This is a genomic window from Enterococcus pseudoavium NBRC 100491 (genome assembly GCF_001544295.1).
Taxonomy (GTDB): Bacteria; Bacillota; Bacilli; order Lactobacillales; family Enterococcaceae; genus Enterococcus_A; species Enterococcus_A pseudoavium.
The window spans coordinates 57,672-115,342 of the sequence record NZ_BCQF01000002.1; the positions used below are offsets into that span (position 1 = coordinate 57,672).

The window sequence follows — 57,671 nt, forward strand, 5'->3', positions numbered from 1 at the left end:
AAATTATACAATGGTGCCATTAGAACCGATCTATTTCAATATTGGGGGCAACGTCCGCCAAGAAAGCCTCGGAACGATGGAGAATAAAATCAAAGCGATTCGTGAGTATGCCATGGAAAAACTTGGTTCCGACCGGAGCGGACATGATTTTTATCATGTGGAACGGGTGGCAAAAATTGCACGTAGTCTAGCCCAGCAAGAAGGCATTTCCGATAGCTCAGTCATCGAAACGGCTAGTTACCTACACGATGTGATCGATGACAAAGTAGCTGGAAATGTAGAAAAAGAATCAGAAGATCTTAAAAAGCTTTTAAAAAAACTGGATTTCACACAAGAAAGTATCGACGAAATTTTTGATATCATTGAAAATATTTCTTTTTCAAAAGAATTAGAAGTGGGAAAAGCTAAGCTGACTGTGGCAGGGGAAATTGTGCAAGATGCAGATCGCATCGATGCATTGGGGGCAATTGGTATTTTGCGAACTGCCTATTATGGCGGCCACACTGGAAGTCCACTTTATGATCCAAACATTTTGCCTCAGGAGTTTAAAAGTAAGCAAGCATATCGAAAAAAGAGTACGGTGATTAATCACTTTTACGAAAAATTATTTAAGCTACCAGAAGCAATGAATACCGCAGCAGGAAAAGCAGAAGCCCAGAATAGAATGGATTTTATGCAAGAGTTTTTAAAAAGATTTTATAAAGAGTGGAATGCAGAGTAGAAATGAATAAGAAAGAATAAACGAATAGCAAAAAAATCCCATGGCAAGACAAATTATTTCCAGTAGAGTTCCTTTTCTCTTATAATGTTCTATGTTTGGAACATCCGTTTTTGAGTGTATATACATCAGAACGAACAGTTATCAGCTGACGTGGTGTTTAAAAACATTGATTTGTGAAATAAGTAGGAGGAACTCTAAATGTTACATCGTGAAGTTTTGAGTCCTGAAGAAGTTTTGAAAAAAATACCTCGATTGTCAGAGGGATTATTTGCGATTCGTTGCAAGTTAGCAAATAAGACATATCAAATTATTTTATATAAATACGAAGCAGATTATTTCTTAATGGAGAAGCCTGCGCTGATTAGTGTCTTACTTGAAAATGAGCAAAGCTTTTTTGGAACATCAGAGCAACTTTTGAATGAAATTGAAATGTGTTTTGAGGATAACCATTACCAACCGATTAGTAAAGAATGGGTCAAGTTGGATTTAAATACGTTGAAGTTATTAGATGATGTGGAAATCAAGTTTTTCGATTTGGAAGAATAACAGGCGAACCTGTTATTCTTTTTTTCTGAATTGGCGGAAAAGATAATAAATATTAATAATGGTGAGAAGTGCCCCTAAAATAAAAGGGACGATTAAGCGGCCTTGATTGTAGCCAAAGTTCTTTTTAAAACTTTCTAGGGAAGTCAAATTAATGACTGTTTGACTGTAGTTATATACTTGATAACTAAAGGTTGTTAAAAAGACTGAGATTAAGGTTAAGGCAAAACGGCGATACTCACTATTTTTCATTTTTTTAGCAAAATAAAAAATGAAATAAGCGACCATTAGAGCTGCCGGTACACCGAAAGCAAAAAGTGGATTGAGCATAAATAGTAACCTCCTAAGTTTGATAATAAAGCATCAAATTGATCCTTTTAAAAAAAAGTGAGTTTTTTAGGTGAATTCATTTTACCACAATACAGCAAAAAGCATTAGGGAACGGACCGTTATAAGTTTATTCAAAGTGAGGATGTTTGCATGAACAGTTACATTTTTCCAATTAAAGTGGCGGCCATTACTTTTCCATTTTTGGCATTGGTCATTTCTGCACCATTTCTGATTTATTATTATCGTAAATATGGAGAATTAGGGAAGTTGCGCAGTGTTATTCTCTATTCACTGGTGTTCTATTTGTTGTGTGCTTACTATTTAGTGATTCTGCCACTGCCCGACATTCAAACGGTTGCTCAGCTGACTGGACCACGCTATGAGTTACATTTGTTTAATTTGTTGCACAATTTTCTGAATCAGACTGTCCTGCAGTGGAATAATCCAAGTACGTATCTATCCGCGATGAAACAGAGTGTTTTTTTAGAACCAGTGTTTAATATCTTTCTATTATTTCCCTTGGGCATTTATTGCCGCTACTATTTCAAGCTTTCTTTACCAAAAACGATTTTAGCTAGTTTTTGTTTGTCACTCTTTTTTGAGCTCACACAATTGAGTGGACTTTATTTCATTTATCCGCGACCGTATCGTTTGTTTGATGTTAATGACTTGCTCCATAATACTTTAGGTGGAGCCTTTGGATTTCTTTGTGCACCAGTGTTCACCTTTTTCTTGCCAACGAGAAGTGAATTGGATTCTGAATCAGTAGCTAAGGGCAGACGTGTTACTTTCTTGCGGCGTTTCGTTGCCCTAGTCATCGATTGGCTAGTGATTGGCATTGCTGGTATTATTCTGAGTTTCTTTTCAAGCGCATTTCCAGAAAGTATCGTAACTATCTTAAATTATCCAATGGTCAATTTCACGCTGGAGGTGGTGTGCTACTTTATGATCGCCATGTATTTCTGGAATGGTCAAACGATTGGAAAAAGAGTAGTTCGGATCAGAGTGGTGGAAAAGGGACGGAATCATATCCGTTTTTGGAGTTTAGTCAAACGTTACAGCGCGTTGTACTTATTGCTTTACGGCCTGTTAATGATTTTTCAATATACCTTGACCCATCTGACGACCGATAATCATACGATTTTTATTGCATATCTGATGTTTGGATTAATTAGTTTAGGGATTTTGCTTTTATTTCTATTCAACTTATTGTATGCTCTCATAAGAAGAAAAACCCGCCTATTCCATGACAAAGCGAGTCACACATATTCGATTAGCACGCTAAAGAAAGAGGTATAACATGCGAACATTTGAATCATTCAATTTTCAACCATTTATTCTTGAGGCTATCAAGGATAAAGGTTTTACCGAACCTACACCAGTTCAAGAAAAATTAATTCCTTTAATCAAAAAGGGCAAAAATGTGGTTGGACAATCACAGACAGGGTCTGGTAAGACCCACACCTTTTTATTACCTTTGATGAATAAATTAGATGCGACTAAAGATGAAGTTCAACTTCTAATCACCGCACCTAGTCGCGAATTAGCAAGCCAGATCTATCAAGCCGCGATTCAGATCGCGCATTTTTCACCAGTTGAGATCCGCGTGACGAATTTCGTCGGTGGAACAGATAAACAGCGTCAGATGGATAAATTAACTAGCCATCAGCCTCATGTCGTGATTGGAACCCCCGGACGTATCTTAGACATGATGAATGAACAAGCGCTAAAGGTTCATACAGCGGAATATTTTGTGATTGATGAGGCCGATATGACCTTAGATATGGGCTTTTTACAAGAAGTTGATCAAATTGCTAGTCGGCTGCCAAAACACTTACAAATGTTGGTTTTCTCAGCGACGATTCCTGAGAAATTACGACCATTTCTATTGAAGTATATGGAAAACCCAATCATCGAGGAAATCAAATCAAAAGCGGTCATCTCTGATACGATCGAAAATTGGTTAATCTCAACGAAAGGTCAGGACAAGAATCGTCTGATCTATCAATTATTGACGATCGGTCATCCATACTTAGCGATTGTTTTTGCGAATACGAAGCAGCACGTAGATGAAATCAGTGACTACTTGAAATCCCAAGGACTGAAAGTGGCAAAAATTCATGGCGATATCTTACCACGGGAACGTAAACGAGTGATGCGCCAAGTCCAAAACTTGGACTATCAATACGTTGTGGCGACTGATTTAGCTGCGCGAGGGATTGATATCGAAGGCGTTTCTCACGTGATTAACGCGGAAGTTCCACAAGATTTGGATTTCTTTATTCACCGTGTTGGTAGAACCGGCCGAAATGGTTTAGATGGGATAGCGATCACACTTTATAGCCCTAGCGATGAAAATGATATTAATCAAATTGAAAGTTTAGGGGTCACGTTCCAACCAAAAGAAATCAAAAATGGTGAAATCGTTGATACTTATGATCGGAACCGTCGGAAAAAACGGGAAAAATCTAAAGATGAACTGGATCCAACTTTGATTGGTTTAGTGAAAAAATCGAAGAAAAAAATCAAACCGGGTTACAAAAAGAAAATTGATCGAGCAATTTCGGAATCCAATAAACAGAAACGGCGCCAATCACGACGCCAAGAAGAACGTAGCCACCGGAAAAATAAAAAGCGTTCAAATTCATAAAAAAATCAGTTATTTCAATAAAAGAACTTGCTCCCGTATTAATTCGCGGGACCAAGTTCTTTTTGCATTTTGACACATGGAATGCCATCTTCTTCAAACACATCCGAAACCACCTGATAAGCGCAGCGCTGATAAAAACCAAGTGCATCCAATTCAGCGGAAAGAACAGACTGGCTGCAACCTTCAAAAACTGCTTGCTGCTCAATCTTTACTAATAATTTTTGCCCCAGACCTTGACCACGAAATTTTGGATGGACGCAAAGACGGTCAGGATTCAAGGTTTGGGAATCGAGTTTTTGATAACGAACAGTAGCAATCGGCAAATCATCTTCAAAGAAAACTAGATATTGTCGGTCTGGTGTATCTAAAGTATCAAACTCCAATTCGGGTGCGATCTTTTGTTCTAAAACAAATACTTGATAACGTAGATAAAAAGCCGCTGCTTGAACCGCAGGTGTAGCATCTAAATATTCCCTCATCTTCTTCCTCATTTCTAGCTGATAATGGTATAATTTTACCATATGAGTGTTGGAGGAGGCAGAAAGATTTATGAACTTGTTAGATCAATTAGACTGGTCCTATTGGAAACGGTTGACGCCAAAAGAAAAGCGGACATTACTAAGTCAACTTTTGCTTCATTTTGTGAATCCATTGATGAAAATTTCAGATATCGAGTTAAAAGATTTTGAATTATATGGGATCAAATGTCAAACGTTTCAATTAATGATTGATGATGAGGCATTTGTTTTTATCCCAGGCAATAAAGATGCTATCTTAGGTTGGAATTTAGGGACGAAAGGCTTATCGTTGTTAGAGACAGCACCTAATTCCCCGCAAATTACAATTCCGCAAGAACTACGGGGCAAGTATAACTTTTTTGATGTCGATTCATTAGGCGAGTTAATCAATGATAAAACGACAAGTTTACGTAAAGTCAAAATCCCCCCGATGTTTGTTCAGCGGCAGGCGTTGCCAGCGGGCACAAGTTATTTAGGAATCTATGATGCAGTGACCGGTAGTTTCACTGGCGAGGCAGATCAATTTTCAACCTATGAAGAAGAAATCAAAGCGGTCTTATCTCCCAATCTAACGCCTGAGGAAAGTATCACTTGGTCTTTTCCGGAAAATGTTTTAAAAGAAAATCGTTGGTACATCGAACTAGTTCCAAATTCTGATAGTTATCATGTCTTTAGTCATGAGAATCATACGTACACTAGTTTGCGAAAAAAAATTCGTCGGAAAAATTTTGATCTATTAACCGAAGATCAATGGGAATACGTTAATGGGGCAGGCAGTCGCCGGCTATTTCGCTGGGGCAATGATTTGAATATTAGTGATCCTTATCGTGGTAAAAATGTAAAAAAAATGATGGAACAAGCCAATATGTTTGGACTCTTTTTTGATACTTCAATGGAGCGCTTCGAAATTACTGAAGATCCCGGTGTTTTAAAATTAACCAATCAAAAAAATACAGTGGGGATTCCGATTATTGATTTTCTGCCATTATCGAGTTATTTCAGTAATAATACGACTATGCTGCATGAAAAAAAACTGGCACCAAATGAATATTTGTATCGGAAAGCAATTTTAATCAAGATCTAGTTTGACTTTTGACAGACTTTTTTCTATACTCATAAAAGGATATGGTTTATGATTTAGGCATCTACAGAGAGTGCACGGTTGTTGGAAGTTGCACGTTGCCAATGATAAATTGCTCCCGTCAATTTTTGATTGAAAAATCAACGCTGCTCAGCGTTAACGAGCTGAAGAGGTAATGATCAAACTATCATTGCAATCAAGGTGGTACCGCGAGTTTTCGTCCTTGACTGCAGTGATAGTTTTTATTTTTTTAAAGAAAGAGGAGAAAAGATGAAAAAATTATCAAGCGCTGAAGTGCGCCAAATGTTTTTAGACTTTTTTAAAACGAAGAATCATATGATTGAACCTAGTGCGTCGTTAGTCCCAGTTAATGATCCGACTTTATTATGGATCAACTCGGGTGTTGCTACGATGAAAAAATATTTCGATGGCAGTGTCGTTCCAGAAAACCCGCGGATTGCCAATGCTCAAAAATCAATTCGGACCAACGATATTGAAAATGTTGGGAAAACAGCTCGTCACCATACCATGTTTGAAATGTTAGGGAACTTCTCCATCGGTGATTACTTTAAAGTAGAAGCAATCGAATGGGCTTGGGAATTCTTAACATCACCAGATTGGATGGGCTTTGATCCGGATAAGTTGTATGTCACAGTTTATCCCAAAGACAAAGAAGCAAAACGTATCTGGTTGGAGGAAGTTGGGATTCCGGCTGATCATGTAGTTGAAATCGAAGATAACTTTTGGGATTTAGGTGCCGGTCCAAGTGGTCCTGACTCAGAAATCTTTTATGACCGCGGGGAAGCTTTCAACGACCTAGCTGAAGACGATCCAGAAAATTATCCTGGCGGAGAGAATGAGCGCTATTTGGAAATTTGGAACTTAGTGTTCTCAGAATTCAACCATACGTCCCAAGGAACGTATGAACCATTACCCCATCAAAACATTGATACCGGGATGGGACTTGAACGGATGGTCTCAATCATTCAAGATGCGCCGACTAACTTTGAAACTGATCTATTCTTACCAATCATTGCTAAAGTTGAAGAGTTAAGTGGGAAAAAATACGGCATCGATAAACAAAGCGATATTTCCTTCAAGGTCATCGCGGATCATATTCGTTCATTAGCTTTTGCAATCGGCGATGGCGCGTTGCCTTCCAACGAAGGCCGCGGCTATGTGTTGCGTCGCTTATTACGCCGCGCGGTGATGCATGGTAAAAAATTAGGAATTAATCAAGCTTTCTTATACAAACTAGTACCAGTCGTTGGCGAGATCATGCTGAGCTATTACCCAGAAGTGAAACAACAAGAAGCGTTCATTGAAAAAGTCGTGCGCACGGAAGAAGAACGTTTCCATGAAACAATCAATGACGGCTTGAGCATGTTGAATGAGGTCTTGGCCGAATTAAAAGCAAAAAATGAAACAACGCTAGATGGAAAAGTAATCTTCAAATTATATGATACCTTTGGTTTTCCGGTAGAATTAACCGAAGAAGTTGCTGAAGATGAAGGGTTGAAAGTTGATCATGCTGGTTTTGACATCGAAATGCAAGCACAAAAAGAGCGTGCTCGTGCAGCCCGCACCACTGAAAAATCAATGGGTGTCCAAACGGCATTATTAGGCGACATCAAAGTAGCGAGTCAATTTGTTGGCTATGATCATTTAGAAGTAGAGAGTGAATTATTAGTCATCTTAAAAGAAGAAGCTATCGTTGAGACGGTAGAAGCAGGCGAAGCCCGTTTGATTTTCGCAGAAACACCGTTCTATGCAGAAATGGGTGGACAAATCGCTGATAAAGGCAGCATCGTAGCCACTGATGGTCAAATCGTTGCGACTGTTACGGATGTTCAAAAAGCACCTAATGGGCAGGCTTTGCATACAGTAGAAGTTTTAGCTTCATTAAAAGAAGGTGAAAAATACTTCCTACAAGTGAAGGCAGATTATCGCAATAAAATTATTAAAAACCATACTGCGACTCATTTATTGCACAAAGCTTTAAAGGGGACTTTAGGCGATCATGCCAATCAAGCGGGTTCATTAGTGACGGATAAGCATTTACGTTTTGACTTTACTCATTTTGGTCAAGTAACGGCGGATGAGCTAAAAGAAATGGAAAAAATTGTGAATCGCAAAATTTGGGAAGCAATCCCTGTGGTAACAATCGAAACAGATATCGATACGGCGAAAAATATGGGGGCTATGGCATTATTTGGCGAAAAATATGGTCACGATGTTCGCGTTGTCAATATTGGTGACTGGTCAATCGAATTATGTGGTGGAACCCATGTAGCTAATACTGAAGATATCGGTTTGTTCAAGATTGTTTCTGAATCAGGTATCGGAGCCGGCGTACGACGGATTGAAGCTCTGACTGGTAAAGAAGCTTATGAAGCCTTCCGTGAAGAAGAGGAACAGCTATTACAAGTAGCCCAAATTGTAAAATCACCACAAATCAAAGAAGTTGTCGGTAAAACAGAACAATTACAACAGCAATTACGGGAATTACAAAAAGAAAATGAACAATTAGCTACTAAATTAGCCAATCAACAAGCTGGGGATGTCTTTAAAAATATTAAAGAAATCAACGGTACGACTGTGATCACTGCGCAAGTGAATGTTAAAGACATGAATCAATTGCGTCAATTGGCGGATCAATGGAAACAAAAAGCTTTATCTGATGTATTAGTACTTGGAACCGTTCAAGGAGAAAAAGTCAATTTGTTAGCGGCAATGAGTCCAGCCGCCAATGAAAAAGGCTTAAAAGCTGGGGATTTAATCAAAGCAATCGCACCGAAAGTTGGCGGTGGCGGTGGTGGCCGACCAGATATGGCTCAAGCCGGCGGGAAGAATCCAGCGGGATTATCAGAAGCATTATCAGAAGTAGCTAACTGGTTAGCTTAAGGAAAAGGGGTGTGACAAGACTTTTGTCACACCCTTTTTTACTGCAAGGAAATTTGTTATTGATTAGTTTGTTTCTTTTAATGTTCAATTTAGGTATAATTTAATAGAGAAACGTATTTTAAAGAAAAGAGGGGATCTATTGGGACTGATTGAAAGGATTATTCTAGTTATTTTTATTATTAACTTGATCGGAGCTATTATTACTGTTTTTAGGAAGCCGCGAAATATTACGACGATTTGGGCGTGGCTGTTAACTTTGATTTTTTTGCCGGTCATCGGGTTTATTATTTATGCCTTTTGTGGGCGTGGAATTGACACGGAAACGATGTATCGTTTCGAACAAGGGGATCAAGATCGGGTCAAAGAAATCAACCAAATTATTCAAAAGGATAATCAGTACGTTGACCACAATGAGCCAGAACAATTATATCCAGCAACTGTTTCATTAGTGAAGTATTTCAAAAATTTGGACGAATCGCCGTTAGCTGTTCGTAATGAGTTGGAATTCTTTTTAGATGGGACGGACAAGTTTGAACGTTTATTTATTGATTTACGGGCGGCAAAAAATTCAATCCATGTTGAGTATTATGCCTTTTTTAACGATCGAATTGGCAATCGCTTTATGCGGATCTTAGAAGAAAAAGCGGCAGAAGGCGTTGAAGTACGAATGATCTATGATCCGTGGGGTTCGCCAAAGACAAATCAGAAATTCTTTGAAACCTTAATCAAAAATGGTGGGAAGGTAGCCGCATTTATTACGTCTAAAAATATTTTAGCTAAGACACGGTTAAACTATCATCTGCACCGCAAGATCGTTGTTGTTGACGGACAAATCGGCTGGACCGGGGGCTTTAATGTAGGGGATCAATATTTAGGGGAATCAGAACGTTTTGGACACTGGCGTGATACCCACGGTAGGATTGAGGGGACAGCGAGTTTCACTTTGCAAGAGATCTTTATTCGGGATTGGAATGCTTCAGTGACCAATCGGGCTGATCGCATGACTTATTTGCCAGAGTATTTTGTTTTACCTGAGAAGGAAATTGAAAAAGGCGTACCAATGCAAATCGTAGCCGATGGGCCAGATTCCAGCGAACAGATTATCAAAGATGGTTTTGTTCGGTTAATTCTGGCGGCGGAAAAAAGTGTTTGGATTCAGACGCCCTATCTTGTTCCCGATGAAACGATGATTTCAGCGCTTTTGATTGCCGTCCGTTCAGGAATTGATGTCCGCATCATGATTCCTAATATGCCGGACCATCCCTTCATTTATCGTGCAACGCAATATTACGCCAACTATCTTCACCAACGGGGCGTCAAAATCTATCATTACGCTGATGGCTTTATCCATGCTAAAACTATCGTCGTAGACGATGAGTTGGCAACATTTGGCTCAACGAACCAAGACATTCGCAGTTATGAGTTGAACTTTGAAGTCAGCAGTTTCATCTATGATCCAGAGGTGGCCCAATTATTCCGCCAAATTTTTGAAGAAGATATGAAAGAATGTATCCTCTTAACCGATGAAATGATTGCCAACCAGTCATACTGGCTGAACTTTAAACAACGTTTTTCTCGACTGCTTTCTCCAGTTTTATAGTTTCTTTCTTAACCCTTGGCGCGCGAGATGATCCGCGCCTTTATTTTTGGCTTCAGGAATCCACTGGAGAATAAGTAAGGGAAATTTTTCTGCCAATTCATTAAACTCTGATAAATATGGCAAGAAGAGCTTGTTTTTTGTTTGACCTTGGTCTAAAATTTTTATTGCGGTTTTACTATCCGAATAAAGCAAAACAGTTTGATTATTTAATCTTTGCTGGATTAAATAGTGTAAAGCGTAGATAATCACGGCCAGTTCGGCTTGGTGATTATTATCTTCTGCCAGCGGGATTGCTATTTGTTTTTGCTCTTCAGAAATTATCAAGATGCCGCCACCACTTCTTTGAGAGTTTGTGGCAGCATCGGTATAAACTTTTAACATGATGACCATCCTTTTTGTGAGTAGGAGTAATTGAATGAAAAATAAACGCTATTTTTGGCAGCCTGAGCTGTCTATCAGTATTATCTATTGGTCGTTGACCTTTATTGTTTTATTTTATGGCTTGATTTTGACTTTAGAAAAAACCCATCCTTATTTAAAAGGAAACATTGTTATTGGTCTTTTCTTGGTCTTTGCTTTAGGAGGACTGCATCGGTATCTTTTACTAGAGGAAGCAGGGATTAAAGTTCGTTATGCTCGATTATGGCGGCGCGAGACGATTTTACGAGAACATATTGATTATTTGGCCCTTTGTAAAGACGGTGTCATTATCCAACGCAAAGGACTCAGTGGGACTTCATTTCATTTGGCTATGCGAAAAAAACGTAAAGCTGCTTTTCTGAAAGATATTGCTGCTTTTTATCCTGAAGTTGAAATAAAGGAAGAAATAAACGAAAAGATCAGCCGCGACTGATCTTCTCGTTTATTTCTTTTTTACATGGGCTGCTTGCATTCCACGAGCGCCTTCGACAACTACAAACTCAACCTCGTCACCAGGTTCTAAGGTTTTGAATCCGTCCTCTTCAATAGCGGTAAAGTGTACAAACACTTCTTGATTATCCTCATATTCAATAAAACCATATCCCTTTTGTTCATCGAACCATTTAACAATGCCACTATTCATCGCTCAACACTCCTTTGCATAGCTGATTTTATTATACGTGAAGCAAACAAAAATTGCGAATCAATAAGATTGCTGATTCTAAGTAGTGTTTTTCTTAAAAAAATTCGTTATAATAGAAATGAGCGAATAAAATAATACATTTTTCTTAAAAATGTTCGGGAAAGGGAGCTTTTATGAAAACTGATATCGAAATATCTCAAGCAGCAACGCTAATCCCCATTACGGAGGTTGCAGAAAAAATCGATCTTTCTGCGGATGATTTGGAGTTACATGGCAAATATAAAGCAAAAATCGAGTTTAATGCATTAGATCGTATGAAGAAAAATCCAGAAGGTAAACTAATTTTGGTTACCTCCATTAATCCAACGCCAGCCGGCGAAGGAAAATCGACTGTAACGATTGGTTTAGGCGATGCGTTAAATAAAATCGGTAAAAAAACAGTCATTGCTTTACGTGAACCTTCACTTGGACCAGTTATGGGAGTCAAAGGAGGAGCAACCGGCGGCGGCTATGCACAAGTGTTGCCGATGGAAGATATTAATTTGCATTTTACCGGTGATATGCATGCGATCACGACAGCCAATAATGCGTTAGCGGCACTTTTAGATAATCATATCCATCAAGGAAATGAATTGAACATCGATGCTCGCAGAGTCATTTGGAAACGAGTGGTCGATTTAAATGATCGCGAATTGCGGCACATTACAGTCGGTTTAGGCGGGCCAATCAATGGTGTCCCTCGTGAGGATGGTTTTGATATTACTGTTGCCAGCGAAATCATGGCAATTTTGTGTTTAGCGACCGACATTGAAGATCTGAAGTTCCGTTTGTCGAATATTGTCGTTGCCTATACTTTCGATCGCGAACCGATTACAGCCGGCGACTTAAAAGTTGAAGGCGCACTGGCCTTAGTGCTGAAAGATGCTATTAAACCAAACTTAGTCCAAACAATTTATCAAACGCCCGCCTTTGTCCATGGGGGTCCATTTGCCAATATCGCTCATGGCTGTAATAGTATTTTAGCGACTAGAGCGGCTTTGCAATGTGGGGATTATGTCGTAACAGAAGCTGGTTTTGGAGCAGATCTAGGCGGTGAAAAATTCTTAGATATTAAAGTACCAAGTTTAGGCAAAGCCCCAGATGCTGTGGTAATTGTTGCAACAATTCGTGCATTGAAGATGCATGGTGGGGTGGCTAAGACTGAATTAAGTGCTGAAAACCTGGATGCTCTTAAGAAAGGTTTTAGTAATTTAGCCAAGCATATTCAGAACATGCGTAAATACGGCTTACCAGTCGTTGTCGCTATCAATGAGTTTATTAGTGATACCGATAAAGAAATCGCTTTGTTGAAAGAATTATGTCAGCAAGAAGAAGTAAAAGTAGAGTTAACTAGTGTTTGGGAAAAAGGGCCTGATGGTGGGATTGATCTAGCCAACACAGTGATTGATACAATCGCTAATGAAGAGACTAATTTTCATTCGATCTTTTCGCCTGAACACGATGATCTAAATGAAAAAGTTGAAACTATCGTCCGTGAAATCTATGGCGGAAGTGAAGTAATCTATAGTAAGAAGGCGAAGCAACAATTAGCAAGCTTCAAAAAATATGGTTGGGACCGTTTGCCGGTTTGTATGGCGAAAACCCAATATTCATTATCAGATGATCCAAGTAAATTGGGCGCACCAACTGATTTTGATGTGACGATTCGCGAGTTTGTACCGAAAATTGGTGCGGGTTTTGTAGTAGCATTAACTGGTGACGTAATGACCATGCCAGGTCTGCCAAAGAAACCAGCAGCGCTTAATATGGATGTCGATAAAAACGGGAATGCCATCGGATTATTTTAGTAATTGAATTGAAAAGCAGAAACTAATTTGATTAGTTTCTGCTTTTTTTTTGTATATGCAAACGAATAAATGTATATTATTTCGGAAAACAGCAAAAAATATTTATAAAAAACCATTGACTTGTATAAATACTAAACGTATAATCATTTGAAATAGTAGTTTTCTAATCGTACTATTAGTTTATTTTAAGGAATTGCTAGAAGGAATAGTTAAAACTTTTTTTAAAAAGGGCAGTAATAGGTGAAAGAGGTGGCTTGTATGAAAGTATCAATTATCGGAGTAACTGGTTATAGCGGGATTGAATTAGTCCGAATTTTATTGCAGCATCCTAATGTAGAAATAGTTTCAATCCATAGTCATTCTCAAAATGGCAAGGATATCAATGAGTATCTACCACATTTGAAGCAATTATTAGACTTGCCATTAGAGCCGATTGATTCAAAAAAAATAATGGCTCAAGCTGAACTGGTCTTTTTTGCCACTCCTTCCGGTATTTCAAAAGAAATCGCTACTACCTTTATTGCAGCCGAATTTCCGATTATTGATTTATCTGGTGATTTTCGTTTAAAGGCAGATGGTCAATATGAAAAATGGTATAAAAATTCAAGCGCTCCTACTGATTTTCTAAAAAGTGCTCATTATGGGTTAGCGGATTTCTATTCCCAGATTGACGCAAAGTTAATAGCGAATCCAGGTTGTTACGCAACAGGAACATTGTTGTCCTTAGCCCCCTTAGTGGAACAAAAAATAATTGAGACTGATTCAATTATCGTAGATGCAAAATCTGGTTTGTCAGGAGCGGGTAAAAATCTGTCAGATGCTAGCCATTACGTGAATGCAAATGAAAATATGACGCTTTATAAAATGAATAGTCATCAACACATTCCAGAAATTATGCAGCAGTTGCAAAAGTGGGACCCTGCAATTCCCGCAATTCAATTTTCGACATCCTTAATTCCAGTAACTCGGGGAATTTTTATTACCAGCTATGCTCGAAGTAAAGAAAAATTAAGTCAGCATCAGATTTGGGAATTGTATCACCACTTTTATCAAACAAAAGCTTTTATTCGCATTCAAGAGCCTAATGTTTATCCTAATTTGCGACAAATTATCGGTTCGAATTTTTGTGATATCGGTGTTGCTTACAATGAAGTGACGAATATCATTACCGTAGTCACGGTTTTGGATAATTTAGTCAAAGGCGCTGCTGGTCAGGCAGTCCAAAATCTAAATCATTTAGCTGGCTGGCCGGAAAATACCGGTTTGAATCTAGTACCAATTTATCCTTAAAAAGCGGAGTGTGAAGAAAATGCAAATTATTGAAGGAACAATCGCTAGTCCAAAAGGTTTTTATGCGACCGGCTTACATGCAGGTTTGAAGAAAGCTAAGAAAGATTTGGGAGTTATTTATTCAGAAATTCCTGCTACTGCAGCAGCAGTTTATACGACCAATCAAGTCAAAGCAGCTCCGATTTTTGTGACTAAAACAGCGATGGAGAACCAAAAAATCCAAGCAGTGATCGTGAACTCCGGTGTAGCTAATGCTTGCACTGGAACAATTGGTATGGAAAATGCCAAGCACATGCAGATCCTAGCTGCTGAAAAATTAAAGATTGCTAGCGCTGATGTCGCGGTGGCATCGACCGGAGTAATCGGTAAGCAATTACCGATGGAACTGATTGCTACAGGAATTAATCAACTTGAACTAAAAAAGCAAAACCCTTATGCCTTTCATGAAGCGATTTTAACTACCGATACAAGTACGAAAGAAATTGTTGTGACAGAAGAAATCAATGGTCAAGTCGTAACCATGGCAGGAGTGGCTAAGGGATCAGGCATGATTCACCCAAATATGGCTACGATGTTAGCTTTTATTACGACTGATGCGCAAATTGCTCCAGAACTTTTACAGGAAATTTTGGCTGATAAAACGGAAACCACTTTTAATCAAATCACCGTTGACGGGGATACGTCAACCAACGATATGGTTTTGGTTCTTGCTAATGGCTTGGCAGAAAATCCGATTATTGAAAAAAATACGCCTGCTTACGAAAAATTCGTTGGGATGTTCAATTTGGTGAGTGAAACATTAGCAAAAATGATTGCCAAAGACGGAGAAGGGGCAACGAAATTAATTGAAGTTCAGGTCGTAGGAGCTCTGAATCAGACGGATGCCCGTTTAGTTGCTAAAAAAGTTGTTGGTTCGAGTTTAGTCAAAACGGCCATGTTTGGTGAAGATCCCAATTGGGGACGAATCATTTGTGCGGTTGGTTACGCGGGTTCTGAAACTGATCCGGAACAAATCGATATGTGGATCGGTGATCAGCAATTATTGAAACACAGCCAACCACAAGCATTTGACGAAGCATCCATGAAAACAATCTTGGAAAAGGAAAAAATCATTATTAAGGTGGATTTGAATATCGGGACACAAAGCGGAAAAGCTTGGGGTTGTGATCTAACTTATAAATACGTAGAAGTGAATGCCTTGTACCATACATAAGGATTTGAGGAGCGAATAACTATGAGTAAAATTGTCATAAAAATTGGCGGTGTTGCCAGTGATAATCTAACACAAAAATTTTTTCAGCAAATCGAGAATTGGCAAGCAGCAGGTCATGAAATTATCGTTGTACATGGCGGCGGGTATTATATTACGGAAATGATGGAACGCTTGAATATCCCAGTAACGATTAAAGATGGTTTGCGAGTAACGACGAAGCAAGCGTTAAAGGTGACCCAAATGGTTTTGATTGGACAAGTCCAACCAGCGATCACGACCCTTTTTCAGCAGCAAGGTTTTGCGACGATTGGTCTGAATGCATCTAGCGGCCAATTGATTCAAGGAAAATTAATTGATCAAGAAAAATTAGGCTATGTCGGCGAGATCACAGCTGTCAATCCTGCGTCAGTCGAAAGTGTACTTCATAAGAAGTATATTCCGATTATTGCTCCTTTGGGGATGACCTGTGATGGTCAGTGGCTCAATGTCAATGCCGATGCAGCAGCTTGCAAAATTGCAGAAGCCATCGGGGCGGAAATGCTCTATTTATTGACCGATGTCCCTGGGGTCAAACAAAAGGGCGAATGGCTTGAAAAAATTACCATTTCCGAGGTAGAACAGCTAAAAGCTGAAAAAGTGATTACCGGTGGGATGCTCCCTAAGCTAGATAGTGCTGTCGAGGCGTTAGCGAATGGTGTGGTAGAGGTTCATATTACAAATTGTATCGAAGAGGCAGGAACGACCATTGTAAAGGAGGAGGTGTTTGTATGAGTCAGCTGTTTCCCAATTATTTGCGGGATGAGATTGATTTGGTCGATGGTCTAGGTAGTTATGTTTATGATCAAAACGGACAAAGTTACTTAGATTTCATGAGTGGTATCGCCGTCAGTAATCTCGGCCATAATCATCCCAAGGTCATACAAGCATTAAGCGAACAGGCTGAAAAAATTTGGCATAGTTCAAATTTATATTCCAACAGTCTGCAAGAAAAAGTCGCTCAAAAATTAACCATGGGAAAAGATTATTTGGCGTTCTTTTGCAATAGTGGGACGGAGGCCAACGAAGCAGCAATTAAATTAGCCAGAAAAGCAACGGGACGTAAGAAAATTCTCAGTTTTAAACAATCCTTTCACGGTCGGACTTACGGCGCTTTGAGCGCGACCGGACAACCGGAATTACAAGCTGGTTTTTTCCCCATCGTTGAAGGTTTTGAATATCTTCCGTATAATCAGTTATCTCCTTTGCAACAACAATTAGACGAAACAGTGGCAGCTGTCATGTTGGAAGTGATCCAAGGGGAAGGTGGAATCATCCCAGCCGAAAAAGAATGGCTGCAGGCGGTGGCTAAATTATGTAAAGCCAACAACACTTTATTGATTGTCGATGAGATTCAAACCGGAATGGGAAGAACAGGAACCTTTTTTGCGTTTGAAGCTTATCAAATCGAGCCCGACATCATCACTTTAGCCAAAGCCTTAGCAAACGGGATTCCTGTCGGTGCGATGTTAGGAAAAAGCGAATTGGCTGAAGCTTTCGGCCCCGGTTCTCACGGGACAACCTTTGGTGGGAATAATTTGGCAATGAATGTAGCTAATACAGTCGTAACAGAAATTAATCAACCAGCCTTTCTAGCAAAAGTCGCAGACAAAGGCAACTATTTACTGAATGAATTGACGAAATTAACAACAGAATCAGTTAAAGTCAAAGCTGTGCGAGGAAAGGGTTTGATGATTGGAATTGAATTAGACTCACCGGAAACACTCCAGCAAGTGATCCAAGGACTGAAGGAAGAACAGTTGCTGGCGATTAAAGCCGGGAAAAATGTTCTTAGATTGCTGCCTCCTTTGACGATTAGTCAAGAGGAGTTAGCTAAAGGTGTGAATATTATCAAAAAGGTCATTATGGAAACCAATTAATTAATGAACGATGATTTTTTATCATCGTTTTTTTGTTGTAAAATATTTTCTGTAACAAGACTAGCAACTGAAAGCTTCTTTTATTGTCTCGTTTACTCGGATAACAGTAGTAACCGGTTACAGCACGAAAAACAAAAGAGTTTCTAACGTCTCGGACTTTCCTTAGGTCTTTTTTTCGCTTATACTGAAGCTATCGGATTTTGCAAATGCGGGTCCTAGACAGTCAATCTACTTTTTAAACTGGAGCGGACTATTAGTTTGGGAGGGAGCAACTCAATGGGAGAACGAGCGGATATTTTTTTGAGTACTTTTAATCGAATTGAAAAAGAAATGAAGCGACAATTAGGCAATCCAGTAAACATGAGCTTCAGTGAAGCTGTCCGCCGGTTATCCAAAAGGCAAGATAACTTAATTGGCGGCAATGAAAATGATTTGTTACAATTAGCACAATTGCGAAATGCGATCGTTCATGATCAAATCTCCGATGATTTTGTGATCGCTGAACCGAATGAATGGGCGGTTGAACGAATTCATACAATCGAAGAAAATCTGTTGCGTCCGGAAAAAGTGCTACCGCGGTTCGGCAAAAAAGTTACTGGTTTTGAGCGGGATCTACCATTAGTTGAGCTCATGCAGATCATTACTGAAAAACGTTTTTCACAATTTCCGGTCTATGATACGGGGAAATTTATAGGATTAATTACATTACGGACGATTGGCTTTTTCTTTGCGCAGGCTAGTATAAATGGCTCAGTTAGCTTGAAGGGCTTAGTTGCAGAGGATTTGCTGATTGCTAATGGAAAACGCACCAATTTTGAATTTGTTTCGGCAGACACAAAGGTTTCGGAAGTAGAAAAGATGTTTCAAATAGAAGGGACCCTAGAAGCAATTTTGATTACTAAAGCGGGCAATTCCGATGGGAACTTATTAGGAATTATTCGTCCGCGTGATATTTATGTCCAAGAAGGGAAGCAATAAATTTGTTAGTTGTTTACTTAGTATTAAGTGGTGCAATCATTGGGTTAGATCAATGGTTCAAATGGTGGATCGTTAATCAATACAATTTTGGCGAAAGCCAGACGATTATTCCTAATGTGCTATCATTGACTCATATTCGTAATACCGGCGGCGCCTTCAGTTTATTTGAAGGACAACAGCTTTTTTTTCTCATAACCACAATCGTTACAGTTGTCGCGGTGATTTATTATTTAGTGAAGCATTTACAGGAAAGTAAATGGCTAACGATTGGTTTGAGTCTATTTTTAGCAGGGGCCATCGGCAATTTCATCGACCGTCTCCGTTTAGGGTATGTCGTCGATATGTTTCGCTTGGATTTTATCAACTTCCCGATTTTTAATATTGCAGATATGGCATTAGTAGTTGGGGTAGTGATGATTTTTATTTATATTTTATTAGATGAGAGAGATAAGAAAAATGGATAATCAAATAGAAGTAATTGTAAAAGAGGAAAAAGGCCGCATCGATAAAGTGCTAAACGAGCGGTTAGCTGACTATTCTCGTTCTCAGATTCAACAATGGATCAAGGAGCAGCATGTTTCAATCGACGGCAAAGTCATTAAAGCAAACTATAAAGTCAGTGCTGGTGATAAAGTATTGATTGAGATCCCTGAACCAGAAGAGTTGGATCTTGTACCGGAAAATCTAGATTTGAATATTGTTTATGAAGATGATGATGTGGTCGTTGTCAATAAGCCGCAAGGAATGGTCGTTCATCCATCAGCGGGTCATCCGAAAGGAACATTAGTGAACGGCCTATTGTACCAAATCAAAAATCTTTCTACTATTAATGATGTCGTTCGGCCGGGGATTGTTCATCGGATCGATAAAGATACATCAGGGTTATTAATGGTGGCTAAAAATGATCGGGCTCATGAAGCTCTGGCGAAACAATTAAAGGATAAAACCTCGTTGCGCAAATATGTAGCCTTAGTTCATGGTGAAATCCCGCATGAAAAGGGCCGTATCGAAGCACCGATTGGTCGTTCAAAAGTCAATCGCAAAATGCAGGCGGTCATTGAAGATGGCAAGCCAGCCGTGACGCATTTTGAAGTCTTACAGCGCTTTGAAGGCTACACGTTGATTGAACTACAATTAGAAACCGGTCGGACTCATCAAATCAGAGTCCACATGCAATACATCGGTTATCCGGTGGCTGGTGATCCTTTGTATGGACCAAAGAAAACGTTGAAAGGCCATGGACAGTTTTTACATGCCAAATTATTAGGATTTGAACATCCGACATCAGGTGAAATGATGGTCTTTGAAGCACCGCTACCAGAAATTTTCAAAAAAACTTTGCAACAGTTAAAAGAAAAAGATTGATTTCTTAAATAAGGAATAGTATAGTGTCTTTAGTAAGAAATAACTATATAGAGATCCTTTAAGAGTAGTCCCGTGAGGCTAAGAAGGAAGTCGATAGAAGTGTAAACTAGGTGCGCCTAGGTAAGCTCTATCATTTTGATGAAGTCGATATCATTCCTCCTACCTAACTACGGGTAGGAGTTTTTTTATTGTAAAAATAAGGAGGAGACAGGATGTATAAAAAAGAAGTTGTAGATGAGGTAACGATGAAGCGAGCATTGACCCGAATCACCTATGAAATCATCGAACGCAATAAAGGGGTCCAAGATATTGTTTTGATTGGGATTAAAACACGGGGGATTTTCATCGCACAACGAATTGCAGAACGCTTAAAGCAATTGGAACATATTGATGTGCCAGTTGGCGAACTTGATATCACATTGTATCGTGATGACGTAAACATTCAAGAGGCAGAACCGGAGCTGCACTCTTCTGACATTCCGTTTTCGATTGAAGGAAAAGAAGTCATTTTGGTCGATGATGTGTTGTTCACCGGCAGAACAATTCGCGCAGCCTTAGACGCGGTGATTGACTTAGGCCGACCAAATCGTATTTCGTTAGCTGTCTTGGTTGACCGTGGCCATCGGGAATTACCGATCCGGGCCGATTATGTTGGGAAAAATATTCCAACGGCTTTAACAGAAGAAATTATCGTTGAGATGGAAGAAAACGATGGACAAGATCGCATTTTGATTCAAAAAGAAAACTAAAAAATATTTAGACACTAGAAAGAGGAAGTTTCATGGCAGATTTTCACAATGATGACGTTGTTTTAGATATTCACGATCGCCCTAGCGCTGGTCACTGGATTGGCTTAAGCATTCAGCATTTGTTCACAATGTTCGGCGCGACCGTTTTAGTACCGATCTTAGTTGGGATTAACCCGAGTATCGCGTTAGTTAGTTCAGGATTAGGGACGTTGGTTTACCTGACCGTAACAAAAGGTAAAATTCCCGCTTACTTAGGCAGCAGCTTTGCTTTTATTGCGGCGATGAAGTTATTAATGAAGAGCGACGGTTATCCAGCGATTGCCCAAGGGGCGTTGACTTGTGGCTTGGTTTACTTGATTGTTTCAGTTATTATTCGCAAAATTGGCTCGGCTTGGTTAGATAAAATTCTACCACCAATCGTCGTTGGACCGGTAGTAATGGTTATCGGCTTAGGCTTAGCCAGCAACGCGGCGCAAAACGCGATGTATAACAATGGTGTATACAGTTTCAAATATGTCTTGGTGGCATTGATCACTTTAGGCTTGACGATTTTCTTCAACATGTTCTTCACTGGCTTTTTAGGATTGATTCCAATCTTGTTGGGAATTATCGGCGGCTATGTGACCGCAATGATTTTCGGTATCATCGATTATCAACCGATCATTGATGCAAAATGGCTGGCCTTGCCTGCTTTCAATGTACCATTTGTCAGCTACCAGCCAAAACTTTACATCAGTGCGATTACCACAATGGCGCCAATCGCTTTTGTCACGATGACCGAACACATTGGACACTTGATGGTTTTAAACAAACTGACAAAACGAAATTTCTTCGAGGATCCTGGCTTAGATCGTACCTTGATGGGGGACGGCTTAGCTCAGATCGTGGCAGGATTAGTAGGTGGTCCACCAGTCACAAGTTATGGTGAAAATATCGGCGTACTAGCCATTACACGAGTACACAGCGTCTTTGTTATCGGCGGCGCAGCAATCTTCGCAGTTTTATTGGGATTTGTAGGTAAACTTAGCGCCTTGATCTTAAGTATCCCTGGACCAGTCATTTCAGGGATCAGCTTCATCCTGTTTGGTGTAATTGCAGCCAGTGGCTTGAAGATCTTGATCGAAAACAAAATCGATTTCGATCGTAAAAAGAATTTGCTGATTGCTTCAACGATCCTAGTAATCGGCATCGGCGGCTTAGTTTTTGAAGCAGGAACCTTTACTTTATCCGCGATGGCGTTAGCAACTGTCTTAGGAATTATTTTGAACTTGATTCTGCCTGAACAAGCCCGCAGCGAAAAATAAAGTTTATACAGGCGATCAATACTAAATGAGCATTACTTAATTGAGGAGGAAATTTCATGATCATCCAGTCTGAAGAAATCAGTCTCAAACATTTATTGACGGTGGAAGCCTTGACCGATCAAGAGGTAATGGGGCTGATTCATCGAGCGCAACAATTCAAACAGGGTGCCCGGTGGACGCCACAAAAAAATCAATATTTTGTCTCTAACCTTTTTTTTGAAAATAGTACGCGAACCCATAAAAGTTTTGAAGTTGCAGAGAAGAAACTTGGATTAGATGTGATTGACTTTGACGCCAAAACAAGCTCAGTCCAAAAGGGCGAGACTTTATATGATACCGTCCTAACGATGTCGGCTTTAGGTGTAGATGTTGCGGTCATTCGCCACGGAGATGAAAATTATTATGACGAATTAATCCAAAGCAAAACGATTCAATGTTCGATCATTAACGGGGGCGACGGAAGCGGTCAACACCCTACTCAATGCTTATTGGATTTAATGACGATCTATGAAGAGTTCGGTCAATTCCGCCACTTGAAAGTAGCGATTGTCGGGGATATTACCCACTCACGAGTCGCAAAATCCAATATGCAAATGTTGAAACGCTTAGGAGCAGAGGTTTATTTTTCAGGCCCAGCGGAATGGTATGATGAGAGCTTTGACGTGTATGGGAGCTATCGTCCGCTAGACGAACTGGTCTCTGAAGTGGATGTGATGATGCTCTTACGGGTTCAGCATGAGCGCCATGATGGACAGGAAAGTTTTTCGAAGGAAGAATACCATCAAAAATATGGCTTGACGATTGAGCGAGGCAAACAATTAAAAGAAAAAGCCATCATCATGCACCCAGCACCCGTTAATCGGGATGTCGAAATTGCAGATAGTATGGTAGAAAATATGAAATCACGGATCGTTGCGCAAATGACGAACGGAGTCTTTATTCGCATGGCAATCTTGGAAGCAGTATTGAATGGAAAATCGTAAAGGGGCAGATAAAATGAAAACCTTAATTAGAAATGGCAAGATCGTAACCAAAGATAATCAAACAACTAATTGTGATGTTTGGCTAGAAGATGGCATTATCGCTGGAATCGGCAAAGATTTTTCAGAGATTGTTTTTGACAAAGAGTACGATGCAAACAATCAATTAATCACACCAGGTTTAGTCGACGTTCATGTTCATTTACGGGAACCAGGCTTCACTTATAAGGAAACGATCAAGGATGGATCAAAGGCTGCTGCTCGCGGCGGCTATACAACTGTGTGTGCAATGCCCAATTTAGATCCAGTACCTGATACGGTTGAAAAATTTAACCAGGTTAAAGCGATTATTGATAAAGATGCAGTAGTAAAAGTCCATCAATATGCTCCTATTACTGAAGAGCTACGCAGCGAGATCTTGACGGATCAAAAAGGGTTGAAAGCAGCCGGAGCTTTTGCTTTCACCAATGACGGTGTTGGCGTCCAAACGGCTGGAACGATGTATTTAGCGATGAAGGAAGCTGCAGCCAATAACATGGCATTAGTTGCTCATACAGAAGATGAATCGCTATTATTCGGCGGTGTGATGCATGAAGGCGAGATCAACAAAAAATTGAATCTTCCAGGTATTTTAAGTGCGACGGAATCTTCACAAATTGCTCGTGATTTGATTCTTGCAGAGGAAACGGGTGTCCATTATCACGTCTGCCACGTATCGACTAAAGAAAGTGTTCGGGTGATTCGGGATGCGAAAAAAGCAGGCGTCCACGTTACGGCAGAAGTTTCTCCCCATCATTTGATTCTAATCGATGAAAATATTCCAGAGGATCACGGTTATTGGAAAATGAATCCGCCATTACGCGGCGTAGAAGATCGGGAAGCTTTGATAGAAGGTTTGCTTGACGGTACAATCGATTGCATCGCCACTGACCATGCACCTCATGGTTTTGAAGAAAAAAATCAAAGTTTCTTGAAAGCTCCATTCGGAATCGTCGGCAGCGAGACTGCGTTCCAATTAATCTATACCCACTTTGTTGAAACAGGACGTTTTACCTTAGAACAAGTGATTGATTGGATGGCTGTCAAACCAGCCGAGATCTTCGGTTTATCTGTTGGAACGTTGACTATCGGTCAGCCAGCGGATATCGCGGTCTTTGATCTGAGTCACGAAGAAAAAATCGATGACAAAAACTTTGCATCATTAGGAGTGAATACACCTTTCACTGGATGGTCGGTCAAGGGTACGACACTGATGACCTTCGTGGACGGTCAGTTGGTATACAACAAGGAGGACTAGGACGTTGAAAAGACTTTTAATTTTAGAAGATGGCACAGTATTTGAAGGTGAAGGATTTGGTGCCGAAGCAAATGTCGTAGGCGAAGTTGTCTTCACGACGAGTATGACCGGATACCAAGAAACGATTACTGATCAAAGCTTTAATGGACAAATCATAACTTTTACTTATCCAATGGTCGGAAATTACGGAGTGAACCGGGATGACTATGAATCGATCGCCCCAACGTGTAAAGGCGTGATTGTTAAAGAACATGCTCGGTTGGCTAGTAACTGGCGCAATCAAATGACCTTAGACGAGTTTTTGAAGCGGAAAGGGATTCCTGGGATTGCAGGAATTGACACACGGGCACTGACCAAGAAATTACGAAGCGTTGGAACGATGAAAGGCAGCATTGTTGATCCAGCCGATCAACTGGAGCATTCCTTTGATCAATTAAAAGCGACGGTCTTACCAACCAATCAAGTCGCCCAAGTTTCGACAGTAACGCCTTATCCAAGTCCTGGCGTCGGAAGAAATGTGGTCGTGATTGACTTTGGTTTAAAACACAGCATTCTACGGGAATTATCACGACGCGAATGCAACTTAACGGTGATGCCTTATAATACGGACGCCCAAACGATCCTAGACCTTTGCCCGGATGGCGTAATGCTGACTAATGGACCGGGAGATCCCAAAGACGTCCCAGAAGCAATTGAAATGATCAAACAAATTCAAGGAAAAGTACCGATTTTCGGAATCTGTTTGGGGCATCAATTATTCTCACTAGCGAATGGCGCAGATACTTACAAAATGAAATTTGGTCATCGTGGTTTGAATCACCCCGTCCGAGAAATTGCGACTGGCAGAATTGATTTTACCTCACAGAACCATGGTTTTGCGGTGGATGAAAAAACGATTGATCCTGAAAAATTAATGATCACTCATGTTGAAGTGAATGACGGTACGGTGGAAGGTGTTCGTCACCGAAATTATCCAGCCTTCAGTGTTCAATATCATCCGGATGCAGCACCTGGACCACACGATGCGGTTCATTTATTCGATGAATTTATGGAAATGATGGATGCATGGAAGGAGCAAGCATAAATGCCAAAACGGACAGATATTAAAAAAATTATGGTGATCGGTTCTGGACCGATCGTGATTGGACAAGCGGCAGAATTTGACTATGCCGGTACACAAGCTTGCTTAGCGTTAAAAGAGGAAGGCTATGAAGTTGTTCTAGTCAATTCAAACCCAGCAACAATCATGACCGATCAAGAGATTGCCGATACAGTTTATATTGAGCCAATCACGTTAGAGTTTGTTTCCCGCATCTTACGTAAGGAATTGCCAGATGCAATCTTGCCGACATTAGGCGGTCAGACTGGACTAAATATGGCGATGGAATTAGCGGATTCAGGTATTTTGGATGAGTTGCAGATCGAATTGTTAGGAACAAAATTATCAGCAATCGATCAAGCAGAAGACCGTGATTTGTTCAAACAATTGATGGAAGAATTGGATCAACCGATTCCTGAATCAGAAATTGTTAATACGGTGGAAGAGGCAGTAGCTTTTGCCAATACGATCGGGTATCCGATTATTGTTCGCCCAGCCTTTACTTTAGGCGGTACTGGTGGAGGAATGTGTGACAATGAAGTGGAACTTAGAACGATTGCTGAGAATGGACTGAAGTTATCACCAGTTACTCAATGTCTAATTGAAAAATCAATTGCGGGCTACAAAGAAATTGAATACGAGGTAATGCGCGATTCAGCGGATAATGCGATTGTAGTTTGTAACATGGAAAATTTTGATCCAGTCGGGATTCACACAGGTGATTCGATTGTATTCGCTCCTAGCCAAACATTGTCTGATTACGAATACCAAATGTTGCGGGATGCTTCACTTTCAATCATCCGTGCATTGAAAATCGAAGGCGGCTGTAATGTTCAGCTAGCGCTAGATCCCCACAGTTTTAATTACTACGTCATTGAAGTAAATCCGCGGGTTTCCCGTTCATCTGCGCTCGCAAGTAAGGCCACCGGTTACCCAATCGCCAAATTGGCTGCGAAGATCGCTGTTGGATTAACTTTAGACGAAATGAAAAACCCTGTTACCGAAACGACTTACGCCGAATTCGAACCAGCGCTAGATTATGTAGTTGCCAAAATTCCACGTTGGCCTTTCGATAAATTTGAAAGCGGCGAACGGGTTCTAGGTACTCAAATGAAGGCGACAGGCGAAGTGATGGCCATCGGGCGCAATATTGAAGAGTCCTTATTAAAAGCGGTGCGCTCATTAGAAATTGGGACGTATCATGCTGAATTGCCTGAATTAGCTGAAGTGACGGATGATGAACTGACCGAAAAAATGGTCAAAGCCCAAGATGATCGTTTATTTTATCTAACTGAAGCATTGCGTCGCGGGTATACAATTCAGGAAATCAGTGATTTAACCAAAGTTGACTTGTTCTTCTTAGATAAATTACTGCACATTGTAGAGTTAGAAAATACCTTGGCCCAAAATCCTAAAGATGTTTCAGTCTTGAAGACTGCCAAACAAAATGGCTTTGCTGATGTTAAAATTGCTGAGCTTTGGCAAATGACAGCTAAAGAAGTCCGTAATTTCAGAACGGCCGAGAAAATCTTACCTGTTTATAAAATGGTCGATACTTGTGCCGCAGAATTTGAATCTCAAACACCTTACTTCTACAGCACCTACGAATTTGAAAATGAAAGTGTTCGTTCTGATAAAGAATCCGTCCTAGTCTTAGGTTCTGGACCTATTCGAATCGGCCAAGGGGTTGAATTTGATTACGCAACGGTTCACTCAGTTAAAGCGATTCAAGCAGCTGGCTACGAAGCGATTATCATGAACAGCAATCCTGAAACAGTTTCAACCGATTTCTCGGTGTCAGATAAATTATATTTTGAACCGTTAACGCTAGAAGATGTTTTGAATGTGATTGAATTAGAAAATCCGATCGGAGTAATCGTTCAATTCGGCGGTCAAACAGCGATCAATTTAGCTGAGCCACTAGTAAAAAATGGCGTGAAAATCTTAGGAACGACGATTGAAGATTTAGACCGAGCGGAAGATCGTGATCAATTTGAGCAAGTATTGCAAAGTCTAGCTATTCCACAACCACCAGGTGATACAGCAACAAGTACTCAAGAAGCAGTCAAAATTGCAGAAAAAATTGGATATCCTGTGTTGGTTCGTCCAAGTTATGTTTTAGGTGGTCGAGCAATGGAAATTGTTGAAAATCAAGCCGACTTGGAAGACTATATGGCAAATGCAGTGAAAGCTTCACCGGAACATCCTGTTTTAGTCGATCGCTACTTGATTGGTAAAGAATGTGAAGTCGATGCAATTTGTGATGGCGAAACCGTCTTAATACCAGGAATCATGGAACATATCGAGCGAGCTGGAGTTCACTCGGGAGACTCGATGGCTGTTTATCCACCACAAACTTTCTCTGCTGAAACTAAAGCTACAATTGAAGAGTATACTCGGCGTTTAGCGCTCGGTATGAACTGTATTGGTATGATGAATATCCAATTTGTCATCCATAATGATGAAGTCTTCGTGATCGAAGTAAATCCGCGGGCAAGTCGAACGGTACCATTTTTAAGTAAAATCACCAATATCCCAATGGCGCAAATTGCCACAAAAGCTATCTTAGGTCAGAGTTTGAAGGATCTGGGCTATGAAGATGGTCTGTACCCTGAAAGTGAATTGGTTCATGTCAAAGCACCAGTCTTCAGCTTTACAAAACTGCAGAAAGTTGACACCTATTTAGGACCTGAAATGAAATCTACAGGTGAAGTGATGGGAACAGATCGCAATTTAGCAAAAGCATTGTACAAAGCCTTTGCAGCATCTGGCTTGCATTTGCCAGATTATGGGGCCGTTTTATTCACTGTCGCAGATGAGACGAAAGAAGAAGCTTTGAACTTAGCTAAACGCTTCAAAGATGTTGGCTATAGTTTACTGGCGACCGCTGGTACTGCCAAATTCCTAGAAGAAAACGGTTTAAGTGCGAAAACCATCGCGAAAATCTCGGAATCAGATGAAGACAATGTGATCGAGTTGATTCGCCGCGGTGAAGCGCAAGTGGTCATTAACACGATGGACAAAAACCGTCAAAATACATCTGAAGACGGCTTTATCATTCGCCGTGAAGCCGTAGAACACGGTGTACCGCTCTTTACCTCATTAGATACCGCCGATGCGATCTTACGAGTGATGGAATCACGGGCATTTTCAATCCAAGAAATTTAATTCAAACAGAGTGGAGCTTGCTTCACTCTGTCGATCTATAGGGAGGCCGTTATGAAGCAGGAAATGATGACGATTGTTCGTCAACAAGAGTTAGCACCGAGAATCTACGAAATGGTGCTAACTGGTGAATTGGTGACAGAAATGAATATGCCGGGACAGTTTCTACATATCCGTGTGCCAAGAGGAGATTTATTGCTGCGCCGACCGATTAGTATCAATCAATTTGATCAGAAGGAAAAAACATGTACGATCATTTATCGGACTGAAGGTGAAGGGACGAAAGTATTTTCTGAGCTTTCAGCAGGAGACCAGCTGGATGTGATGGGTCCTTTAGGACATGGTTTTGAATTGACAGAACTGAAGGCGGGAGACACCGCTTTTATCGTAGGCGGCGGAATTGGTGTTCCTCCTTTGTATCAGCTGTCGAAAGAATTGAAGGAGCTTGGGGTGAAAGTCATTCATTTTCTTGGCTTCGGAACGCAAGAAGTTGTTTACTATGCAGAGGAATTTCAAAGCTTAGGTGAAACGCATTTTTCGACTGATGATGGAACTTTTGGCATTCAAGGAAATGTCGGCAATCTTTTACTAGCGGAAAAAAAGCGGCCCGATGCAGTTTTTGCTTGCGGAAATAATGGTTTATTAAAAACAGTCGAACAATTATATACTGAGGTAGAAAATGTCCAATTGTCCTTAGAATCGCGGATGGCTTGTGGTATGGGAGCTTGTTACGCCTGTGTTTGTCATGTGCCTGAAGATGAAAACAAAAGTGTCAAAGTATGTGAAGACGGTCCCGTTTTCCGAGCAGGGGAGGTCATTTTTTAATGAGTATTGCAGTGAAATTACCGGGTTTAGATTTAAAAAATCCAATCATGCCGGCGAGCGGTTGTTTTGGCTTTGGCAAGGAATATGCAGATTATTACGATTTGAATCAGCTTGGCGCAATCATGATCAAAGCGACCACACCTAAAGCGCGTTTTGGAAATGCCACGCCACGGGTCGCGGAAACGCCAAGTGGGATGCTAAATGCAATTGGATTACAGAATCCAGGCATGGAAGTTGTCTTGGACGAAATTTTACCAAGCTTAGAAAACTTTCAAGAATTGCCGATTATCGCCAATGTTGCCGGTGCTTGTGAAGAAGATTATGTTGAAGTGTGTGCCAAAATCGGTGAGGCGCCCAATGTCAAAGCGATTGAACTAAATATTTCTTGTCCTAACGTTAAACACGGTGGGATTGCATTTGGTACGGATCCTGAAGTCGCCTATCGCTTAACGAAGGCAGTCAAAGAAGTCGCAAAAGTTCCAGTCTATGTCAAATTAAGCCCGAACGTAACCGATATTGTACCAATTGCTAAAGCGATTGAAAAAGGTGGCGCAGACGGGTTTACAATGATCAATACGTTATTAGGTATGCGGATCGATTTGAAAACCCGCCAACCGATCTTAGCCAATCGCACTGGCGGACTGTCGGGACCAGCCATCAAACCAGTCGCGATTCGTTTAATCAATCAAGTGGCCGCTGTCAGCGAACTGCCGATCATTGGAATGGGCGGTGTTCAAACCGTTGATGATGTTTTAGAGATGTTTATGGCAGGTGCTAGCGCGGTGGCAGTCGGGACTGCCAATTTTACTGATCCATATATCTGTCCCAAATTGATTGAAGGGTTGCCGGTACGCATGGCAGAATTAGGCATTGAATCATTGGAACAGTTACGTCAAGAAGTTAGGGGGGCGTTTTAATGGAACAACGACCAATTATCGCTTTTGACTTTGCTTCAAAACAAGCGATTGAAAAATTTTTGACTCATTTCCCAAAAGAAGAAAAATTATTCATCAAAATCGGAATGGAACTTTTTTATCAAGAAGGACCGGCCATCGTTAATTTCTTACGCACACAAGGACATGATATTTTTCTTGATTTAAAACTCCATGACATTCCTAATACAGTGCAAAAAGCAATGCGCGGTATCGCTAAAATGGGGGTCAAGATCACAAATGTTCATGCTGCCGGTGGTGTAGAAATGATGCAAGCAGCCAAACTGGGGCTGACCGAAGGCACTGAGGAAAATCAAGTTGTTCCTGAATTGATTGCTGTAACACAGCTAACTTCTACCAGCGAAGAGCAAATGCATGAAGATCAATTAATCAATGTCAGTCTGGAAACAAGTGTCTTACATTATGCACAATGCGCAGAAAAAGCGGGATTGAACGGGGTCGTTTGTTCAGCACATGAGGTGGAAAAAATTCATGGAGTAACGAATGAACAGTTTATCTGTTTAACACCGGGTATTCGTCCGCAAGGCGCCAGTGTCGGCGACCAAAAACGGGTAATGACACCAGCCAAAGCACGTCAGATCGGTTCAAACTATATCGTAGTAGGGCGACCAATCACTCAAGCAGCAGATCCTTATCAAAGTTATTTACAAATTAAAAAAGAATGGAACGGTGAAGCATAAATGATCGCAGAACAAATCGCCAAAGATTTATTAGCAATTGAAGCAGTCTCTCTAAGCCCTGATGAACCTTTTACTTGGGCCAGCGGCTTAAAATCACCGATTTATTGTGATAACCGCATCACGATGAGCTATCCAGAAGTTCGTCGGGCAATCGCACAAGGCTTAGCAGAAAAGATCAAAGCAGAATTTCCGAGTGTAGAAGTAATAGCCGGAACTGCAACTGCTGGAATTCCCCACGCGGCTTGGGTAGCAGAAATTCTAGATTTACCGATGGTTTACATCCGCAGCAAGGCCAAAGATCATGGCCGCGGCAATCAAATCGAAGGTCGCATCAAAGATGGGCAAAAGATGGTGATCATCGAAGATCTGATCTCAACTGGTGGCAGTGTGTTAGAAGCCGCGACTGCAGCTAAAAGAGAAGGTGCCGATGTTTTAGGTGTGGCCGCAATCTTTACGTATGAGTTGGCAAAAGGTAAGAATAATTTTGAAGCTGCAGAAATGCCATTAGTCACGTTGACGAACTATTCAACTTTGATCGAAAGTGCTTTAAAAGAAAATTATATCAACCAAGAACAACTTGAACTATTGAAAAAATGGCGTCAAGATCCTGAGAATTGGTTAAAAAAATAATTGGAAGACCATTGAGTGTTTGTTGTTAACATTCAATGGTTTTTCTATTCAAAGACGAGATGAAGTATTTCTAAAGTTGAGAAGTAGCTGATTCTAAAGTTAGTCATAAAAAAACCGAAACAGCCAGTTTGAGCTGTTTCGGTTTTTTATATTTAATGAGCTTGTTTGCGTAATTGTTCTACGACCGCTTCTTCGGGGGTGACGAACAAAGTTTTTTGGTTTTCATAAATGACAAAACCAGGTTTAGCACCATTGGGTTTGTGAACGTGCTTAACCGCGACATAATCAACCGGTACTTGGGCTGATTGTCGGAATTTTGAAAAATAGGCTGCTAATTCTGCCGCTTCTAACAATGTTTCTTCACTAGGTTCAGCATTTTTGATGATCACATGAGAACCGGGGATATTCTTGGCATGGAGCCAGATATCGGTTTTACGAGCTTGTTTTAAGGTCAATTGATCGTTTTGGATATTATTTTTTCCGACCAGAATCTCAGTTCCATCACTAGCAATAAAACGTTCCGGTTTTGAAGGAGCCTGCTTGCGATTTTTTTTGCGGCGTTTTGGTTTTAAATAGCCACTAACAATCAGCTCTTCTTTAATGATTTCGATGTCCATCGGACCGGCAATCTCTAATTGCGCTAAGATCGATTCTAAGTAGGCGATTTCGGCTTTAGCCTCGGCAATTTGATCATAAATTAATTTGACGGCATTTTTCAGTTTTTGATATTTCTGAAAAAATTTCTGTGCATTTTGATTTGGCGTCAATGCAGGATTCAGTTTGATCGTGATCGGTGCATTGTCTTCGTAATAATTTTCCAGTTCTACACTTTCTGCTCCGCGAGGAACTTGGGTCATGAACGTCGTTAATAATTCTCCATCACGGCGATATTCTTCGGCATTTTCCGAATCTTGCAGTGTTTTTTCTCGTTTTGCCAGTTTGGTTTGATTCCGTTTAATCTCATTTTCGACCTTGCGGATCAAGTCATTGCCTAGTTGTTTCACACGATCTTTTTCGGCCTTTTCACCATAGAAAGCATCTAACAGCAAACTTAAATTCTCATAAGGCGTGGGATTCTCAAAAGTTTCAAAGGTTAATGGTGCAAAAAATTCCTTATGCTCCTTGTTGCCTAAAGTAGGCTGTACTTGCAGCTGAAGACTTCCCCAAAAAGCATCCCAGACAGCCATCTTCTCGTTAGGATTTTTAGTAAATCGAAAAGTCAACTCATCGGCCGTGTCACGACCTAAGCCTTGAAAATTCTGTTGTAGATAGCGTCCGTCTAAAATGTCAGCTGTCGAAAGAATGGTAAAAACTTGTTCTTTGCTAGCGTGAAATGGATTCAGCTGCGTCTGTTTAGGGGGTTCAATATATTCACTGCCTGGTAAAATTGAACGATAGGTGTTTTGCGAATGACCAATGTGTTTGATTGCATCTAAAATTTTACCAGTTTGTTTATTAAGCAGAACAATCGTTGAATGGCGACCCATCAATTCCACAATCAAAACGATATTTTGCAAATCGCCTAATTCATCGCGTTTACTAAAGGTGAAGTGAACGACTCGGTCATTTTCTACTTGATGAATATCTTCCAAAATTGCTCCTTCGAGATGTTTTCGCAACATCATAACAAAATTTGGCGGATTATCTGGATTGGTATAGGCAATCTCGGTCAGTTGAATCCGAGCGTAACTGGGATGAGCGGAAAGTAGCAGGCGCTGATTTTTCCCTTGTGCCCGAATAACTAGTACAACCTCATTTTCATAGGGTTGGTGGATCTTAGAGATTCGGCCAGTCAATAATTGTTCTTTTAGTTCTTGAACCATCGCGTGGGTAAAAACTCCGTCAAAGGACATTTTTTATCCCTCATTTCTTTTCGTAATAGCCTTATTATAACAAAAAAACGCCAGTAACCAAGAAAGTCACTGGCAAAACGTAAGATTTTAATTACTGATTGCTTCTTGATAGTTGTGAAGATCGTCTAAAAGCTGTAAAAGCAGCTGTTCGGCTTCGTTCGGCAAGCGATCGTAGCCACCTTGATAGGTTTTACGAGCTTGAACAAAGGCCAACCTTGTTTCAAGCCGGCTCGTTAAGTGAATCAAGTAATGTTGACTGTTAAAGTCCGGTTCATGTTTTTTGACAGGTAAGTAGCTGATTTTTTTCAACGGACCAAAAGGTTCAAATTGGGCCGAACCATCTGTGATTTTTTCAATACTGCTGAGGGTTTCTTCTGGTGTAACTTTCCGTCCCTTAAATTCGCCAGTATTCAAAATGTAACAAGCCGTTTTTTGCTGTTGGAATAAATCTTTAAAATCTTGATAATCTTCTTGCAGTGGGTAGCAACGGAAAGGATTAGCAAAAGGTTCAATCACTAATTGATCGTTAACTTCTCCAACAACATTTTCCGCTGTTGAGCGTTTGGTAGCCAAAGTTGCCCCAAAGACGGCTGCAAGTGAAGGGTCATCGATTCTGATGACTGGTGGTAAGCTATCATCTTTCATGATCCAGAAAAGTCCATCGACTTTTTCAGCAATATGATCGACCCGATTCGGTGTAGCATAACGACTCTTAATACTCCGGCCATTACCATTACGGATATCTTCAGTCACTAAAACTTTTTTATTTTGTTCATCTAAAGTGACTCCGACATTTTGGGCCGTAACAATGTATTTGATCTGTTCGCTAGTCATGGGATAATCTTGGGTCTTATCAAAATACGCCGGCTCTAATGCAGTGGTGGAGCCTTTCGTTTTGGAAATGACAAAGGCGTCATCATGGAGAACATGAACTTCCCCTTTGTTTTTAGGTTTTGCCAGTGTGATGGTAGATTTTCCCGACCCAGATAAACCAAAGGCCGCCATGGTATATTTCCGATCTTCTAAAAGATACTGTTTCATCCCACCATGACAAGCGATAAAACCATTGCGATGGGCAGTTGCCCAGGCCAAGGTCAAGGTGGCTTTTTTTAGTTCGCCAAAATAGCGTAAGCCTAAAATACCAGCACAATTGTGTAGTGGATCAATTACTACAACACCGTCAGGAAAATCAGGATGTTCCCAATCAGGATCAGCAAAAATGAAAATATCGCCGGTATGAATTTCAGCAGATTCTTGGTAAAAAAGGTGCTTGGCATCGCCAATTTGGAAATTTAATAAATACGAATAGAGATTCGGACTGTAATCTGCCGGCAGCATCAAATGTGATTTCACCGTAAATTCCGCATCCAGACCGACGATGACTTCACCGGAATAAAATTTCTTTTTCCGGGCCTTGAAGACTGCTTCACGTAAAAGTTCGCTGTAGAAGTCCGCATCGATCCCTTGCTGCCCGATAATGCGACGAGCCGCTGCTGTTCGCCCGACGATTTTTCCATCGTTGGTTACTAAAACTTTTGCATCGGTCGGTAGTTGTAATTTACTCGTATACGCAACATCTAAATCCGTCGTAATCGTTCCAGGACTGGCTTTCGCCAAATCATAGGCATCCGTTAAGTGCCGGATCCTGGACACATTATTCCCGTAGAAGGCGGACTCTATGACACTGCGAATGTTTGATAAAAGCCGATTCTCTTTTGTAATCTCATTCCATGAAAAATGTTCAATACTGCTCATTATGAAACCTCCTTAAACTAAGTTGTCATTATTATAATAGCATTAAAATAAAACGCTAACAATCAAATATAAAACAGGCTGATTTTAAAAAATGAATCAATTATTAATTAGAATTTGCTGGTAGCGCTTTTAAACTAAAAATAATATAATGTTAAGGGAGGAGGTCGTTATTATGCTGAAACATTTAATGTTAATTAAAGAAAAAGCGCTTATTTGTTGGCGAGGATTTATAAAAATAGTTTCTGAAAATGAACGTCGCTCCTTACTGATTGCCGCTAGTTTAGTCGTTGTTGCGTTGATCTTTTCGGCTTCAGCGGCCTTTGCGCAAAAGACAATTCGCCAAGATCAATTAAATGAATTAGTTTTTGCTTCGCTCAAATCCGATCATTTGATTCCACTGGAGTTTCAAGCGGTCGATCAGAAAGTAAAGGAAACCAAAGCCGTTTCTATCATGTTCAGTCAACCCAAGGGGACTTCGTTTGAAAATATTCTGACGATTCTAGCTGATCCTAACCAACAAATGATGTTGAATCGCAAGTTTTATTACTATCCACTTGTATATGATAGTCAGAAAATTGCTCAAAAGTATCAATTGGATCCTCGGCAAGTGACCTTCATTTTTTTCCAAAACGGTCAAGAGAAGAACCGTTTTGTAGTGGAAAACTTAAGAGATTTGAATAATGAATTTATTCCTGAGCTAAACCGACTGCCTATGTGGAAACTGAATAAACAAAAATGAGAATACAAGTGAATAAATGAGTTTTTTTTAATAAAAACCATTGACAGCCGAATTTATTTCAGCTAAACTAACGTCAATATAAAAAATATTTCCTAATTACTAAAGAAGGAGTGACATTCATGAACCTTGCAAACTTATCTAATCAGCAATTGAATAGCTGGCAAAACTGGCGTAGATAAGTTGTATTTATGAATTCACTCATAGATACAACTTTTAGACAACTTCTAAAAGTTTGTATCTATGCTGGATCTTTTTTGATGCTTATTCCCGCATAGAGACTATCTATGCGGTTTTTGTTTTTTTAGACAACTACCGTAAAATTTTGGGTAGTTGTCTATTTATTTATTCAAAAAACAAAAACTATTAGGAGGAATAAATCATGAAAAATAAAGGGATTATCGGATCAATTATTGCTTTAGCAATTGTTTTAATCGGAGTGTTTGCTTATCAAATGGGGTCTCGTCAAACAAACGCGACCGAAGATAAAAAAGAGTTGAAAACAGTCGGGATCTTACAATTCATCAGTCATCCATCATTGGATCAGATCAAAGACGGAGTGATTGAAGGATTAAAACAAGAAGGTTATGAAGACGGAAAAAATATCAAGATTGAATTTTTAAACGGTCAAGGCGACCAAAGTAAATTGAATAGTATGAGTCAACAATTATTGGATAAAAATTCAGACGTATTAGTGGGCGTAGCAACGCCGGCAGCCAAGGCATTGGCGAATGCGACAAGTGACAAACCGATCATTATGTCAGCAATTAGTGATCCGATTGGTGCAGGTCTGGTAAAAGATCTTAAAAATCCCGGAGGAAATATTACTGGTGTAAACAATCTGACTCCCGTTGATCAGCAACTAGATATGGCTAAGGAAATGTTTCCTGAAGCGAAAACGGTTGGGATGATCTATTCTTCATCAGAAGAAAATTCTAAGTCACAGATCGAGCGGGCAGAAAAACGAGCGACTAAAGATGGACTGACTGTTAAAAAATATGCCATTAGTTCAAGTAATGATATTGCTCAAATTACCCAGCAAGCTTGTCAAGAAACCGATTATTTATATATTCCACAAGATAATACGATTGCCAGTGCCTTTCAAACAATGATTAGCGAATCGGATAAAGCTAAAAAACCAGTTTTTGTCTCGGTCGATAATATGGTGAAAGAAGGCGGGATTGCAACTGTCGGTCAAAATCAATTCGAATTAGGTGTTGAATCTGGCAAAATGGCAGCAGATGTTTTAAGTGGTAAAGCTAAACCAGCAAGCACACCAGTCAATGTGATTGATTATGGCGATATGATCATCAATGAAGAAAAGGCGAAGGAATTAGGGATTACGATTCCAGAAAATATCAAAGAAAAAGCAGAAGTCGTTAAAGGAGAATAGACAAATGATAATTTCAGCGATTGGACAAGGTTTTTTATGGGGAATCTTAGGTTTAGGGATTTTCATGACCTATCGAATTTTAAACTTTCCTGATATGACGACAGAAGGATCATTTCCATTGGGAGGAGCCGTTTGCGTGACGGCCATTACCCACGGAGTTTCTCCGCTTCTTGCGACGTTATTAGGAATTGTTGCCGGGATGTGTGCGGGCTTTGTTACCGGTATCCTGTATACCAAAGGGAAAATTCCAGTCATTTTAGCTGGAATTCTCGTCATGTCAGGTTTGAATTCGGTGATGTTGTTTGTGATGCAAACACCGAATCTCTCTTTATTGAAACAACCAAAAATTCAAGATTTTTTTACAAATCTAAATTTGCCAGATCATTTTGACATCGTCTTATTAGGTCTAGTAGCTATCCTGATTCTTATCGCTTTGTTGCTTTTCTTCTTTTTCACTGATTTTGGTCAAGCCTATATTGCAACTGGCGATAATGAAAACATGGCGCGCTCGATTGGTATCAATACGGACCGCATGAAAGTAATCGGCTTAACATTATCGAATGGCGTGATCGCATTATCAGGGGCACTAATCGCACAAAATGACGGATATGCCGATATTGGCAAAGGGGTCGGGGTGATTGTGATTGGGCTCGCTTCTATCATCATTGGTGAAGTATTATATGGCGAAGTGACTTTTATTGAACGTTTAGTAGCGATTGTTTTGGGAAGTATCATTTATCAGTTATTAATCTTGATCATCATCAAAGCAGGCTTAGATACTACTTACTTGAAAATTTTCTCTTCGATTATTTTAGCGTTATGTTTGATGATCCCGCGGTTGAAAGAAGCGTTGAATTTGAAAACGGGCTTGGAAAAGGAGGAGTGATTGGATGAATGCTTTAGAAGTAAGAAATGCCAGTAAAACCATCAGTAATGGAATTAACGATCAACGTAAAATTTTGAATAATGTCGATTTGACGATCGTTCCTGGGGAGTTTGTCACCGTCTTAGGCGGAAATGGGGCTGGGAAAAGTACCCTCTTTAACAGTATTTCCGGCAGCCTACAACTAGATAGCGGAACTGTTTCGGTCATGGGAAAAGACCTCACGAAGCTTTCAGAGGAGCAGCGGGCAGTTTCCATCGCCCGTGTTTTCCAAGATCCTAAGATGGGGACTGCTCCACGATTGACCGTAGCTGAGAATTTAGGATTGGCTGAAAAACGTGGGCAAAAACGTCGTTTGAAACAACGACAGTTAAATCAAAAGAAAGAACTATATCATAAATTGTGCAAACTAATCGGTAACGGACTGGAGAACCATCTTGATACACCAACCGGTTTTCTCTCCGGGGGACAGCGCCAAGCCTTGAGTTTACTGATGGCCACTATCACCAAACCCGATTTATTACTTTTAGACGAGCATACAGCTGCACTCGATCCGAAAACAGCGAAACAGTTAATGTTGCTGACCGATCAGCGCATCAAAGAAGAAAAACTGACTTGCCTAATGGTCACGCATAAAATGGAAGATGCCTTGAATTATGGTGATCGTGTGATCGTAATGGAAAAAGGTCAGATCGTGAAAGATATTCGAGGTGAAGAGAAACAACGGATGACATTAGGCGATTTATTCCTGCTTTTTGAAGAAGGCGAAACTGTAGCTGAAGTAATGTAAATAAAATTATTTGCAGAAAATTTAAAAAATAGGTTGACTTATTTTATCAAGCGCAATATACTAAGTTCAATCTTAAATCAGTTTGGAGCGAATTTTATGAATACAAATAAGAATACGCACACACAACTGAATAATTATTACTTTAGCTATTTTAGATAGGTTTGTGTTCATGGTTCATGGATGCAAACGGACAACCAGTTTGTATCTATGATGGCTAGAGATATTAAGGATGACTTAATGCCACATAGATGAAAATCTATAGTGGCTTTTTCTTTGGATTCAATTTATTTTGGAGACTAGGCTCATTGTAGATTTTCTACAGTGGGCCTTTTTGTTAGTTCTACTTGATCTTTTAGTAGAATTATTTTTGGGGAAATGAGTTCATCAATTTCCTAACAGCTGGGTTTAAGTCGCTGATTGAAGGTTATTATTTATCTGAAGGAGTGAGAAAGATGGAAAAAGAAATTTCTGGAAAAACACGGTTAGCAGGGTTATATGCCTTGCCAGCAAGGCATAGCTTTTCACCGCTGATGCACACAACAGCCTTTCAAGCAACAGGGGTTGATGCAATCTATTTAAGCTTTGACATTCAACCTGAACGATTGGGAGAAAGTATCCAAGCGATCCGTAACCTTGAAATGTTGGGAATCAATTTATCGATGCCCCATAAAATGGCGGCTATCAACTATGTGGATGAGCTCAGTCAAGCAGCTCGTTTGATCGGGGCAATCAATACGATTGTCAATCAAAAAGGTAAATTAATTGGACACAACACAGACGGTAGTGGTTGTATGGCAAGTTTGAAGCAAAACGGGATAGAAATTATCGGCAAAAGAATGACGATTCTGGGAGCCGGTGGAGCAGCCACTGCAATTATTACCCAAGCTGCGATCGATGGCGTCAAAGCAATTGATGTTTTCAATATCAAAGACGATTTTTATCGAAAAATTGAACCAAAACTTGCGGAGATTGCCGCAGAAACCGATTGTCAAATTCAATTACATGATTTAGCGGATGAAGCACAACTAACAGCTAGTATAGCCGCAAGTAGTTTATTGATTAATGCCACAAATATAGGTATGGCTCCTGATACAGAGCAAATGCCTTTGCCTAATACAACCTTATTAAGAAAAGATCTTCCTGTTTTCGATGTCATCTATCATCCCGGCGAAACCAAACTGTTAAAAGCGGCCAAAGAAATAGGCGCTATCACCGTGAATGGTTTAGGGATGCTACTTTATCAAGGAGCCGCCGCTTTCAAGCTTTGGACAGGTGAAGAAATGCCGGTAGCATTAATTCAACCGTTATTGGAACAAGAAATTAAAAAATAAAATGTGAAGGAAGTTATTCGTATGATTTTAATTATTAAAAAAGGAATTCAAGAGGCAGAATTGTCACCCATCTTATCACGTATTAAAGAAGAAGGATTAGATGTTCAGATTAATCATGGTAAAGATCGCTTAGTCTTAGGTCTACTAGGAGATCCTAAAATTATCCAAAATGTACCATTTCAAGCTTACAGTGTCGTTGAACGGGCAGTCGCCATTTCAAACACGTACAAATTGACTTCAAGAGAATTCCATCCGCAAGATACAGTCGTTGATGTCGATGGTGTAAAAATTGGAGATGGTAGCTTTGTAACGATGGCTGGTCCTTGTTCAGTGGAAGGCGAAGAACAAATCATGGAAACAGCACGGATGGCCAAAGCCGGTGGAGCAAAAATCTTACGAGGTGGAGCCTACAAACCGCGGACTTCTCCCTACGCTTTCCAAGGACTGGGTGAAGAAGGCTTGAAGATTATGCGTAAAGCCGCTGATGCCCATGGCCTAAAAGTGATTACAGAAGTGATGGACGAAGCCCATATCGATGTAGTTTGCCAATACGCAGACATTATTCAAATTGGTGCCCGCAACATGCAAAACTTTCGTCTATTAGAAGCTGTTGGTAAAACAGGCAAACCAATTGGCCTGAAACGGGGAATCTCAGGAACGATCCAAGAATGGTTGAACGCGGCGGAATACATCGCTGTTCAAGGCAATTCAAAAATTATCTTCATAGAACGCGGGATTCGGACCTACGAAACTGCCACTCGAAATACTTTTGATCTAAGCGCAGTTCCATTAATTAAGAAAATGAGCCATTTCCCAATTATTGTTGATCCAAGTCATGGAACCGGTGTTTGGGATTTAGTGGGACCGATGGCACGAGCTGGGGTCGCCGCCGGAGCCGATGGCATGATCGTGGAAATTCATCCAGATCCATTACACGCATGGTCGGATGGCGAACAATCATTGAATGAGAAAAATTACTTGCAAATGATGAGTGAAGTGGAAATTTTAGTTGAAGCGATGCAAAAAATCAAAGCACTTGAAAAAGAGCCTTCACTTATTAAATAAAAGCCCATTATTTTTATAGCGCGAACGAGGAGGAACGTTTGATGGAAATTGTTTTACCAGATAAAAGCTATGAAATTATTGTAAAGCATCATGCTTTGGAGACTGTCGGTGAATGGATCGCTTCACTATGGCAAAATAAAAAAATTGCGATTATCAGCGATGATCATGTTTTTCCGCTTTATGGTGATACGGTTCAACAACAATTAGTTGACTATGAAGTTTGTCATTATGTCGTACCATCTGGAGAAAGCAGTAAGTCGTTAGAAATGGCAAACCAGCTTTATGATTTTCTAGCTGATCAACAGTTTACCCGTAGTGATGCCATCATCGCATTAGGTGGAGGGGTCGTTGGCGATTTGGCAAGTTTTGTCGCCTCAACTTATATGCGGGGGATTGCTTTTGTTCAAATTCCAACATCACTATTGGCTCAAGTTGATTCAAGTATTGGGGGAAAAACCGCCGTCAACTCAAGTAAAGCTAAAAATATGATTGGAACGTTTGCTCAACCGGACGGGGTATTGATTGATCCAGAAACATTGAACACCTTACCCGATGTTCGGGTTCGTGAAGGAATTGCTGAAATTATTAAATGTGGTGCGATTAGTGATGCTTCATTATGGAAAGACCTTGAGGAACTAACAGGAATCCAAGAGCTTTTAACAAATAGTGAAGCAATCATTTTGAAGGCTTTGCAAGTGAAAAAAACGGTCGTTGAGGAAGATGAATTTGATAATGGTTCACGACTTTTGTTGAATTTTGGTCATACGATTGGCCACGCACTTGAAAATACGGCTGGTTATGGAAAAATCAGCCACGGAGAAGCGGTTGCGATTGGTATGGTTAAGATTTCCCAAACAGCGGAATTGAAGAAGTTAACTCCGGCCGGCATCTCCGACCAGCTAATTGCGATGAATCAAAAGTATGGATTACCTGTCTCATATCAACCATGGGAAACAGAAAAATTTTATTCGGCCATTACCCATGATAAAAAGGCTCGGGGTGACAGCTTGAATATCATTTTATTAGATAAAATCGGTCAAGCAAAAATTCAAAAAATAAAAATAACTGAAATGAAGGATTATTTAATAGAAGGGAAGTAGTTTATGCGTTACTTAACAGCTGGAGAATCTCATGGACCAGAATTAACCACTATCATCGAAGGTGTTCCAGCAGGGCTGACACTTTCCGTTGAAGCAATCAATCACGAACTAGCAAGAAGACAAGGTGGCTACGGTCGTGGTGGGCGAATGAAGATCGAAAAAGATCAAGTTCGCATCACTTCTGGCGTACGCCATGGTAAAACATTAGGATCTCCAATCACCATGATCGTGGAAAATCGCGATTGGAAAAACTGGCAGAAAGTCATGTCTGTTGAACCAGTAGAAGAAAAAGTGGAAAAATTACGGCGGGTCGCAAAACCCCGACCTGGACATGCGGATTTAGTCGGTGGCATGAAATATCATCACAGTGATCTAAGAAATGTATTGGAACGTTCATCTGCTCGTGAAACAACGATGCGCGTGGCCGTTGGAGCCTTAGCCAAACAAATATTAGCCGCTGTTGACATTGAGATCGCTAGTCATGTAGCAATACTCGGTGGGATCGAAGCGGAAGTTCCTGAAAACTTAAGCGTTAAGGAGATTCAAACCAAAGCAGCCGTTTCTGAAGTCAATATGGTCGATCAGACCGTTGAAGAATCAGTCAAAGAATTGATTGATCAAACCAAAAAAGCCGGTGATACAATCGGCGGAGTCGTAGAAGTACGAACCGACAATGTGCCAGCTGGCTTAGGCAGCTATGTCCAATGGGACCGTAAGTTGGATGGCAAGATAGCGCAAATTATGCTGAGTATCAATGCCTTTAAAGGAGTGGAATTTGGTATCGGGTTTGAAGCCGCGCATCAACCAGGCTCAAAAGTTATGGATGAGATCGTCTGGAATGAAGGCTACAGCCGAACCAGCAACCACCTTGGCGGATTTGAAGGCGGGATGACAAATGGTGAACAAATCATCGTTCGCGGTGTCATGAAGCCAATCCCGACTTTATACAAACCGTTAATGAGCGTTGATATCGATACTAAAGAACCATACAAAGCCAGCGTTGAACGTTCAGACAGTACAGCGGTTCCTGCAGCATCTGTCGTGGCGGAACATGTCGTTGCAACAGTTTTAGCAGAAGAAATTTTAGAGAAATTCTCGGCTGATACAATGGATGAATTGCAACAAGCGGTCGCAGAATACCGGGAAGCAGTCAAAAACTTTTAAGAAAGCGGGTAGGACTATGAGAAAAAAAGTGTTCGTCTTAGGACTCGGTTTAATCGGCGCTTCATTATGCCGCGCAATTAAAAATGCAACGATTGAGTTGTACGGCTGGGATTATTCGAAGGAAACCCGTGAAATTGCTCGTGAAGTTGGCTTAGTCGATCACATTGCTTCTATTGAAAATGCATCTGAGATGGACATTATTATTTTAGCCGTACCCGTTCTATCTACCTTACATTACTTAAATGAACTGTCACATTTACCTTTAAAAAAAACTGTCATCGTGACAGATACCGGTAGTACAAAAAATGAAGTCATGAAATTAGCCAAAACCTTACCATTTACGTTTATTGGGGGACATCCAATGGCGGGCTCTCATAAATCCGGGGTCAAAGCAGGGAATCCGAATCTTTTCGAGGAAGCTTACTATATTTTGACCCCATCTGAAGGAGCGAATGTCGAGCCGCTAATGGAGCTGTTGGTACCGACGCGAGCAAAGATTGTTGTGATCGAACCTGAAGCTCACGATGAAATTGTCGGTGTCTTGAGTCACTTACCACATATTGTGGCATCAGGTTTGGTAAAAATGAGCGATCAGTTAGTAAAAGAACATCCTCGGGCCACGCAGCTAGCAGCAGGCGGTTTTCGAGATATCACTCGAATCGCTTCATCCGACCCACAAATGTGGACAGATATTCTACTGACCAATCGTTCGATTTTACTAGATTTGATCAATCGTTGGCAAGCTGAAATGGGCAAGATTCATGAGAGTCTAGTAAAAGAAGACCAACCGGCCATTTACAATTTTTTTAGTCAAGCTAAACATTCGCGGGATAAGTTACCGACCAAAGACCATGGTGTTATTCCAGCCTTCTACGATCTGTACATTGATATCCCTGATATCGCTGGAGCAATCGCTAAGGTCATGACACTCATTAGTGAGGTGGATATCTCTATTATTAACTTGAAGATTCAAGAAACCCGCGAAGACATCTTTGGTGTTTTAGAACTTTCATTTAAAAATCAAGCCGATTTGGATAAAGGACAATTATTAATTGAAAAAGCCGATTTTCGTTGTCGCAGAAGGAGTTGAACCAATGAAACTATTAGAAAGTAAAACGGGACTGAATGGCATCTTAGTCGTTCCAGCCGATAAATCCATTTCTCATCGCAGCATTATGTTTGGCGCAATCAGCCATGGAAAAACGATCGTTCACAATTTTTTAAGAGCGGAAGATTGTTTGAGTACCGTGGCAGTCATTAAAGCATTAGGCGTTACGATCAAGGATGATGGAACAGATATCATCATTGACGGAAAGGGTTTTGATCATTTAAAAGCGGCTAAACAGCCATTAGATGCGGGAAATTCTGGAACAACTATGCGCTTAGTATTAGGAATCTTAGCTGGGCAGTCATTTTCTGCAAAAATTGCCGGAGATGCTTCGCTAAATCGTCGCCCGATGGAACGTGTGATGGGACCACTGAGAATGATGGGTGGAAAGTTACAGGGAGAAATGGGCAGCGAATTTCCGCCAATCGAGGTACAAGGCAGTCCGCTAGTAGCGATTACGTATGAAATGCCGATCGCCAGTGCACAAGTAAAGTCAGCAATTCTTTTTGCGGCACTGCAAGCAGAAGGGTCAACTACTATTATCGAAAAAGAAAAATCACGTAATCATACTGAGGAAATGATCAAACAATTCGGTGGTAGTATTTCAATAGAAGGTAAAGAACTCACGGTACCTGGTGGACAAAAGTTAATTGGTCAAGAAGTAACGGTACCTGGTGATATTTCCTCTGCAGCTTTTTACCTAGTGGCAGCCAGTTTACTTCCTAATAGTGCGCTTGAGTTAAAACACGTTGGTATCAACCCGACGCGCACCGGAATTCTAGATGTCTTACAAGAGATGGGGGCGAATATTCGTCAGACAGCACTTGATGCACAAAACCAAGCGGCAGATCTTCTGATTAAATCTGCACCCTTGAAAGCCGTTGAGATTGGTGGAGAAATTATTCCTCGTTTAATTGATGAATTGCCGATTATTGCCTTAGCAGCAACACAAGCAACCGGAACAACTATCATTCGGGATGCTCAAGAATTGAAAGTCAAAGAAACCAATCGAATTGACGCGACTGCTCAAGAACTGAATAAATTAGGGGCAAATATCGAAACTACAGAAGACGGACTAATCATCCATGGACCCACAGCGTTACATGGTGGAGACGTTGATAGCCATGGAGATCACCGGATTGGTATGATGCTACAGATTGCCGCCTTATTGACGAAAGAATCCGTGGATTTAAATAATCCAGAGGCAATCAATATCTCTTATCCAAGCTTTTTTAACGACTTAAGTGCACTACTTTAAATTATCGGCTGAGGCTGAGAATTGAACTTGTGCTGACCAGCAGTGAAAAATCCGATCGCTACTTAATTATTGGACTTGTTGGACAGCGGAAATCACTACATTAAAATGAACGAGGAGAATGTCTTATGGAATCAATCGTCTTAATCGGCTTTATGGGAGCCGGAAAAACTACCATTAGTAGAGAACTCGCTGCTACACTGAATGTCCGTGTGGTAGACATGGATGATGTTTTAGTCGAACGAATCGGTCAACCGATCAACGATTACTTCGAAAAGCATGGGGAAGATTCTTTCCGTAAGAATGAGACAGCGCTTTTAAAAGAAGCTTTGAATGAAGAGGCCGTGATTGCGACGGGTGGTGGCGTCATTTTGCAAAAAGAAAATCAAAAAGTATTATCGAATAAATTAGTCGTCTATTTAAAGGCAGATGCAAACGTACTGGTAAAACGAATTCGGGAAGATAAGGTGAATATTCGACCGTTGGCGCTTAAAAATGCGGATGGCGACTTGAAACGACTTTTTTACTCAAGGGAAAAATTGTATGAAAAACTTGCGAAGATCACCGTGGATACTTCAGAGAAATTGCCCCAAGATATTGTTAACGAGATTATTCAACAAGTTGAGGGTGTGTCGTAATGAAAGTTGGCTATTTAGGACCAAAAGGCTCATTCACTTATAGCGCAGCTAGAAATTTTTTCAGCGATGAAGTTTTGTTTCCTTATGAATCACTCACAGCACTGTTGGAGGAACAAAGAAAGCAAACTTTGGATTATTGTGTTGTTCCTATCGAAAATACGATTGAAGGCTCAGTACTACCTACCTTAGATCTGATTTTTCAAACATTGCCAACCATTCAAGGGGAAATAACATTACCAATTCAACAGCAGTTAATGGTCCATCCCAAGCATGCCCAGCGTTGGCAAGAAACCGAATTAATCTGTAGCCACCAGCAGGCGTTAGCTCAGTCGCAAGTGTTCCTTATGAGCCACTTTCCTACGGTGGCTATCGAGCAAATGAGTTCAACGGCACAGGGAGCCAAAAAAGTCGCAGATCATCCAGCTAGTCACTATGCCGCGATTGGGTCAGAAGAAGCGGCTAGACAATTTGGTTTAACGATTGTTCAAAGAAACATTCAATCGATTGACGAAAACGAGACTCGTTTTTGGATTTTAGGCGAAAAACCATTGGCAACGGAGTTAGTGTCAGGTAAAAATAAGGCCACCGTTTTGTTTGACTTGGCTGCGGATCATCCTGGAGCACTTTATCAATGTTTGGCTGTCTTTTCGGAAGAAAAAATTAATCTGACAAAGATTGAATCGCGCACGCAAAAAACTAAATTAGGCGAATATTTCTTTATTATTGACTTAGAGACGCCTCAAGAGGATTGTTTACAAAAAGTTTTACAACGATTAAAAAGCCAGAATTTTGCGGTTACTTTAATCGGTGATTACCCAACCTATCGCCCAACGGTTAGAAAATCTTAGTAGTTAAGGTTTTCTAATTTTTTTTGAAAAAAATAAGACAAAGTTCAGATGATTTGCTATTTTAATACTAATAGTAATCAGATAAAGAGGTGCACCATGAGCCGAATGGATAAATATAAAAAAATTCACAAGGAAAGTCAGAAGGAAGATAAAAAATCTTTTGGCTTTCGACGTGAAGTGAAAAAGCCAGAAAGAGCTGACGAAGACAAGCAGCTTTTTCAATCAACGGAACCAACTTATCAGGAAAGAGATTATGAACCTGAAAGAGAATTTTATTATGAAGATCATTATCAGGAACCAAATCAAAAAACGAAAAAGCGGCGTTTAGCTTTCAAATTACCTGCTATTAAAAATCCTTTTCGACGCACCCCCAAGAATTCTTATGAACAAAAACCTAGGAAAAAACGCAGTTGGCGCAAATTTTTATTGATGATCCTGTTGGGGTTATTAGCTTACTCAGTCGTCGCCTTTGCGGTCGGAAATTTTGCAGCTAAGCATGATTCATCGATGCCCCCAATTGAAACGCAAGAATTCAATGGAGTCGAATCAGCGGACGGAACAAAAAATATTCTTTTACTAGGTAGTGATACGCGGGATAATTTGAGTGGTCGATCCGATTCTATGATGGTCTTGCAGGTCGATGGGAGAGGAAAGCCTAAATTAGTTTCCTTTATGCGGGATATGTATGTCGACATTCCTGGTGTCGGCCAAAATAAATTAAATGCTGCTTACGCGTACGGCGGTGCAGATTTGGTTCGTCAAACCTTAAAAGATAATTTTGGGATTGATTGTCGTTATTATGCGATGGTGGACTTCCAGACCTTTGAAAAAGGGGTCGATGCTTTGTTTCCCCGTGGTGTACAAATCGATGCGGAAAAAGATATGAGTGCCTATATCGATGAGCCGATCACTAAGGGACCGCAGCGGATGAATGGTCATACCTTACTGAACTATGCTCGTTTTAGAATGGATGAAGAAGGCGATTTTGGTCGAGTTCGTAGACAACAGCAAGTCATGGGTTCCGTCTTTAGTCAATTAAAGAACCCATTAGTATTATTACGTGGACCTTATGCAGCCGGAAAAATTTGGGGCTACTTATCGACGGATATGCCCAACACATTTGTTTTAGGAAATCTTTTCAATTTCGCTAAAGCAATTGGTGGCATCGAGCGCCTGACTCTCCCAGTTGACGGTTCATGGTCATATATTGATACTGCTAACGCTGGCAGTGCTTTGGCAGTCGATACAGTGCAAAATGCACAAGCCGTTCAGGCCTTTTTGAGCAAGGAATAGATTTTTCATTCCCTTGGTTGGCTGAATATGCTATATTATATTTATTGTAAATTTTGATTGAAACGAGGAAGCGATTATGAAATTAGCGATCGTGACAGATAGTACCGCCTATCTAAATGAACGCATCCGCAATCATAAAGATCTTTTTATTATTCCGATACCGGTCATTATTGATGATCAGCCTTTTGAAGAAGGGGTGAATATCGGTTATGAAGAGTTTTATCAGAAACTAAAAAGTAGCAAAGATTTTCCGAAAACCTCACAGCCGGTGCTTGGTGAAGTTTACGAATTGTACCGTTCACTTAAAGAACAAGGCTATGACACAATTATCAGTATTCACTTATCGGAAGGCATTTCCGGTTTTGTCCGTACGTTAAATGCGATCAAGGAAGATATTCCCGATTTGCGCATCATTCCTTACGACTCTAAGATTACTAGCGTGCCAATGGGTTATATGGTTGAAAAAGCCCTCGAAATGAGTGATCAAGGAAAAGCCTTAGAAGAGGTTTTAGCAGCGCTGGATGAGATTCGCGATACAACCAATGCTTATATTATCGTAGACGACTTAGACAATCTTGTTCGCGGAGGTCGCTTAACCAATGGCGCGGCGATTATCGGTGGACTGCTAAAGATTAAACCAATCTTGACTTTTGAAGATGGGAAAATCGTCTTAGCAGAAAAAATCCGTTCTTTGAAAAAAGCTTTGCAGCGGACGGAAGATATCATTGAAGAACGCCGGCAAGAACAGGATGCAGAATTACGGATCTACGTGATCCATGGGAATAATCCAGAATTGGCGCAGCAGGAGTATGAGAAATTAAGACAAAAATATCCTGATGCAACGATTGATGTTGGAACTTTTGGTCCAGTCATCGGAACACATTTAGGCGATAAAGCGATCGCTTTAGGGGTTGCTAAATAAAGTATGACTCGCTAACTGACTCGTCTCAGTTAGTGAGTTTTTTTATTTGCAAAAATCTCCTGAATTACGTACTCTTACTTTAGTAAATTAGTAATTTAGTAAATAATTGATGCAGGAAAAGATCAGTCTGCGTCAGTTAACTTAATTGGGAGGGATTCTGATGAAAATACCAACAAATCTGAAACACAAACCGGTTTTTCTAGTAGAAGACTATGATAAAATCGATGGACATAATGCTTGGGAAAGTGATGCTAAAGGCTTAACTTTGGGATTGGCGCAATGGAATGATCGTGGACGTGTCGATATTTCTGGAAAAGTATGGCGACATACTGGTGAGAAGTGGTCGCGCCAATCAGAAGAGTTACCGATTACCCGGATTTTAGATTTAGCGATCCTGGTAGCGCAATCCAGTATTTATTTACAAGATGCTTATCGTTATGAAAAATTTTACGATCCAGAAAATCCGCAAGTCGAGATTATTGGGCTACAAGGTGGCCGAATGGAAGTGAAAGTTGACACAGAAAATCCTAAAATTGATGAGGATATCATTTTATTTAATGACACGATGAACAAAGATGGCGACTTGATTGCGCAACGTTATCGTACTTTAAAACGTTTATTAGATGAGTTAGGCTATTAAAAAAAACGAATTACGGGGTGAGAGAGATGGATAACCCTTTTGTCGTAACAGAAGGTCGAAAATTTACCAGATTAGAACAGCACATGATCTGGCAGAAACCTAAGAGTCATAAAACTAGTCAAGAAGAATTAAGGGTGGCTTCTGAAATCAAGCAAAACTGGCTTGATCCTGAGATGAAGATTATGAATGTTTTACTCGAAGGTGATGCTGGTTCAGGCAAAACACAACTAGCACGGGCACTGTCAGCTGATTTACAATTACCCTATACGAAAGTAACTTGCTTTGCCGATATGGATAAAACCGATGTCTTTGGTGCTCTATTGCCGGTAGTGATCGCCGATGAGGAAGAGGATCAAGAATTATTAGAAGCGATTTATCAAACAGATTCCTTACAGCAGGTTTTAGTAGCGATCGAAAACCATTTTCAAATTGATCCACATCAAGCGAAGGAACGCTTAAGTCATTTGATTGAACGAATCGAACAAACAGAACGTTCAACTGAAGTGGAATATAAATTTTATCCTTCTGAAATTGTCCGTGCCATGCAAAAAGGCTACTTATTAGAAATTCAAGAACCAACAGTGATTCGTGATGCTTCCGTTTTGGTGGCCTTGAATTCTGCTTTAGAACCAAATGGCTTGCTAAACATTCCTACGGGGATTATTCGTCGGCATCCGGATTGCGTCGTGGTAATCACAACAAATCGAAATTATCAAGGCAATCGACCGTTGAATGAATCTTTGCGAGATCGTGTCCAACATGCTGAAAAAATGGACCTGCCATCGATCGAAGTAATGGTCGAACGCGCCATTGCAAAAACGAATTTTACGGATCGAGATTATTTAGAGATTATGGCCAAAATCATCCGCCTACTAGATGAAACTGCCAAAGCCAATGCAATCAAAGGGGTTGCCGGCATGCGGTCTTACTTTTTCTGGGTCAACAGCTTGAAACAAGGCCAAGATCCGTTGGCAAGTATCTTCCCTAAAGTTTTATATAAGCTAACAACGGATGAGACCGAACTAACGATCTTACAAGAAGCTTTGGATCAGAGCCGCTTATTAGTCGACTTGCAACAAGCTAAAAATCAACAAAAAATGCGTAAAGGTCGCAGGATCAGTCAATTAGAAGCAGAGCAACGAAATATTCACGAAGAGGCCGAAGAAGCGACCTTAAAAAATGAGGCTCCTGATACTAGTGAGGCGAGGGAATCTGCCAAAACTGAAACGTTGGAGACGGAAGCTGCAACCTCAAAAGAAGAAGCCGCCGAGACCGTAGCCATTCCGGCTGAGGCTGAGCGGAAAGATACGGAGGCGCAAAGTCAGACCGGGGCCGTCGATGAAGCCGAAAAAATCGGTTCGGCAATGTCTTTGGATGAATTGGCTGAACTAGATAAAACCAAGCGAAAAGAGTTAAATAAAGCGATTCGTGAAAGTTTAAAAGACACGATTCATGCGAAAGAAGGAACGATTTTACATCGACCAAAAATTACAGAAGCAGCAATCAAAGATGGGGCGGATTTAGCTAAAAAAGTCCTTCCTGAAGTAGACAGCTTGAGTCGCGTTATAAATGACCTGTTAGCTAAAGAGATCAGTAGTGATTATAGTAGTGGAAAATATTATGGTGCACGCTTTAATCCTAGCCGTGTGGCTTATGGTGATTTGCGCAATTTCGATAAGAAAAATCCGCCTACTGACCAACCTTCTTTGGCATTAGCTGTTCGGGTAGATGAATCTGGTTCAATGCTGCGGGATGATCGGATGCAGAATGCCAAATTGGCGGCCGTTGCACTAAGTTTATTCGCCGAAAAGACGCATATCCCATTAATGCTCTACGGAGACTCCGCTGATTTAAGTCAACGAGAAAAGACTTCGATCTATTCTTATAAAGAATTTGATGATGGCTATGATTTTATCGCAGCTAAAATCGCGACAATGAAGCCGCGACAAAATAATCGAGATGGAGTGCCATTGCGGTTATTAGCCGAAAAGTTAAGTCAGCAATCCGCCGACACCAAATTGTTGCTTTCAATCAGCGACGGGCAGCCCAAAGCTTTACCAGATTATACAGGTGAACGAGCTAAACAAGATATTCAAGAAGTTTTAACGGAGTACAAGAGGAAAGGCATTTTATTTATCGCATGTGCAATAGGTGAGGACAAAGAACAACTACGTTTACTCTATGGGGAAAATAATTTTGTCGATATTTCAGATATTTCTACTCTGCCACAACAACTGCTACAATTGATAGCTCGTTTTATTTAAAAAAATCCTGCGAACAAAAAATGTTCGCAGGATTTTTTTATGAGTCTTAATGGTGGCTTAATAAGTCGCGCGTGGTCCGCCAATATATTTGGGCCGGCTACGTAAAGCAGTAACGTGAGCACCACCTAATTCTTTGATAGAAGGACGAACGGGGACTTGAACGTATTTAACATGCATACCAATCGCTGTGTCACCAATATCAACACCAGCTTGAGCCACAATATGCTCAACTTCCACCGGATCACTAAATTGTTCAAAGGCAGCTACTGAACAAGATCCGCCAGCATGCAGGGCAGGTTTGACTGAAACGATTTCCCAATCCTTTTTCTCAGCAAGTGCGCGTTCTACCACCACGGCTCGATTGATATGTTCGCAACCTTGAACGGCCAAATAGATTTGTTTAGGATCAAGGATTGCTTTCAGGCTTTCAATGACCCACTGGCCAACTTCTTGACTAGAATTTTTGCCAATAGTGCCCCCAACAATTTCACTCGTCGTACATCCCAAAACAAAAACATCTCCAGCTTTCAAATCAGCAGCTGTTAAAACATCGGTGACAATTGTAGTTAGTTGTTCTTGTAATTGTTCTTTTTCCATTTTAGATAACTTCTTTCTATATCATAATTTGTTTATTTGTATTGCGGATGACGTAGAACTTTTTGCAATGCGTGAAAAAGCGGAATGGTCACTGCGATTCCAAAAATATTTTGGACACAGTTGCCTGGTAGAGAGGCTAAACCGGCAGGCCAGCCATATAATAGCGCGGTTGCCAAGGCATAACCGATTATCATAAATAAACTGGCTAATAAAAAGCCACCGCTAAGTCCTTTCCGACTAGGATATTTTGCATAAAAATAGCCTAAGATCAAGCCTTGAATGCCATGGATAATGATCGAAAAGATCGCCCATTCAGGATAGCCAGAAATCAAATCAATCAAGCCGCCGCTTAATGCACCAACTAAGAGTCCGCCAGTAGGACCAAAGAGCATGGCAGAAGCATAAATACCGACTTCACAGAGGGTCACAAAGCCTTTTGTAGCTGGCACCGGAATAATAAACATGATGGAGAGCGTGACTGTTAAGGCGACCATCATTGCAAGTTTGGTCATATCTTTTGTTTTCATGTTGAAACCTCCGTCTCTACGCTATCGCCGAACCAAACATTTCCTTCACCATTTTTTAGGGGAAGTCCTTTTTTGATTGCTTGATAGACATATTCTTTGCTGTCTTTAACCGCTGTTAACAGCGGTTTTTCTAAAACGAGATTCGCAGAAATGGCTGATGCGAATGTGCAGCCGGCACCATTAATGGTCGTGGTAGCTAATTTAGGCTTAGAAAACCATTCAAATTGGCGACCATCATAAAATAAATCAGAAGCGTTTTTACCAGCTAGACGTTCGCCGCCTTTGATGACCACTGCGGGGGCTCCTAGATAGACGAGTTTCTTCGCTGCTTGCTCCATCTCTTCTAGTGTCGTGATCTTTTGTCGAGCTAAAAGCTCAGCTTCTTTCAAATTTGGCGTAATAATGGTTACCAAGGGGAATAGTTCGATCATTTTTTCACGGTATGTTTGACCGTAAACTTGTTCAGTTTCTTTAAAGGCCATCACTGGATCTAAAACAATCGGACCATTAAAACGCTGTAAAAATTCTTTTACGAGGGTTAATGAGTCTAGATCATGAACGAGCCCAATCTTGATCCCATTCAAATCAAGTGAGTTCTGAATCGTTTCTAATTGATCTTGTAATAATTCAGGTGGTAGATCATTGATGACAAACTGATTATTTTTGACAACCGCGATACAAGTGATTGCCGTTAAGCCAAAAATCTGGTAATCTTCGAATGTTTTTAAATCGGATTGTAGCCCACCGCCTGCCAGCGTATCTGAACCGGCAATCGTCAAAATTGTTTTAGCCATAAAAACCTCCTTATTTCAAATAGAAGTAAAATAAGATTCCATATTTCTTTCTGAATACTTGCCAGAAAGTTCAAAGAGCAAAATCTGTTATGAATGATTTCAATTATAGACGTGTTTTAAAAAAAATAAACAGCCAATTGGTTGTTTTATAACCCATCCAATTTTCGAGGGGTATCAGTTGTTTATCTGAATAAAATAGGTTAGCATAGCGGTGGGAAAGGGGATCATTTCGATGAAAATATTTATTGCTGGAGCAACTGGCCGCGTAGGTGAAGCCCTAATCAAAAATTTAGTGGCAAAGGGCCATTTTATCTATGCTGGGGCAAGACACGAAGAAACATTACAAGCAAACAACACTGTAAAACCAGTTCATCTTGATCTTCATGGAAGTATCGACCAAATTGCTGAAACGTTATCAGATGCTGAGGCCGTCTATTTTGTTGCTGGATCAAGAGGGAAAGATTTGTTGCAAACAGATCTTTACGGTGCAGTCAAATTGATGCAAGCAGTAGAACGACAAGGGATCAAGCGTTACATTCATTTAAGTTCGCTTTTTGCTATGCAACCAGAAAAATGGAGCACAGCCTTAACTGATTACAATATCGCTAAATTCTTTTCTGATCACTGGTTGATGGACAAAACTAGTTTAGATTATACAATACTACAACCAGGAAGCTTAAAAGAAAGTCCCGGTAGCGGGAAAATCACAACGAATATTACACAAACTTCAGAAAATTCAATTGAAAATGTTGCTACAGTATTGGCTGACTTACTGGAGCATCAAAATACTATTAAAAAAGTGATTTTGATGGGCGACGGGGATGAACCAATCGCAAATGCCTTAAAAAAAATCTGAAAAAGGCAGCCACTCAGTAAAAGCCTATTCTGAGTGGCTTTTCAATTTTAAAAATTCACTGACAAACAAAAATATAAAATTATTTCTTAGTCAATCCTGTGACTTAATGATAAAATAAGACATACTTACCTAATAATTCGGTAATTAAAAGGAGTAAGCTGATGAATCTTCAAACTATTTCTGATCTTAGCGAAGAGGGGGTTCAAATGATTCAAAGAAGAAAAATTGCGAATTACTATATGAAAAAGCACGGTTTTGCCAAAAAAGAAGCTTACGAAACAGCGGACAAGACTCAACCCGAGTTTGTTGAAGCACGCAATCTCTATCTCGCTCTATTTCAAGAATCAAAGCCGAACTTTGCAGATCGAACTGAAAAAGAGAAAGCTTTGAGGGTTTATCAAGTATTCAGTACAATCGCCTTAGTCTGCTTTGTCATGTGGTTATTTAATAATGATTATCTAAGTAATTTTCGTGTGACGGATAATTTTCTTTTACTTGCTTTGGTGATCAATCTAGTAATAACGAGTTACTTTGATGAAAAAGTTACCGAACGAATCCATCTGCGGAAAACTAAAGAGCTTTTCCGTCATGAGCCGGAATCATTGCAAAAGCTAGCGCAAGTAGAAGAGATCAAGCGGAATATCTTTCGTGCAGAACATCGTGGCTTAAAATTGATTAAAGATCAAAATGAAGCTGAAAAACAACCACAAATTCAAAAATCCAATCGTGTGTTAGAGAGACTCAAAACATTTCATAATAAAATTAGAAAATAGCCTAGAGCGTATGGATCAATGACGTGAAAGGCTATTTTTTTGCTTTTGGAATATTAGAAATAGCGTACTTAGGCTGCTTGATGAATAGTAAACCTTGCTTGACAGAAACTATTTTCAAAGTTATTGTGGATATATTATGTCGTTAATTGATAGGGGCTTAAAATGAATTTTACTAAAGCAACGAATATGGGGATACACGTTATGACCTATTTAGTTCAAAATGATTCAAAGAAACAAAATATGAGCATTCATGATTTATCTAATCGATTCAATGTGTCATCTTCTTATCTTTCTAAAATTTTGGCAAAGCTATCAAAAGCGAAGCTCATCTACATACGAGGGTGGTAATATTCATATAGGGTCAGAACTCTATTCATTATTTAGAAAAGCTAGATTAGACGTGATAGATTATAAAGAAGAATTAGTTATCCAAACGCCAGAAACAGGCAGTGACTTGGCTTGGTTAACAAACATAATGCTTCCAAGAATAATTAAAAGCGGTGCTACTACGGATAAAATACTAGATACTGGCAAGCTTGAAAAAAAATTACAAGAAGAAATAGCGCAGGCCAATACGGGCTTCATTCGAGATACTAATTTTGGGATATGCGGTGTTATTAATCAGTCATAACAGTTATTTTATTATTTAGTATCCAATAAATGAAAAGATTGTAAATCTGAATTTATTCGTCAAAAAAAACGAATTTATCAAAGAGCTTGTTTTTAAAACACATACAATTCGAATCATGATGCGTCAAATTATGGTTTGCTGTAAAATTTTTTTAACAACTACTTTTAAACAGATTTTTTATACTACAAATAAACAATTCATGTCATGGTATGAATTGGATTTAAACTAGTCAAAGCCGGTTGGAAACGAACGAATGATTACAGATTGTTCTAAAAATATTAAAAAAAGCAGACAATTTGTAATCAAACAGTAAGAGAGCCAAGAGCGTTAGAACTAAATAAAAGAAACAAGCTGACTCGTTCAAATGTTTCTTTTCTTAGCATTTAACTTCGCATAATGTATATTATGTAAACTAAAATAAAAAAATTATAAAAAGTTACTAAGCTTAGCTCTATTCAACTAAGCTTAGTAACTTGTTGTCTTTTTAGTCTTGTAAAGTAAAGAAAATGATCCGTTCAGTGCTTTCAAGTATAATTTAGAGTTCCAATTGGTCTATTGTTTTGATTGCCAAACGAGCATTTGGATACAAAACTGAACCACTGCCGATAATTGCCAATTTAATCACTTCAATAATTTCTGCTCTAGTGACTCCAGCTTTTTTGCATTCTTGCAAATGATAAATAATACATTCATCACAACGTGTAGTCAAAGAAATCGTTAGCCCAATCAGTTCTTTCGTCTTTTTATCAAGGGC

General features: G+C 40.1%; 57 protein-coding genes (2 of these 57 cut by a window edge). 47 read left to right on the plus strand and 10 right to left on the minus strand.

What is annotated here, in order from left to right:
- The 3 genes from EP1_RS01395 to EP1_RS01405 form a co-directional block, all read left to right on the plus strand.
- A protein-coding gene (locus EP1_RS01395) for a THUMP domain-containing class I SAM-dependent RNA methyltransferase (RefSeq protein ID WP_067622208.1) crosses the window boundary here: on the plus strand, positions 1-87 show its 3' portion. 1,077 nt of this gene lie to the left of the window's left edge; only the last 87 of its 1,164 coding nucleotides appear in the window; its start codon lies off the left edge, out of view; it ends in the stop codon at positions 85-87.
- Positions 77-721, plus strand: a complete 645-nt coding sequence (locus EP1_RS01400) for an HD domain-containing protein (RefSeq protein ID WP_067622212.1) — start codon at positions 77-79, stop codon at positions 719-721. The genes EP1_RS01395 and EP1_RS01400 overlap by 11 nt, the downstream gene beginning before the upstream one ends.
- A gap of 198 nt (positions 722-919) precedes the next feature.
- Positions 920-1,267: a hypothetical protein gene (locus tag EP1_RS01405; RefSeq protein WP_067622216.1), complete on the plus strand. Its 348-nt coding sequence runs from the start codon at positions 920-922 to the stop codon at positions 1,265-1,267.
- A gap of 12 nt (positions 1,268-1,279) precedes the next feature.
- On the opposite strand, the gene EP1_RS01410 is transcribed toward EP1_RS01405, so the two are convergent.
- A complete protein-coding gene (locus tag EP1_RS01410) occupies positions 1,280-1,594 on the minus strand; it encodes a hypothetical protein (RefSeq protein WP_067622219.1) in 315 nt (104 codons plus the stop codon).
- 150 nt (positions 1,595-1,744) lie between these two features.
- On the opposite strand from EP1_RS01410, the gene EP1_RS01415 reads away from it, so the two are divergent.
- Positions 1,745-2,893 (plus strand): VanZ family protein, encoded by a 1,149-nt coding sequence (locus EP1_RS01415; protein WP_067622223.1) that lies wholly within the window; start codon positions 1,745-1,747, stop codon positions 2,891-2,893.
- A gap of 1 nt (position 2,894) precedes the next feature.
- Entirely contained in the window at positions 2,895-4,244 is a 1,350-nt protein-coding gene (locus EP1_RS01420; RefSeq protein WP_067622226.1) for a DEAD/DEAH box helicase, read from the plus strand.
- Positions 4,245-4,282: 38 nt separating this feature from the next.
- On the opposite strand, the gene EP1_RS01425 is transcribed toward EP1_RS01420, so the two are convergent.
- Positions 4,283-4,723 carry a GNAT family N-acetyltransferase gene (locus EP1_RS01425; protein WP_067622229.1) on the minus strand — a complete coding sequence of 147 codons (441 nt, stop codon included), beginning with the start codon at positions 4,721-4,723 and terminating at the stop codon, positions 4,283-4,285.
- Positions 4,724-4,793: 70 nt separating this feature from the next.
- On the opposite strand from EP1_RS01425, the gene EP1_RS01430 reads away from it, so the two are divergent.
- From EP1_RS01430 to cls, 3 genes are all read left to right on the plus strand, one after another.
- Positions 4,794-5,846 (plus strand): DUF7278 family profilin-like fold-containing protein, encoded by a 1,053-nt coding sequence (locus EP1_RS01430; protein ID WP_067622233.1) that lies wholly within the window; start codon positions 4,794-4,796, stop codon positions 5,844-5,846.
- Between the two features lie 267 nt (positions 5,847-6,113).
- Positions 6,114-8,747: an alanine--tRNA ligase gene (gene alaS, locus EP1_RS01435; protein ID WP_067622236.1), complete on the plus strand. Its 2,634-nt coding sequence runs from the start codon at positions 6,114-6,116 to the stop codon at positions 8,745-8,747.
- Between the two features lie 139 nt (positions 8,748-8,886).
- Positions 8,887-10,347, plus strand: a complete 1,461-nt coding sequence (gene cls, locus EP1_RS01440) for a cardiolipin synthase (protein ID WP_067622239.1) — start codon at positions 8,887-8,889, stop codon at positions 10,345-10,347.
- Here cls and EP1_RS01445 read toward each other — a convergent pair.
- Entirely contained in the window at positions 10,342-10,728 is a 387-nt protein-coding gene (locus EP1_RS01445; RefSeq protein WP_067622242.1) for a ribonuclease HI family protein, read from the minus strand. The two genes, cls and EP1_RS01445, sit on opposite strands and share 6 nt — an antisense overlap.
- Positions 10,729-10,762: 34 nt before the next feature.
- Here EP1_RS01445 and EP1_RS01450 point away from each other — a divergent pair, with 34 nt between their 5' ends.
- Positions 10,763-11,200 (plus strand): EbsA family protein, encoded by a 438-nt coding sequence (locus tag EP1_RS01450; RefSeq protein ID WP_067622245.1) that lies wholly within the window; start codon positions 10,763-10,765, stop codon positions 11,198-11,200.
- A 9-nt stretch (positions 11,201-11,209) separates the two neighbouring features.
- On the opposite strand, the gene EP1_RS01455 is transcribed toward EP1_RS01450, so the two are convergent.
- Positions 11,210-11,410 carry a cold-shock protein gene (locus tag EP1_RS01455; RefSeq protein WP_067622248.1) on the minus strand — a complete coding sequence of 67 codons (201 nt, stop codon included), beginning with the start codon at positions 11,408-11,410 and terminating at the stop codon, positions 11,210-11,212.
- 173 nt (positions 11,411-11,583) lie between these two features.
- Here EP1_RS01455 and EP1_RS01460 point away from each other — a divergent pair, with 173 nt between their 5' ends.
- The 18 genes from EP1_RS01460 to pyrE all read left to right on the plus strand — a co-directional run bounded on the left by EP1_RS01460 (position 11,584) and on the right by pyrE (position 31,701).
- Positions 11,584-13,257, plus strand: coding sequence for a formate--tetrahydrofolate ligase (locus tag EP1_RS01460; protein WP_067622251.1), 1,674 nt, complete (start codon positions 11,584-11,586; stop codon positions 13,255-13,257).
- A 258-nt stretch (positions 13,258-13,515) separates the two neighbouring features.
- Positions 13,516-14,547, plus strand: a complete 1,032-nt coding sequence (argC, locus tag EP1_RS01465) for an N-acetyl-gamma-glutamyl-phosphate reductase (protein WP_067622253.1) — start codon at positions 13,516-13,518, stop codon at positions 14,545-14,547.
- 19 nt (positions 14,548-14,566) lie between these two features.
- Positions 14,567-15,760, plus strand: coding sequence for a bifunctional ornithine acetyltransferase/N-acetylglutamate synthase (argJ, locus tag EP1_RS01470; RefSeq protein WP_067622254.1), 1,194 nt, complete (start codon positions 14,567-14,569; stop codon positions 15,758-15,760).
- Positions 15,761-15,781: 21 nt separating this feature from the next.
- Positions 15,782-16,531, plus strand: a complete 750-nt coding sequence (gene argB / locus EP1_RS01475) for an acetylglutamate kinase (RefSeq protein ID WP_067622257.1) — start codon at positions 15,782-15,784, stop codon at positions 16,529-16,531.
- A complete protein-coding gene (gene argD / locus EP1_RS01480; RefSeq protein WP_067622260.1) occupies positions 16,528-17,676 on the plus strand; it encodes an acetylornithine transaminase in 1,149 nt (382 codons plus the stop codon). The genes argB and argD overlap by 4 nt, the downstream gene beginning before the upstream one ends.
- Positions 17,677-17,952: 276 nt before the next feature.
- Positions 17,953-18,654: a CBS domain-containing protein gene (locus EP1_RS01485; protein WP_067622263.1), complete on the plus strand. Its 702-nt coding sequence runs from the start codon at positions 17,953-17,955 to the stop codon at positions 18,652-18,654.
- Between the two features lie 2 nt (positions 18,655-18,656).
- The gene (lspA, locus tag EP1_RS01490; protein ID WP_067622266.1) at positions 18,657-19,118 is read left to right on the plus strand and encodes a signal peptidase II; all 462 of its coding nucleotides are present in this window, start codon (positions 18,657-18,659) and stop codon (positions 19,116-19,118) included.
- Positions 19,111-20,019, plus strand: coding sequence for an RluA family pseudouridine synthase (locus tag EP1_RS01495; protein WP_067622269.1), 909 nt, complete (start codon positions 19,111-19,113; stop codon positions 20,017-20,019). Before lspA ends, EP1_RS01495 begins: the two co-directional genes overlap by 8 nt.
- A gap of 212 nt (positions 20,020-20,231) precedes the next feature.
- The gene (gene pyrR / locus EP1_RS01500; protein ID WP_067622272.1) at positions 20,232-20,768 is read left to right on the plus strand and encodes a bifunctional pyr operon transcriptional regulator/uracil phosphoribosyltransferase PyrR; all 537 of its coding nucleotides are present in this window, start codon (positions 20,232-20,234) and stop codon (positions 20,766-20,768) included.
- Positions 20,769-20,800: 32 nt separating this feature from the next.
- A complete protein-coding gene (locus EP1_RS01505; protein WP_067622274.1) occupies positions 20,801-22,072 on the plus strand; it encodes a solute carrier family 23 protein in 1,272 nt (423 codons plus the stop codon).
- A 56-nt stretch (positions 22,073-22,128) separates the two neighbouring features.
- Positions 22,129-23,055 (plus strand): aspartate carbamoyltransferase catalytic subunit, encoded by a 927-nt coding sequence (locus EP1_RS01510; protein ID WP_067622277.1) that lies wholly within the window; start codon positions 22,129-22,131, stop codon positions 23,053-23,055.
- A 13-nt stretch (positions 23,056-23,068) separates the two neighbouring features.
- Positions 23,069-24,349, plus strand: coding sequence for a dihydroorotase (gene pyrC, locus EP1_RS01515; protein ID WP_067622649.1), 1,281 nt, complete (start codon positions 23,069-23,071; stop codon positions 24,347-24,349).
- 4 nt (positions 24,350-24,353) lie between these two features.
- Positions 24,354-25,433: a carbamoyl phosphate synthase small subunit gene (locus EP1_RS01520; protein ID WP_067622280.1), complete on the plus strand. Its 1,080-nt coding sequence runs from the start codon at positions 24,354-24,356 to the stop codon at positions 25,431-25,433.
- Positions 25,434-28,616, plus strand: coding sequence for a carbamoyl-phosphate synthase large subunit (gene carB, locus EP1_RS01525; protein ID WP_067622282.1), 3,183 nt, complete (start codon positions 25,434-25,436; stop codon positions 28,614-28,616).
- A 33-nt stretch (positions 28,617-28,649) separates the two neighbouring features.
- Positions 28,650-29,438 carry a dihydroorotate dehydrogenase electron transfer subunit gene (locus EP1_RS01530; protein ID WP_376716063.1) on the plus strand — a complete coding sequence of 263 codons (789 nt, stop codon included), beginning with the start codon at positions 28,650-28,652 and terminating at the stop codon, positions 29,436-29,438.
- Complete coding sequence (locus EP1_RS01535) at positions 29,438-30,355, plus strand: dihydroorotate dehydrogenase (RefSeq protein WP_067622288.1); 918 nt, start codon at positions 29,438-29,440, stop codon at positions 30,353-30,355. Before EP1_RS01530 ends, EP1_RS01535 begins: the two co-directional genes overlap by 1 nt.
- Positions 30,355-31,071: an orotidine-5'-phosphate decarboxylase gene (gene pyrF, locus EP1_RS01540; protein WP_067622291.1), complete on the plus strand. Its 717-nt coding sequence runs from the start codon at positions 30,355-30,357 to the stop codon at positions 31,069-31,071. Before EP1_RS01535 ends, pyrF begins: the two co-directional genes overlap by 1 nt.
- Entirely contained in the window at positions 31,072-31,701 is a 630-nt protein-coding gene (pyrE, locus tag EP1_RS01545; protein WP_067622293.1) for an orotate phosphoribosyltransferase, read from the plus strand.
- Between the two features lie 152 nt (positions 31,702-31,853).
- Here pyrE and efbA read toward each other — a convergent pair whose 3' ends face one another.
- Positions 31,854-33,554 (minus strand): fibronectin-binding protein EfbA, encoded by a 1,701-nt coding sequence (gene efbA, locus EP1_RS01550; protein ID WP_067622295.1) that lies wholly within the window; start codon positions 33,552-33,554, stop codon positions 31,854-31,856.
- Between the two features lie 87 nt (positions 33,555-33,641).
- Positions 33,642-35,309: a phosphoenolpyruvate carboxykinase (ATP) gene (locus EP1_RS01555; RefSeq protein ID WP_067622298.1), complete on the minus strand. Its 1,668-nt coding sequence runs from the start codon at positions 35,307-35,309 to the stop codon at positions 33,642-33,644.
- A 172-nt stretch (positions 35,310-35,481) separates the two neighbouring features.
- Here EP1_RS01555 and EP1_RS01560 point away from each other — a divergent pair, with 172 nt between their 5' ends.
- From EP1_RS01560 to EP1_RS01635, 16 genes are all read left to right on the plus strand, one after another.
- Positions 35,482-36,048 carry a hypothetical protein gene (locus EP1_RS01560; protein ID WP_067622300.1) on the plus strand — a complete coding sequence of 189 codons (567 nt, stop codon included), beginning with the start codon at positions 35,482-35,484 and terminating at the stop codon, positions 36,046-36,048.
- Between the two features lie 379 nt (positions 36,049-36,427).
- Positions 36,428-37,438: a tryptophan ABC transporter substrate-binding protein gene (gene trpX / locus EP1_RS01565; RefSeq protein ID WP_067622303.1), complete on the plus strand. Its 1,011-nt coding sequence runs from the start codon at positions 36,428-36,430 to the stop codon at positions 37,436-37,438.
- A gap of 4 nt (positions 37,439-37,442) precedes the next feature.
- The gene (locus EP1_RS01570; RefSeq protein WP_067622305.1) at positions 37,443-38,324 is read left to right on the plus strand and encodes an ABC transporter permease; all 882 of its coding nucleotides are present in this window, start codon (positions 37,443-37,445) and stop codon (positions 38,322-38,324) included.
- Between the two features lie 4 nt (positions 38,325-38,328).
- A complete protein-coding gene (locus EP1_RS01575) occupies positions 38,329-39,111 on the plus strand; it encodes an ABC transporter ATP-binding protein (protein WP_067622308.1) in 783 nt (260 codons plus the stop codon).
- Positions 39,112-39,563: 452 nt separating this feature from the next.
- Positions 39,564-40,442 (plus strand): shikimate dehydrogenase, encoded by an 879-nt coding sequence (gene aroE, locus EP1_RS01580; RefSeq protein WP_067622311.1) that lies wholly within the window; start codon positions 39,564-39,566, stop codon positions 40,440-40,442.
- 21 nt (positions 40,443-40,463) lie between these two features.
- Positions 40,464-41,507 (plus strand): 3-deoxy-7-phosphoheptulonate synthase, encoded by a 1,044-nt coding sequence (gene aroF / locus EP1_RS01585; protein ID WP_067622314.1) that lies wholly within the window; start codon positions 40,464-40,466, stop codon positions 41,505-41,507.
- A 41-nt stretch (positions 41,508-41,548) separates the two neighbouring features.
- Positions 41,549-42,607 carry a 3-dehydroquinate synthase gene (gene aroB, locus EP1_RS01590; RefSeq protein ID WP_067622317.1) on the plus strand — a complete coding sequence of 353 codons (1,059 nt, stop codon included), beginning with the start codon at positions 41,549-41,551 and terminating at the stop codon, positions 42,605-42,607.
- 3 nt (positions 42,608-42,610) lie between these two features.
- On the plus strand, positions 42,611-43,771 hold the full coding sequence (gene aroC, locus EP1_RS01595) for a chorismate synthase (protein ID WP_067622320.1): 1,161 nt from the start codon (positions 42,611-42,613) through the stop codon (positions 43,769-43,771).
- A gap of 16 nt (positions 43,772-43,787) precedes the next feature.
- Entirely contained in the window at positions 43,788-44,861 is a 1,074-nt protein-coding gene (locus EP1_RS01600; RefSeq protein WP_067622322.1) for a prephenate dehydrogenase, read from the plus strand.
- A gap of 4 nt (positions 44,862-44,865) precedes the next feature.
- A complete protein-coding gene (aroA, locus tag EP1_RS01605) occupies positions 44,866-46,137 on the plus strand; it encodes a 3-phosphoshikimate 1-carboxyvinyltransferase (protein WP_067622325.1) in 1,272 nt (423 codons plus the stop codon).
- A 125-nt stretch (positions 46,138-46,262) separates the two neighbouring features.
- Positions 46,263-46,772, plus strand: a complete 510-nt coding sequence (locus EP1_RS01610) for a shikimate kinase (protein ID WP_067622331.1) — start codon at positions 46,263-46,265, stop codon at positions 46,770-46,772.
- Complete coding sequence (gene pheA / locus EP1_RS01615) at positions 46,772-47,620, plus strand: prephenate dehydratase (RefSeq protein WP_067622334.1); 849 nt, start codon at positions 46,772-46,774, stop codon at positions 47,618-47,620. Before EP1_RS01610 ends, pheA begins: the two co-directional genes overlap by 1 nt.
- A 96-nt stretch (positions 47,621-47,716) precedes the next feature.
- Positions 47,717-48,913 (plus strand): LCP family protein, encoded by a 1,197-nt coding sequence (locus EP1_RS01620; RefSeq protein ID WP_067622336.1) that lies wholly within the window; start codon positions 47,717-47,719, stop codon positions 48,911-48,913.
- A 76-nt stretch (positions 48,914-48,989) separates the two neighbouring features.
- A complete protein-coding gene (locus EP1_RS01625) occupies positions 48,990-49,835 on the plus strand; it encodes a DegV family protein (protein WP_067622339.1) in 846 nt (281 codons plus the stop codon).
- 160 nt (positions 49,836-49,995) lie between these two features.
- Positions 49,996-50,475 (plus strand): DUF6530 family protein, encoded by a 480-nt coding sequence (locus tag EP1_RS01630; RefSeq protein ID WP_067622342.1) that lies wholly within the window; start codon positions 49,996-49,998, stop codon positions 50,473-50,475.
- A 26-nt stretch (positions 50,476-50,501) separates the two neighbouring features.
- On the plus strand, positions 50,502-52,739 hold the full coding sequence (locus tag EP1_RS01635) for an AAA family ATPase (protein WP_067622345.1): 2,238 nt from the start codon (positions 50,502-50,504) through the stop codon (positions 52,737-52,739).
- Between the two features lie 57 nt (positions 52,740-52,796).
- On the opposite strand, the gene EP1_RS01640 is transcribed toward EP1_RS01635, so the two are convergent.
- The 3 genes from EP1_RS01640 to EP1_RS01650 are packed head-to-tail and all read right to left on the minus strand — an operon-like array spanning position 52,797 to position 54,657.
- Positions 52,797-53,336, minus strand: a complete 540-nt coding sequence (locus EP1_RS01640; RefSeq protein WP_067622347.1) for a TIGR01440 family protein — start codon at positions 53,334-53,336, stop codon at positions 52,797-52,799.
- 32 nt (positions 53,337-53,368) lie between these two features.
- Entirely contained in the window at positions 53,369-53,863 is a 495-nt protein-coding gene (locus EP1_RS01645) for an ECF transporter S component (RefSeq protein ID WP_067622349.1), read from the minus strand.
- Positions 53,860-54,657, minus strand: coding sequence for a bifunctional hydroxymethylpyrimidine kinase/phosphomethylpyrimidine kinase (locus EP1_RS01650; RefSeq protein ID WP_067622352.1), 798 nt, complete (start codon positions 54,655-54,657; stop codon positions 53,860-53,862). Before EP1_RS01650 ends, EP1_RS01645 begins: the two co-directional genes overlap by 4 nt.
- A gap of 232 nt (positions 54,658-54,889) precedes the next feature.
- On the opposite strand from EP1_RS01650, the gene EP1_RS01655 reads away from it, so the two are divergent.
- The 4 genes from EP1_RS01655 to EP1_RS13260 all read left to right on the plus strand — a co-directional run bounded on the left by EP1_RS01655 (position 54,890) and on the right by EP1_RS13260 (position 56,917).
- Positions 54,890-55,513: an NAD(P)H-binding protein gene (locus EP1_RS01655; protein WP_067622356.1), complete on the plus strand. Its 624-nt coding sequence runs from the start codon at positions 54,890-54,892 to the stop codon at positions 55,511-55,513.
- A gap of 161 nt (positions 55,514-55,674) precedes the next feature.
- Positions 55,675-56,286, plus strand: coding sequence for a hypothetical protein (locus tag EP1_RS01660; RefSeq protein WP_067622359.1), 612 nt, complete (start codon positions 55,675-55,677; stop codon positions 56,284-56,286).
- 201 nt (positions 56,287-56,487) lie between these two features.
- Positions 56,488-56,634 carry an Rrf2 family transcriptional regulator gene (locus EP1_RS13255; RefSeq protein ID WP_245630575.1) on the plus strand — a complete coding sequence of 49 codons (147 nt, stop codon included), beginning with the start codon at positions 56,488-56,490 and terminating at the stop codon, positions 56,632-56,634.
- A gap of 52 nt (positions 56,635-56,686) precedes the next feature.
- Entirely contained in the window at positions 56,687-56,917 is a 231-nt protein-coding gene (locus tag EP1_RS13260; protein WP_083507467.1) for a hypothetical protein, read from the plus strand.
- A 535-nt stretch (positions 56,918-57,452) separates the two neighbouring features.
- Here EP1_RS13260 and EP1_RS01670 read toward each other — a convergent pair.
- Positions 57,453-57,671: the 3' portion of a carboxymuconolactone decarboxylase family protein gene (locus EP1_RS01670; RefSeq protein WP_067622365.1), read on the minus strand. It continues 129 nt past the right edge of the window; only the last 219 of its 348 coding nucleotides appear in the window; its start codon lies off the right edge, out of view; the stop codon is at positions 57,453-57,455.

Bases quoted from the DNA above. Each gene is read 5' to 3' on its own strand.
- EP1_RS01400 (WP_067622212.1), top strand. From the start codon at position 77: ATGGAGAATAAAATCAAAGCGATTCGTGAGTATGCCATGGAAAAACTT.
- EP1_RS01405 (WP_067622216.1), top strand. From the start codon at position 920: ATGTTACATCGTGAAGTTTTGAGTCCTGAAGAAGTTTTGAAAAAAATA.
- EP1_RS01410 (WP_067622219.1), bottom strand. From the start codon at position 1,594: ATGCTCAATCCACTTTTTGCTTTCGGTGTACCGGCAGCTCTAATGGTC.
- EP1_RS01415 (WP_067622223.1), top strand. From the start codon at position 1,745: ATGAACAGTTACATTTTTCCAATTAAAGTGGCGGCCATTACTTTTCCA.
- EP1_RS01420 (WP_067622226.1), top strand. From the start codon at position 2,895: ATGCGAACATTTGAATCATTCAATTTTCAACCATTTATTCTTGAGGCT.
- EP1_RS01425 (WP_067622229.1), bottom strand. From the start codon at position 4,723: ATGAGGGAATATTTAGATGCTACACCTGCGGTTCAAGCAGCGGCTTTT.
- EP1_RS01430 (WP_067622233.1), top strand. From the start codon at position 4,794: ATGAACTTGTTAGATCAATTAGACTGGTCCTATTGGAAACGGTTGACG.
- alaS (WP_067622236.1), top strand. From the start codon at position 6,114: ATGAAAAAATTATCAAGCGCTGAAGTGCGCCAAATGTTTTTAGACTTT.
- EP1_RS01445 (WP_067622242.1), bottom strand. From the start codon at position 10,728: ATGTTAAAAGTTTATACCGATGCTGCCACAAACTCTCAAAGAAGTGGT.
- EP1_RS01450 (WP_067622245.1), top strand. From the start codon at position 10,763: ATGAAAAATAAACGCTATTTTTGGCAGCCTGAGCTGTCTATCAGTATT.
- EP1_RS01455 (WP_067622248.1), bottom strand. From the start codon at position 11,410: ATGAATAGTGGCATTGTTAAATGGTTCGATGAACAAAAGGGATATGGT.
- EP1_RS01460 (WP_067622251.1), top strand. From the start codon at position 11,584: ATGAAAACTGATATCGAAATATCTCAAGCAGCAACGCTAATCCCCATT.
- argC (WP_067622253.1), top strand. From the start codon at position 13,516: ATGAAAGTATCAATTATCGGAGTAACTGGTTATAGCGGGATTGAATTA.
- argJ (WP_067622254.1), top strand. From the start codon at position 14,567: ATGCAAATTATTGAAGGAACAATCGCTAGTCCAAAAGGTTTTTATGCG.
- argB (WP_067622257.1), top strand. From the start codon at position 15,782: ATGAGTAAAATTGTCATAAAAATTGGCGGTGTTGCCAGTGATAATCTA.
- argD (WP_067622260.1), top strand. From the start codon at position 16,528: ATGAGTCAGCTGTTTCCCAATTATTTGCGGGATGAGATTGATTTGGTC.
- EP1_RS01485 (WP_067622263.1), top strand. From the start codon at position 17,953: ATGGGAGAACGAGCGGATATTTTTTTGAGTACTTTTAATCGAATTGAA.
- EP1_RS01495 (WP_067622269.1), top strand. From the start codon at position 19,111: ATGGATAATCAAATAGAAGTAATTGTAAAAGAGGAAAAAGGCCGCATC.
- pyrR (WP_067622272.1), top strand. From the start codon at position 20,232: ATGTATAAAAAAGAAGTTGTAGATGAGGTAACGATGAAGCGAGCATTG.
- EP1_RS01505 (WP_067622274.1), top strand. From the start codon at position 20,801: ATGGCAGATTTTCACAATGATGACGTTGTTTTAGATATTCACGATCGC.
- EP1_RS01510 (WP_067622277.1), top strand. From the start codon at position 22,129: ATGATCATCCAGTCTGAAGAAATCAGTCTCAAACATTTATTGACGGTG.
- pyrC (WP_067622649.1), top strand. From the start codon at position 23,069: ATGAAAACCTTAATTAGAAATGGCAAGATCGTAACCAAAGATAATCAA.
- carB (WP_067622282.1), top strand. From the start codon at position 25,434: ATGCCAAAACGGACAGATATTAAAAAAATTATGGTGATCGGTTCTGGA.
- EP1_RS01535 (WP_067622288.1), top strand. From the start codon at position 29,438: ATGAGTATTGCAGTGAAATTACCGGGTTTAGATTTAAAAAATCCAATC.
- pyrF (WP_067622291.1), top strand. From the start codon at position 30,355: ATGGAACAACGACCAATTATCGCTTTTGACTTTGCTTCAAAACAAGCG.
- pyrE (WP_067622293.1), top strand. From the start codon at position 31,072: ATGATCGCAGAACAAATCGCCAAAGATTTATTAGCAATTGAAGCAGTC.
- efbA (WP_067622295.1), bottom strand. From the start codon at position 33,554: ATGTCCTTTGACGGAGTTTTTACCCACGCGATGGTTCAAGAACTAAAA.
- EP1_RS01555 (WP_067622298.1), bottom strand. From the start codon at position 35,309: ATGAGCAGTATTGAACATTTTTCATGGAATGAGATTACAAAAGAGAAT.
- EP1_RS01560 (WP_067622300.1), top strand. From the start codon at position 35,482: ATGCTGAAACATTTAATGTTAATTAAAGAAAAAGCGCTTATTTGTTGG.
- trpX (WP_067622303.1), top strand. From the start codon at position 36,428: ATGAAAAATAAAGGGATTATCGGATCAATTATTGCTTTAGCAATTGTT.
- EP1_RS01570 (WP_067622305.1), top strand. From the start codon at position 37,443: ATGATAATTTCAGCGATTGGACAAGGTTTTTTATGGGGAATCTTAGGT.
- EP1_RS01575 (WP_067622308.1), top strand. From the start codon at position 38,329: ATGAATGCTTTAGAAGTAAGAAATGCCAGTAAAACCATCAGTAATGGA.
- aroE (WP_067622311.1), top strand. From the start codon at position 39,564: ATGGAAAAAGAAATTTCTGGAAAAACACGGTTAGCAGGGTTATATGCC.
- aroF (WP_067622314.1), top strand. From the start codon at position 40,464: ATGATTTTAATTATTAAAAAAGGAATTCAAGAGGCAGAATTGTCACCC.
- aroB (WP_067622317.1), top strand. From the start codon at position 41,549: ATGGAAATTGTTTTACCAGATAAAAGCTATGAAATTATTGTAAAGCAT.
- aroC (WP_067622320.1), top strand. From the start codon at position 42,611: ATGCGTTACTTAACAGCTGGAGAATCTCATGGACCAGAATTAACCACT.
- EP1_RS01600 (WP_067622322.1), top strand. From the start codon at position 43,788: ATGAGAAAAAAAGTGTTCGTCTTAGGACTCGGTTTAATCGGCGCTTCA.
- aroA (WP_067622325.1), top strand. From the start codon at position 44,866: ATGAAACTATTAGAAAGTAAAACGGGACTGAATGGCATCTTAGTCGTT.
- EP1_RS01610 (WP_067622331.1), top strand. From the start codon at position 46,263: ATGGAATCAATCGTCTTAATCGGCTTTATGGGAGCCGGAAAAACTACC.
- pheA (WP_067622334.1), top strand. From the start codon at position 46,772: ATGAAAGTTGGCTATTTAGGACCAAAAGGCTCATTCACTTATAGCGCA.
- EP1_RS01620 (WP_067622336.1), top strand. From the start codon at position 47,717: ATGAGCCGAATGGATAAATATAAAAAAATTCACAAGGAAAGTCAGAAG.
- EP1_RS01625 (WP_067622339.1), top strand. From the start codon at position 48,990: ATGAAATTAGCGATCGTGACAGATAGTACCGCCTATCTAAATGAACGC.
- EP1_RS01630 (WP_067622342.1), top strand. From the start codon at position 49,996: ATGAAAATACCAACAAATCTGAAACACAAACCGGTTTTTCTAGTAGAA.
- EP1_RS01635 (WP_067622345.1), top strand. From the start codon at position 50,502: ATGGATAACCCTTTTGTCGTAACAGAAGGTCGAAAATTTACCAGATTA.
- EP1_RS01640 (WP_067622347.1), bottom strand. From the start codon at position 53,336: ATGGAAAAAGAACAATTACAAGAACAACTAACTACAATTGTCACCGAT.
- EP1_RS01645 (WP_067622349.1), bottom strand. From the start codon at position 53,863: ATGAAAACAAAAGATATGACCAAACTTGCAATGATGGTCGCCTTAACA.
- EP1_RS01650 (WP_067622352.1), bottom strand. From the start codon at position 54,657: ATGGCTAAAACAATTTTGACGATTGCCGGTTCAGATACGCTGGCAGGC.
- EP1_RS01655 (WP_067622356.1), top strand. From the start codon at position 54,890: ATGAAAATATTTATTGCTGGAGCAACTGGCCGCGTAGGTGAAGCCCTA.
- EP1_RS01660 (WP_067622359.1), top strand. From the start codon at position 55,675: ATGAATCTTCAAACTATTTCTGATCTTAGCGAAGAGGGGGTTCAAATG.
- EP1_RS13255 (WP_245630575.1), top strand. From the start codon at position 56,488: ATGACCTATTTAGTTCAAAATGATTCAAAGAAACAAAATATGAGCATT.